30 protein-coding genes and 12 pseudogenes are annotated in these 45,191 nt (G+C 70.9%); 31 read left to right on the top strand and 11 right to left on the bottom strand.

Annotated features, from left to right (window positions below):
- Positions 1–169: 169 nt before the first annotated feature.
- From BJF85_RS16720 to BJF85_RS16690, 7 genes and pseudogenes are all read left to right on the top strand, one after another.
- A pseudogene (locus BJF85_RS16720) lies at positions 170–830 on the top strand (DUF2461 domain-containing protein).
- A 90-nt stretch (positions 831–920) separates the two neighbouring features.
- Positions 921–2,344: pseudogene (gene pyk / locus BJF85_RS16715) on the top strand (pyruvate kinase).
- Between the two features lie 31 nt (positions 2,345–2,375).
- Positions 2,376–3,274 (top strand): annotated as a pseudogene (tesB, locus tag BJF85_RS16710) (acyl-CoA thioesterase II).
- A gap of 184 nt (positions 3,275–3,458) precedes the next feature.
- Positions 3,459–4,319 (top strand): helix-turn-helix transcriptional regulator, encoded by an 861-nt coding sequence (locus BJF85_RS16705; protein ID WP_075848833.1) that lies wholly within the window; start codon positions 3,459–3,461, stop codon positions 4,317–4,319.
- Between the two features lie 140 nt (positions 4,320–4,459).
- Positions 4,460–4,690, top strand: coding sequence for a DUF397 domain-containing protein (locus tag BJF85_RS16700; RefSeq protein WP_075848831.1), 231 nt, complete (start codon positions 4,460–4,462; stop codon positions 4,688–4,690).
- A gap of 177 nt (positions 4,691–4,867) precedes the next feature.
- Positions 4,868–5,050, top strand: coding sequence for a hypothetical protein (locus BJF85_RS16695; protein ID WP_075848829.1), 183 nt, complete (start codon positions 4,868–4,870; stop codon positions 5,048–5,050).
- Between the two features lie 26 nt (positions 5,051–5,076).
- Positions 5,077–8,166 carry a LuxR family transcriptional regulator gene (locus BJF85_RS16690; RefSeq protein WP_075848827.1) on the top strand — a complete coding sequence of 1,030 codons (3,090 nt, stop codon included), beginning with the start codon at positions 5,077–5,079 and terminating at the stop codon, positions 8,164–8,166.
- Here the strand turns inward: BJF85_RS16690 and BJF85_RS16685 are convergent.
- Both BJF85_RS16685 and BJF85_RS16680 read right to left on the bottom strand, forming a co-directional pair.
- Positions 8,120–9,739: pseudogene (locus tag BJF85_RS16685) on the bottom strand (succinic semialdehyde dehydrogenase). The gene BJF85_RS16690 and the pseudogene BJF85_RS16685 sit on opposite strands and share 47 nt — an antisense overlap.
- A gap of 157 nt (positions 9,740–9,896) precedes the next feature.
- The gene (locus tag BJF85_RS16680) at positions 9,897–10,538 is read right to left on the bottom strand and encodes a TetR/AcrR family transcriptional regulator (RefSeq protein WP_075848825.1); all 642 of its coding nucleotides are present in this window, start codon (positions 10,536–10,538) and stop codon (positions 9,897–9,899) included.
- A gap of 130 nt (positions 10,539–10,668) precedes the next feature.
- On the opposite strand from BJF85_RS16680, the pseudogene BJF85_RS16675 reads away from it, so the two are divergent.
- The 6 genes and pseudogenes from BJF85_RS16675 to BJF85_RS16655 all read left to right on the top strand — a co-directional run bounded on the left by BJF85_RS16675 (position 10,669) and on the right by BJF85_RS16655 (position 15,156).
- A pseudogene (locus tag BJF85_RS16675) lies at positions 10,669–11,819 on the top strand (acyl-CoA dehydrogenase family protein).
- Positions 11,820–12,146: 327 nt separating this feature from the next.
- Complete coding sequence (locus tag BJF85_RS28495) at positions 12,147–12,314, top strand: hypothetical protein (RefSeq protein WP_187346929.1); 168 nt, start codon at positions 12,147–12,149, stop codon at positions 12,312–12,314.
- A 338-nt stretch (positions 12,315–12,652) separates the two neighbouring features.
- Positions 12,653–13,137, top strand: a pseudogene (locus BJF85_RS16670) (helix-turn-helix transcriptional regulator).
- Positions 13,138–13,290: 153 nt separating this feature from the next.
- Positions 13,291–14,109: a lytic transglycosylase domain-containing protein gene (locus BJF85_RS16665; protein ID WP_075848845.1), complete on the top strand. Its 819-nt coding sequence runs from the start codon at positions 13,291–13,293 to the stop codon at positions 14,107–14,109.
- Positions 14,110–14,198: 89 nt separating this feature from the next.
- Positions 14,199–14,756: a hypothetical protein gene (locus BJF85_RS16660; RefSeq protein ID WP_075848823.1), complete on the top strand. Its 558-nt coding sequence runs from the start codon at positions 14,199–14,201 to the stop codon at positions 14,754–14,756.
- Positions 14,757–14,760: 4 nt separating this feature from the next.
- On the top strand, positions 14,761–15,156 hold the full coding sequence (locus BJF85_RS16655) for a DUF3817 domain-containing protein (RefSeq protein ID WP_075848821.1): 396 nt from the start codon (positions 14,761–14,763) through the stop codon (positions 15,154–15,156).
- Here the strand turns inward: BJF85_RS16655 and BJF85_RS16650 are convergent.
- The 4 genes and pseudogenes from BJF85_RS16650 to BJF85_RS27405 all read right to left on the bottom strand — a co-directional run bounded on the left by BJF85_RS16650 (position 15,134) and on the right by BJF85_RS27405 (position 18,512).
- Positions 15,134–15,991 carry a spermidine synthase gene (locus BJF85_RS16650; RefSeq protein WP_255375696.1) on the bottom strand — a complete coding sequence of 286 codons (858 nt, stop codon included), beginning with the start codon at positions 15,989–15,991 and terminating at the stop codon, positions 15,134–15,136. The two genes, BJF85_RS16655 and BJF85_RS16650, sit on opposite strands and share 23 nt — an antisense overlap.
- Before the next feature lie 87 nt (positions 15,992–16,078).
- Positions 16,079–16,402, bottom strand: a pseudogene (gene speD, locus BJF85_RS30315) (adenosylmethionine decarboxylase); the annotation flags it as partial.
- A 25-nt stretch (positions 16,403–16,427) separates the two neighbouring features.
- Complete coding sequence (locus tag BJF85_RS16645; protein WP_304442317.1) at positions 16,428–17,678, bottom strand: type III PLP-dependent enzyme; 1,251 nt, start codon at positions 17,676–17,678, stop codon at positions 16,428–16,430.
- A 588-nt stretch (positions 17,679–18,266) separates the two neighbouring features.
- Entirely contained in the window at positions 18,267–18,512 is a 246-nt protein-coding gene (locus BJF85_RS27405) for a hypothetical protein (protein ID WP_139320674.1), read from the bottom strand.
- Between the two features lie 222 nt (positions 18,513–18,734).
- Between BJF85_RS27405 and BJF85_RS30310 the strand changes: the two genes are divergently transcribed.
- The 7 genes and pseudogenes from BJF85_RS30310 (at position 18,735) to BJF85_RS16610 (ending at position 28,806) form a co-directional block, all read left to right on the top strand.
- Positions 18,735–21,359 carry a nitrate- and nitrite sensing domain-containing protein gene (locus BJF85_RS30310; RefSeq protein WP_255375695.1) on the top strand — a complete coding sequence of 875 codons (2,625 nt, stop codon included), beginning with the start codon at positions 18,735–18,737 and terminating at the stop codon, positions 21,357–21,359.
- Positions 21,356–22,711 (top strand): hypothetical protein, encoded by a 1,356-nt coding sequence (locus BJF85_RS30305; RefSeq protein WP_075848815.1) that lies wholly within the window; start codon positions 21,356–21,358, stop codon positions 22,709–22,711. The genes BJF85_RS30310 and BJF85_RS30305 overlap by 4 nt, the downstream gene beginning before the upstream one ends.
- Positions 22,708–23,160 (top strand): roadblock/LC7 domain-containing protein, encoded by a 453-nt coding sequence (locus tag BJF85_RS16630; protein WP_030533451.1) that lies wholly within the window; start codon positions 22,708–22,710, stop codon positions 23,158–23,160. The genes BJF85_RS30305 and BJF85_RS16630 overlap by 4 nt, the downstream gene beginning before the upstream one ends.
- A 266-nt stretch (positions 23,161–23,426) precedes the next feature.
- Positions 23,427–23,891, top strand: coding sequence for a DUF742 domain-containing protein (locus BJF85_RS16625; RefSeq protein WP_255375694.1), 465 nt, complete (start codon positions 23,427–23,429; stop codon positions 23,889–23,891).
- Positions 23,872–24,495 carry an ATP/GTP-binding protein gene (locus BJF85_RS16620; RefSeq protein ID WP_075848813.1) on the top strand — a complete coding sequence of 208 codons (624 nt, stop codon included), beginning with the start codon at positions 23,872–23,874 and terminating at the stop codon, positions 24,493–24,495. Before BJF85_RS16625 ends, BJF85_RS16620 begins: the two co-directional genes overlap by 20 nt.
- 133 nt (positions 24,496–24,628) lie before the next feature.
- Positions 24,629–27,863, top strand: a pseudogene (icmF, locus tag BJF85_RS16615) (fused isobutyryl-CoA mutase/GTPase IcmF).
- Between the two features lie 110 nt (positions 27,864–27,973).
- Positions 27,974–28,806 (top strand): annotated as a pseudogene (locus tag BJF85_RS16610) (LLM class F420-dependent oxidoreductase).
- Positions 28,807–28,809: 3 nt separating this feature from the next.
- Here BJF85_RS16610 and kstR read toward each other — a convergent pair.
- Positions 28,810–29,454: a cholesterol catabolism transcriptional regulator KstR gene (kstR, locus tag BJF85_RS16605; RefSeq protein WP_075848811.1), complete on the bottom strand. Its 645-nt coding sequence runs from the start codon at positions 29,452–29,454 to the stop codon at positions 28,810–28,812.
- A 139-nt stretch (positions 29,455–29,593) separates the two neighbouring features.
- On the opposite strand from kstR, the gene BJF85_RS16600 reads away from it, so the two are divergent.
- The 6 genes and pseudogenes from BJF85_RS16600 to BJF85_RS16575 all read left to right on the top strand — a co-directional run bounded on the left by BJF85_RS16600 (position 29,594) and on the right by BJF85_RS16575 (position 36,739).
- The gene (locus BJF85_RS16600; RefSeq protein WP_083666489.1) at positions 29,594–31,765 is read left to right on the top strand and encodes an acyl-CoA dehydrogenase; all 2,172 of its coding nucleotides are present in this window, start codon (positions 29,594–29,596) and stop codon (positions 31,763–31,765) included.
- 116 nt (positions 31,766–31,881) lie between these two features.
- On the top strand, positions 31,882–33,033 hold the full coding sequence (locus tag BJF85_RS16595) for an acyl-CoA dehydrogenase family protein (RefSeq protein ID WP_075848808.1): 1,152 nt from the start codon (positions 31,882–31,884) through the stop codon (positions 33,031–33,033).
- Positions 32,961–34,135 (top strand): annotated as a pseudogene (locus tag BJF85_RS16590) (acyl-CoA dehydrogenase family protein). Before BJF85_RS16595 ends, BJF85_RS16590 begins: the two are co-directional and overlap by 73 nt.
- A complete protein-coding gene (locus tag BJF85_RS16585; protein WP_083666487.1) occupies positions 34,132–35,196 on the top strand; it encodes a bifunctional MaoC family dehydratase N-terminal/OB-fold nucleic acid binding domain-containing protein in 1,065 nt (354 codons plus the stop codon). Before BJF85_RS16590 ends, BJF85_RS16585 begins: the two are co-directional and overlap by 4 nt.
- Positions 35,193–35,582, top strand: a complete 390-nt coding sequence (locus tag BJF85_RS16580) for a MaoC family dehydratase (protein ID WP_075848806.1) — start codon at positions 35,193–35,195, stop codon at positions 35,580–35,582. The genes BJF85_RS16585 and BJF85_RS16580 overlap by 4 nt, the downstream gene beginning before the upstream one ends.
- Positions 35,579–36,739: a lipid-transfer protein gene (locus BJF85_RS16575; RefSeq protein WP_075848804.1), complete on the top strand. Its 1,161-nt coding sequence runs from the start codon at positions 35,579–35,581 to the stop codon at positions 36,737–36,739. The genes BJF85_RS16580 and BJF85_RS16575 overlap by 4 nt, the downstream gene beginning before the upstream one ends.
- Here the strand turns inward: BJF85_RS16575 and BJF85_RS16570 are convergent.
- The 4 genes from BJF85_RS16570 to BJF85_RS16555 are packed head-to-tail and all read right to left on the bottom strand — an operon-like array spanning position 36,726 to position 40,184.
- Positions 36,726–37,586 (bottom strand): MaoC/PaaZ C-terminal domain-containing protein, encoded by an 861-nt coding sequence (locus tag BJF85_RS16570; protein WP_075848802.1) that lies wholly within the window; start codon positions 37,584–37,586, stop codon positions 36,726–36,728. The two genes, BJF85_RS16575 and BJF85_RS16570, sit on opposite strands and share 14 nt — an antisense overlap.
- A gap of 10 nt (positions 37,587–37,596) precedes the next feature.
- On the bottom strand, positions 37,597–38,709 hold the full coding sequence (locus BJF85_RS16565) for a ferredoxin--NADP reductase (protein WP_075848800.1): 1,113 nt from the start codon (positions 38,707–38,709) through the stop codon (positions 37,597–37,599).
- Entirely contained in the window at positions 38,702–39,022 is a 321-nt protein-coding gene (locus BJF85_RS16560) for a hypothetical protein (RefSeq protein WP_369822200.1), read from the bottom strand. Before BJF85_RS16560 ends, BJF85_RS16565 begins: the two co-directional genes overlap by 8 nt.
- 1 nt (position 39,023) lies before the next feature.
- Positions 39,024–40,184, bottom strand: a complete 1,161-nt coding sequence (locus BJF85_RS16555) for a Rieske 2Fe-2S domain-containing protein (protein WP_075848798.1) — start codon at positions 40,182–40,184, stop codon at positions 39,024–39,026.
- A gap of 350 nt (positions 40,185–40,534) precedes the next feature.
- Here BJF85_RS16555 and hsaA point away from each other — a divergent pair.
- The 5 genes and pseudogenes from hsaA (at position 40,535) to BJF85_RS16530 (ending at position 44,950) form a co-directional block, all read left to right on the top strand.
- Positions 40,535–41,766, top strand: a pseudogene (gene hsaA / locus BJF85_RS16550) (3-hydroxy-9,10-secoandrosta-1,3,5(10)-triene-9,17-dione monooxygenase oxygenase subunit).
- A 50-nt stretch (positions 41,767–41,816) separates the two neighbouring features.
- A complete protein-coding gene (gene hsaD, locus BJF85_RS16545; protein ID WP_075848796.1) occupies positions 41,817–42,668 on the top strand; it encodes a 4,5:9,10-diseco-3-hydroxy-5,9,17-trioxoandrosta-1(10),2-diene-4-oate hydrolase in 852 nt (283 codons plus the stop codon).
- On the top strand, positions 42,668–43,567 hold the full coding sequence (gene hsaC, locus BJF85_RS16540) for an iron-dependent extradiol dioxygenase HsaC (RefSeq protein WP_075848794.1): 900 nt from the start codon (positions 42,668–42,670) through the stop codon (positions 43,565–43,567). The genes hsaD and hsaC overlap by 1 nt, the downstream gene beginning before the upstream one ends.
- Positions 43,568–43,617: 50 nt before the next feature.
- Complete coding sequence (gene hsaB / locus BJF85_RS16535) at positions 43,618–44,151, top strand: 3-hydroxy-9,10-secoandrosta-1,3,5(10)-triene-9,17-dione monooxygenase reductase subunit (protein ID WP_075848835.1); 534 nt, start codon at positions 43,618–43,620, stop codon at positions 44,149–44,151.
- 59 nt (positions 44,152–44,210) lie between these two features.
- Positions 44,211–44,950: pseudogene (locus BJF85_RS16530) on the top strand (SDR family oxidoreductase).
- The last annotated feature ends 241 nt before the right edge of the window (positions 44,951–45,191 follow it).

Raw genomic sequence — 45,191 nt, 5'->3', positions numbered from 1 at the left:
CGACACCACCACCGCCTCAAACACCACCCACGCTGGACCCACAGCCACAACCCCACCCGCGGCACCACGACCATCACCACACCCCACGGCACCACCTACACCGCAACCGTCCCGGCCGTCCTCACCCCGCCGCCGTCCTGACCTCTCGCCGATGTCCTACGTTCGTCCCGTGGGATTCACCGGCTTCGGCGAGTACGCCATCGACTTCTACGACGGCCTGGTCGTTGACAACTCCAAAGCGTATTGGGACGCCAACTCCGCCACCTACCACCGCGACGTGCGCGCTCCCATGGAGCAACTCCTCGCCGAGCTGGCCGACGAGTTCTCCGACCTCGGCGAACCCAAGGTCTTCCGGCCCTACCGCGACGTGCGCTTCGCCAAGGACAAAACGCCCTACAAGACCCACTGCGGCGGCGTCATCGAAGCCGGACGCGGCGGCGGCGCCTACTACGTCGAGGTCGGCCCCGCCGGCATGCGCGTCGGCGGCGGATGCTTCCACCTTGCCGCCGACCAGCTTGCCCGCTACCGCCGCGCCGTCGACACGCCCGTCCACGGCACAGCACTCGAGACCGTCCTCGAACATCTCCGGAGCCGCGGCTGGGACATCGCCGGCGAACAACTCAGACCCGACCCCGCGGCGTCGACCCCTCCCACCCTCGCCTCGACCTGCTCCGCCACAAACGGCTCTACGCCATTCACACCTGGCCGCCCGACGACACCCTCCACGAACCGCACTGCCTCGACCGCGTGCGCACCGCCTGGCACCAACTGCGCGACCTCACGCCTGGGCCCGCGACCACGTCGGTGTGAGCGAACTCCCACGTCGCTGACCGGCACCGGAGCCGATACACCACCACCCCACGCGCGCCGCGCCGGATCGGTCAAGACGTGGCGACGCGGACACACTAGGCTGTGCAGGCGTGAGCCGACGAGCGAAGATCGTATGCACCCTGGGTCCCGCAACCGCGACGGCGGAGAAGGTCCACGACCTCGTCGTATCGGGCATGGACGTCGCCCGCATGAACTTCAGCCACGGCGACCACGACGACCACAAACAGGTCTACGAACTCGTGCGCTCCGCCGCCGCCGACACCGGACGCGCCGTCGGCATCCTCGCCGACCTCCAAGGCCCCAAGATCCGCCTCGGCACCTTCGCCAGCGGACCCGTCGAATGGCGCACCGGCGACACCGTGCGCATCACCGTCGAAGACGTCGTCGGCACCCACGACCGCGTCTCCACCACCTACAAGGGCCTCGCCGACGACGCCAAACCCGGCGACCGGCTCCTCGTCGACGACGGCAAGGTCGGCCTCGTCGTCGACAGCGTCGACGGATCCGACGTCGTCTGCTCCGTCACCGAGGGCGGCACCGTCAGCAACAACAAGGGCGTCTCCCTGCCCGGCATGGACGTGTCCGTGCCCGCCCTTTCCGACAAGGACATCGAAGACCTCGAATTCGCCATGGAGCTCGGCGTCGACTTCATCGCCCTGTCCTTCGTGCGCTCACCTGCCGACATCGACCTCGTCCACCAGGTCATGGACCGCAGCGGCAAGGGCCGCGTCCCCGTCATCGCCAAACTCGAGAAACCCGAGGCCGTCTACAACCTCGAAGCCGTCGTCCTCGCCTTCGACGGCCTCATGGTCGCCCGCGGCGACCTCGGCGTCGAACTGCCCCTCGAGCAGGTGCCGCTCGTCCAGAAACGCGCCATCCAGATCGCCCGCGAGAACGCCAAGCCCGTCATCGTCGCCACCCAGATGCTCGACTCGATGATCGGCAACTCGCGGCCCACCCGAGCCGAGGCCTCCGACGTCGCCAACGCCGTCCTCGACGCGCCGACGCCGTCATGCTCTCCGGCGAAACCAGCGTCGGCCGATACCCCATCGAAACCGTCGAAACGATGGCCCGCATCGTCGAAGCCGTCGAGGCCGACCTGCCCGCCGTGCCGCCCCTGTCCCACGTGCCCCGCACCAAGCGCGGCGTCATCTCCTACGCCGCCCGCGACATCGGCGAACGCCTCAACGCCAAGGCCCTCGTCGCCTTCACCCAATCCGGCGACACCGTGCGCAGGCTCGCGCGCCTCCACACGCGCCTGCCCCTGCTCGCGTTCACCCCGCTCGAAAGCGTCCGCAGCCAACTCGCACTCACCTGGGGCACCACCACCAACCTCGTGCCCAAGGCCGACTCCACCGACCGCATGATCCAACAGTGCGACCGCGCCATGCTCGAAACCGGCCGCTACCAGCACGGCGACCTCGTCGTCATCGTCGCCGGCTCGCCCCCCGGCACCGTCGGCTCCACCAACCTCATCCGCGTCCACCGACTCGGCGAGGAAGACCACGCCTGACCCATTCGGGCGGTAGTGCCAGAATCGCCCCATGACGGAACTGGCACGCGCCGCCGCCGCGGCCGCCGACGGGGGAGCCACCGGCCAACCGGTGCTCGACCAACTGGTGAACCTGCTCGACCTCGAGAAAATCGAGGAGAACATCTTCCGCGGGGTCAGCCCACCCAACTCGCCCACCCGCGTGTTCGGCGGACAAGTCGCAGGTCAGCGCTCGTCGCCGCCGGACGCACCGTGCCCACCGAACGGCATGTCCACTCGCTGCACGCCTACTTCATCCGCGGCGGCGACCCCACCGTGCCCATCGTCTACGAGGTCGACCGCATCCGCGACGGACGTTCCTTCACCACCCGCCGCGTCACCGCCGTGCAACACGGCAAGGCCATCTTCGCGCTGTCCGCCTCCTTTCAGAAGGACGAAGCCGGCGTCGAACACTCCTCGTCGCGGCCCGACGTGCCCGAACCCGAGACCCTGCCCACCCTCGCCGAACGCGTCGCGCCCTACGCCGACGCGCTGCCCATGCGTGCCGGCCCCCGCCCCCTCGACATGCGCTACGTCAACGACCCGCCCTGGGTCACCCGCGAGACCGGCAAATGGCCGGGCCGCAACCAGGTGTGGATGAAAGCCGACGGCGACCTGCCCGACGACCCGCTGCTGCACGTGTGCGTCCTGACTTACGCCTCCGACCTCACCCTCCTCGACTCCGTGCTCGCCGAACACGACGTGTACTGGGAGGTCGACCAGGTGCTCGGCGCCAGCCTCGACCACGCGCTGTGGTTCCACCGGCCCTTCCGCGCCGACAACTGGTTCCTCTACGACAGCACCTCACCCACCGCGTCCGGCGCGAGAGGCCTGGCCACCGGGCAGTTCTTCGCCCACGACGGTTCGCACATCGCCACCGTCGTCCAGGAGGGTCTCGTCCGCGTCCTGTGACCGGCCACGGGTCGTCACGTGCGCACCTGTGCGTGGTTTTCCCGGACAGGTAGGACGATTAAACAGCCGTGCAATTTGCAGTTTGTGCGAATGTTGGACAGAAACGGGATGAAGTGTTTCACCGTCAGTTCCTTTTTTTGCGCGCGATGGTTAGATGGGTCGGGTGTCGAGGTGGAGGTGAGCGATGACGCGTGGGCACGGCCCGACCGTCCGCCGTCGTAGGTTGGCGGGGGAACTGCGCAGACTGAGGGAAGCGGCGGACCTGACGATTGACGACGTGGCCGAACGACTCGAGTGTTCGGCCTCGAAGGTCAGCCGGGTCGAGACGGGCAACGTGGGGGTAACACCGAGGGACGCCCGCGACATGCTCGAGTTGTACGGGCTGATGGGGGAGGAGCTCGAAGCGCTGGTCCAGTTGGCCAGGCAGGCCCGCAAACGCGGATGGTGGCACGCCTACAACGAGGTCTTCACGGGCACGTTCGTCGGCCTCGAGGCCGACGCCAGCTCGCTGCGCGCCTACCAGGCGCTCCTCGTTCCCGGCCTGCTCCAGACCCGCAGATACGCACATTCGGTGATCAGGGCGATGCGGCCCGATGCCACCGAGAACGAGATCGAACGCCGCGTCGCGGCCCGGATGGAACGCCAGGCGTTGCTGCGCGACGTCCACCCGCCCGAATACTGGGCGGTCATCGACGAGGCCGTGCTGCACCGCGCCGTCGGCGGTCCCGAGGTGATGGCCGAACAGCTGTGGCGCATGGCCGACATCGCCACCCTGCCGCACGCCACGATCCAGGTCGTCCCGTTCGACGGCGGCGCACATCCGGGAATGGAAGGTCCGTTCGTCATTCTCGGTTTTCCGGAGCAGGCCGACCAGGACGTCGTTTACGTCGACAGCACGAATGGCGGTTTGTATCTCGAGGAGGCCTCCGAGGTTCACCGCTACGCGCTCATGTTCGACCACCTACGCGCCGCAGCGGCGAAACCGGACGATTCGGCCGACCTCATCGAGGCCGCCGCACGGCGGTTCGAGAAACACGACACCTGACACCCGGGGCCGGGCGGGCTGTGCACCAGGTGGCCCTGACCTGCCCGAACGGCCCCGGTCAGGCCCCAACGTACGCATACCGCACTGAAGTAGAGCATCACCCGGAGCGGCGACACTCCGGAGCCCGACAAGGAGAGCAGATGGCCAGCGCCCCGTTACCCGCGTCCTCGTTCCCCGTCCCCGGCGAACTCGGCTGGCGCAAGAGCACCTACAGCGGCGGCGGCAACGACTGTGTCGAGGTCGCGTTCCTCCCGGGAGGAACCGCGGTGCGCGACTCGAAGAACCCCGCAGCCGGCATGCTGCAGTTGTCGTCGGCCGAATGGGAGGCCGTGCTCAGCTCGGCCCGTCGCGGCGCCCTCGACCTTCCCTGAGCGCCACAATCCGCGATCCCTTACCCGGGGTGTGACCCGGCCACAGGCGGGTAAGGGGTCGGACGCGGATCGCACGGTCCGCACGTTCGAGGTCGACGTGATCGCCCGACGCGGCGGCCCCTGACTCAGGACCAACCTCTCGTGCACAGCATTCGTGGACGAGAGGAGCCGGCCGTCATGAGCCGCGACCATCAGTACCGGCCCTGGTTGGACCCGATCCAGGCCGAGGCGGAGTACCGCGCGGAGCAGCTGCGCCGCACCACCACCCGAACCCAACCCCCACCGTGCTCGCGGCACCAGGGCGAGCAGCGCCGGCATCGGCGTTCGTGGTTCCGTCGCCGCCGCACCGCCGAGGGGTGAGGAAAAAGCGACGAATCGGCGGCGACATGCGCGAGAATGCGTCGGTGGCTCGTCTGGGTTCCTCCGTTCCGCTCATCGGCCGTGACGCCGAGCTGACGCAGCTGGAGCGTGCCCATCAGCGGGCCCGTGACGGTGAGGCCGGTGGGGTGGTGGTGGCCGGCGACGCGGGGGTGGGCAAGACCCGGCTGCTGGCCGAGTTCACCGAACGCGCCGCCGCATCCGGTGCGTCGGTGCTGACCGGACGGTGCCTGGATCTGCAGTCCGGGGGACTGCCGTACCTGCCGATCGTGGAGGCCCTGGGCCTGCTGGCGGGCAGTGCCGGCGCCGAGGAGGCGCTCGCGAGCCGGCCTGCGGTGGGCCGGCTGCTGGCCCAGCTGTCGGACCCGGCCGCATCGCCGGTGTTCACGCCGGCGGCGTCGGCGGTCGGCGACGACCTCACCGGCGTCCTCGGCAGGTCGGCGCCGGCCGAGGCGGGCCAGCTGCAGCTGTTCGAGGCGATCCTCGGCCTGCTCGGCGACCTCGCGGCCACGCAGCCGGTCGTGCTCGTCGTCGAGGACCTGCACTGGGCGGACGCGTCGACCCGCTCGCTCGTGTCGTTCCTGTGTTCCCGGCTGGGCAGGCAACGGTTGCTGGTGGTGGCCAGCTATCGCGCCGACGACGTCCACCGGAGGCATCCGTTGCGCCCGGTGCTGGCCGAACTGGCCCGGCTGCCGCGGCTCGAACGGCTCGACCTGCTGCCGCTCGGCCCCGACGACGCCCGCAGCGTCGTCACGGCCCTGTCGGACGAGGCCGCCGGCGGGCTGCCGCCTGCCGTCGTCGACGACCTGGTCGCCCGCTCGGAGGGCAACGTGTTCTTCGCCGAGGAGCTGGTGGCCGCCGACGCCGTGGCCGACGAACTGCCGATGGCGCTCACCGACCTGCTGCTGGCGCGGGTCGAACGGCTCGGCGCGGCGACGCGGCGGGCGCTGCGGTGCGCGGCGGTCGTCGGTCACGGCATCGGACACGCCGCCCTGGTCGACCTGGTGGGCGACGACCCGGAGGAGCTCGAGGAGGCGCTGCGCGAGGCGGTGCACCACCACGTGCTCGTGGCCGACGGCAGCAGCTACCGATTCCGGCACGCGCTGCTGCGCGAAGCGGTCTACGCCGACCTGCTCCCCGGCGAACGGACCCGGCTGCACGGGGCCTACGCGGCATGGCTGGCCGGTGGCGCGCCGCGGCGCGGCCGCGACGCCGAGCTCGCCCACCACAGCCTGCACGCCAAGGACTTCCCGGTTGCCCTGGCCGCCGCGGTCCGTGCCGCCGACGAGGCCGAACGGCTCGGCGCCCCGGGCAGCGCCTTGCGGCATCTCGAACAGGCCCTCGACATCGTCGACGCCGTCCCGGCCGAGCAGCGTGACCCCGAGGCCGGGCACGACGAGGTGACCCTGTTGATGCGGGCGGCGGCCTGCGCGGCGGCGTCCGGTGAACCGGAACGCGCGATCACGCTCGCTCGCGGCGCCGTCGAGCGCGTGGGCACCGAGCCCACCGTCGACCCCGTCCTGGCCGCCCGCGCGTGGTCTCGACTCGCCGAGGTGCTGTCCTGGCTGGACAGCACGTTCGACGAGGGCCTGGACACCGTCGAGACGGCGTGGCAACTGCTGTGCGGTACGTCGGAGGGCACGGCCGCGGACCGCGCCACGGTCCTCGAGCTGCGGGCCCGGATGTTGCGGGCCGAGCAGCGCTACGAGGAGGCCAGGGTCGTCGCCGACGAGGCGCTCGGCTGGGCCCGCGAATCCGGTGATCCCGTGCTCGAGATCCTGGTGCTCGTGGTCGTCGGCGGGCTGGCCGACAACGCCGGGTATCCCGGCGAGGCCCGGACGGTGCTGGCCGAGGCGCGGGACCGGGCCCGGGAACTCGGTGCCTTCGACGTCGAGGCGCGCGCGGGATATCTGCTGGGCGTGAGCCACGAGGACGCCGGCGAGGTCGTACCCGCCCGGGAGCTGTACGGCGCGGCGCTCGCGCGGGCCGAGGCGGCGGGCCTGCGGTGGAGCTTCTTGGGGATCAGCCTGCGCGTGCGCCACCTGGCACTCCGGTTCGCCACGGGCGACTGGCCGCCCGAGGTCGGCGAACGCCGCGCGGCACCGTCGACGACCGCGGAGGCGTTCGTCGGTGCCGGCGACGTCGAGTTCGACATCGCCCGCGGCCGCCTCGACGAGGCGGCAGAACTGATCGAACGACTGCGCGAGCATCGCCGGGCCGACCTGTGGATCGCGCTGGCCGCGTCGCTGGGCGGTGCGACCGTGGGGTACTGGCGGCGCGAGTTCGCCGGCGCCGCCGCGCGCGCCCGCGAGGGCCTCGACTGGATCGCCGCCGACTTCCCGTACTCACCCGCGGGAATTCGGGTCGGCGCCGTGGGACTCGAGGCGTGCGCGGCGTGGGCCGCGGCCGCGCGCCGCGGTGGCGACGATCCCGCACCGGCCGTGGCAGCGGGCGAGGCGCTGTGGGCGGGGGTCCGTCACTGTCGGGACACGTCGATCCCGCGGAGCGGAGAGATGGGGCCGGAGGGTCGCGCCTGGTACGCCCGTGCCGAGGCCGCGGCCGGCGGACTGCACGGCCCCGCCGATCCGGCGGCGTGGCGGGCCGTCGTCGAGGCCTTCGACTACGGCGCCGTGTACGAGCAGGCCGTGTGCCGGCTGCACCTCGCCGAGGCGCTGCTCGCCGCCGGCGACCGGGACGAACGGCGCCGGGACGAACGGCGCTGGGACGAGGCGGCCGGCGAACTGGCCGAGGCCGATCGCGTCGCCACCGAGCTCGGCGCGCCGCCGCTGCGGGACGCCGTGCGTGCGCTTGCCCGCCGCGCCGGAATCGGCACCGGGCCTGCACCCGTGCCGGACGTCCTCACCGGACGCGAGCTGTCGGTCCTCGAACTGGTCGCCCTCGGACGGACCAACCGGCAGATCGGCGCCGAGCTGTACATCAGCGAGAAGACGGTGAGCGTGCACCTTTCCCGCGCGATGGGCAAGCTCGGCGTGCGGCGACGGGCCGAGGCCGTCGCCGCCGCCTACGAACGAGGTCTGCTCGTCGGCGAGGTCAGCGCCGGGGGAGATGCTTCAGCAGCGCGATACCCCACGTCATGACCCGTGCCCACAGCCGTGTCGGCACGCCGCGCATCGGGCGCAGGGGCAGCCCGCGCTGCACCGCGACGGCCTGCGCCTCGGTGTACTTGAGCAGACCCTCGTCGCTGTTGCGCCGGCCGACGCCGGAGTCCTTCATGCCGCCCATCGGCAGGCCCACGGTGCCGAACGTGGCGGCGTAGCCCTCGTTGACGTTGACCGTGCCCGCCTTGATCCGCGCGGCCACCTCCGCGCCGCGGCGGGTGTTGCGGGTCCACACGCTGGCGTTGAGGCCGAACTCCGTGTCGTTGCGCGCGCGATGGCCTCGTCGACGTCGGAGTAGGAGTAGACCGACACCACGGGGCCGAACGTCTCCTCGCGGAACAGCTTCGCCTTCTCCGTCACGCCCGTGAGCACGGTCGGCTCGTAGAACAGCGGACCGATGTCCGGCCGCGGCCTGCCACCGGTGACGACCGTCGCGCCGGCCGCGCGCGCGTCGTCGACGTGCGAGGACACGGTGTCGAGCTGGTCCTGCGAGGTCAGCGAGCCCACGTCGGCGCGGTAGTTCAACGCTCCGCCGAGGGTGATCTCCTTCGTGCGCTCGGCAAGGGTGCGCACGAACTCGTCGTGGATGCTCTCGTGCACGTAGATCCGCTCCACCGCGACGCAGAGTTGCCCGGCCGAGGAGAAGCAGGCCGTCACCGCGCCCGAGGCCGCCTTGCTGATGTCGGCGTCCGGCAGCACCACCATCGGGTTCTTGCCGCCGAGCTCCAACGAGTAGCTCGTCAGCTGTCCCGCGATCTGGCCGGCCATCCGCTTGCCGGTCGGGGTCGAGCCGGTGAAGCACACGTAGTCGGACTCGTCGACGATCGCGTCGCCGATCACCGAACCGCGACCGAGCACCACCTGCCACACGTCGGCGGGCAGGCCGGCCTCGGCGGCCAGTTCGTGCAGCCAGAGCGCCGACAGCGCCGTCTGGTTGTCCGGCTTCTGCACCACCGTGTTGCCCGCCGCGAGCGCGGGCAACACGTCCATCGCGGTGAGCGCCAGCGGGTAGTTCCACGGGGAGATCACGCCGACGACGCCCTTCGGGTGCCGGTTCTCCGCCGTCTTCGTCAGCACCGGCAGCACGCCGGAGGCTTCTTCGGCGCGAGGATGCGCGCGCTGTTCTTGCCGTAGTAGGTCGCCACGAGGCTCGTCGCGAGGATCTCGTCGAAGGCGTCGATGCGCGATTTGCCGGCCTCGACCTGGACGAGGTCCATCGCCTCGTCCTGTCGCTCCAGCACCAGGTCGACCAGTCGGGCCAGCACCCGCTGGCGTTCGCGCACCGGCTTGGCCGCCCAGGTGCGCTGGGCGTCGCGGGCCAGCTTGAACGTCGCCCGCACCTCGCATCGCCGGCCTGCGGCAGCGTCGCCATCGGCGTGCCGGTGAACGGCGCGGGCATCTCGACCGGACGGCCGTCGAGGCCGACGGTCACGCGGGCGAGCAGCTCCGCGGCCCGCTGACGGGAGGGCGCGCCGGGCACGCCGCCGATCGGGTCGGCGGGGCTTCCGGTCTGTCCGGACTGATCGGGCGCGCTCGGCGCGGTGCTGGTCACGGTTTCCCTCCGAACGAACAATGTCGTGTCCAGGGTGGGGGCGTGCACCTCCGGCGACCCGTCACCCATGACTGTTACTCCCGAGTAATACCTTACCTCCGCGCGCAACCCCGGCCGACCCGCCCACGCCCGCGCGCGTCGGGCGTGGGCGGGCGATTCAGGACGCGAAGTGCGCGGTCGCCATCTGTTTCCACTGCTCGAGCAGCTGCTCCCGGCGGCGCGGATCGCCGCCCAGTTCGGCGTCGAGCGCCAGTCCACGCGTGAGGTTCACGGTCATCCAGAACAGCGACTGCGCCTTGTCCTCGGGCAGATCGCCCGAGACCGACGTCAACAGCTCGAGCGCCGACCGCGCCAGTGCCCGGTCGACCGGGCGCATCGCCGCACGCAGTTCCGGATCGGTGCGCGCAGCGATCCACAGCTCCATCGCCGCGGTCGCGAGGGTGCCGGAGTAGGAGTTCCACAACAGGTCGATCGCCGCCGCGATGCGCTCCGGACCGTCGGGCAGCTGCCGCACGTCCGGCGCACCCCGCTCCTGGATGCGTGTGGTCAGGTGCTCGACGGCCGTGGCCATCAGCTCCGACTTCGACGCGAAGTGGTGCTGCACGGCGCCCTTCGACACCCCGGCCCGCGCGCAGATCTCCTGCATCGACGTCCGCGGGTAGCCCAGCTCGACGAGACAGTCGATCGTCGCGTCCAGGAGGGCGCCGCGGGTGTGCGCACGGCGCTGGGCCTGTGTTCGATGCGCCTGCGCTCGGGGCGCCTGGGCGCGGTGGTCGTGGGCGCGTGGGGTGGTCGGCACGGTCGATCCCTTTACCGGCTCGGGCGGCGGGTTGTAGATTCCGACCGGAACTTACATACCGGCTGGAATGTTTTCCACCCGGCGTTCGCCGGACCGCGCGCCAACAGTGCTGTTGATGAGGAGGCCACCCGTGCCGTTGCAGTTGCCCAGGAGTTCGTGGCTGACCGAGGAGCTCGACGACTTTCGCGGGCTCGCGCGTCGTTCTGCGAGAAGGAGCTCGTCCCGCACCAGGAGCGGTTCGTCGAGAACAAGCAGATCGACCGCGAGGTGTGGACCAAGGCCGGTGAGGTCGGCCTGCTGTGCCTGTCCATTCCCGAGGCCTACGGCGGGGGCGGTGGCACGTTCGCCCACGAGACGGTGCTCTACGAGGAGCAGGCCCGCAGCGGCGACAGCGCGTGGGGCGTGTCGGTGCACAACGGCATCGTCGCCCACTACGTGCTCGCCTACGCCGACGAGGAGCGCAAGAAGGAGTGGCTGCCCAAGCTCGCCGGCGGCGAGTGGATCGGCGCCATCTGCATGACCGAACCGGGCACGGGGTCGGACCTGCAGGGCATCACGACCCGCGCCGTGCGTGACGGCGACGAGTACGTCATCACCGGCGCGAAGACCTTCATCACCAACGGTGCGATGGCCGACTTCGCCATCGTCGCCTGCAAGACCGACCCGGACGCCGGCGCCAAGGGCATCTCGCTGATCGGCGTGCCGACCTCGGCGGCGGGCTTCCGCCGGGGCCGCACGCTCGACAAGATCGGCCTGAAGGGTCAGGACACCGCCGAGCTGTTCTTCGACGACGTCCGCGTGCCCGCGACGAACCTGCTCGGCAGCCAGGAGGGCGAGGGGTTCATCCAACTCATGCAACAGCTGCCGCAGGAGCGGCTGCTGATCGCGATCACCGCGGTGGCCGGGATGGAGGCCGTCGTCGAGCAGACCATCGCCTACACCCACGAGCGCCATGCGTTCGGTAGGCCGCTCTCGTCGTTCCAGAACACGAAGTACAAGCTCGCCGAGGCCGCGACCGAGGTCGCCGTGTCGCGCGCGTTCCTCGACCAGTGCGTCGAACGGCACCTGCGCGGCGAGCTCGACGTGCAGGGCGCGGCGATGGCGAAGCTGTGGACGACCGAGCGCGCCAACCGCGTGGTCGACGACTGCGTCCAGCTCTTCGGCGGCTACGGCTACATGACCGAGTACCCCGTGGCGAGGGCGTGGACCGACATGCGCATCTCGCGGATCTTCGGCGGGACCAGCGAGATCATGAAGGACATCATCTCCAGGACCCTGTAGCCGGCGGGCGCGGGCACCCCGCTCGGCGGCCTGTTACGCGGGGTGTGCCGGGCGGCGTGTCGCTGCGCCCGTCGCCGGGTCGGCGGGCCTACGCTGGCCCGGCTGGACGACGATGTCCGGACACGGTCTGTAACACCGGCTACGCCATTCGTGCGGGAAGCAGTATGCTCGCCCCTCGGATGTCGACGTTGCTGTTGAATGGGCCCTGAGGCGTCCCGGGCACGGGGCGGACAGGGTTGGTACGACACGGGCACCATGCACCGGTCCCTGTGGCGGACCGGGGTCCGAACACTCGGGTACGTCCGACGAAAAGAATGGGGTGGAGCCATGTCACCGGGACTGAAGAAAATCCTCATCTTCGGTGTCGTCGCTCTCGTCCTCTTCCTGTTGATCACCAGGCCGACCGAGTCCGCCGACGCCGTGCAGACCGCGCTGAGCTGGCTCCGAGAAGGTGCCGAAGCGATCGTGACGTTCGTCCAGAGTTTGTTTTCCTGACGGTTACGCCGTCGTGTCCACGTAGTAGAAGATCGGGTTCCCCGGAGTCGAAAAGGCGACTCCGGGGAAACGTCGCGTTCCCTACTTTGTAGTGATCACTGAGCGTGTGTTCCGCCCGTTTCAACCCCATTGACTGGACCATATGGGTGGATTCCGGGGCTTAAAGCGCAGGTCAACGAATCCGTCGCCGAGAGGGTCTGGCGCGGAGCCGAGTGGCTCTCCTACGGTGCTCACATTGCGTGATCGAGCCGATGCGGCGGCACGTTCGTCGGCCGGCCCGAACAGCTCGACAAGTCTTTCCGCCAGCGACTCCCAGTGCGTTGCAGAAGGAGGCAGGGATGCAGGATCCCGGCGTGGACGCGGTCATCCAGCAGTGGACCTCGGAACGCGAGCAGAGCGCCGAGGAGGTCGAGGCCAGAGAGATCGCCTCGTCCTGGCTCGCCGAGGCACCCCAGGCGGCACCGGGCATTCCCGGGCAGCGCGGAGCGACCGGTGCGGGCGCGTGGGCCGCGCTCGAGACCGCAGACACGACCTACCTGGACGCGATGCGTCAGCGTCTGCCGGACGCCCCGACGAGCTGCTCGTCGCCGCCGCAGGTTGGTGGCAGATGATCGGCGACGTGCGGGAGGCCGAGGCCTGGTGGGACGCCGGGATCAGCCCCCTCGACCAGCGCGCGCTCGACTACCGTGCCGCCGGTCTCACGCCGGACGACCTGGCCAAGTGGCTGGGCCCGCTCACCGTGCTGGAGCACCTCCGGCGCGGCAGCGCGCCCGCGTGGTGTGTCGCGCGGCTCGCGCGTCAGCGCCGCGACGCCGCCAGCTGAGATCCGCCCGGCGCGCCGGGCGCGTTCGCTTCCGGTCCGTAACGTTACGGTGAGCCCGTTCGTTGTTCTTACCGGTAAGGCCGGTACACGGAGGGGCAGGCGGTGCGCGCACGGGAGGCTCTGAGGGTCCTCGGACCCGTCGGCCCGGTGGCCATGCGGTTGATGGTCGTGGTGTTGGTCGTGGCGGTGGGTGCCGGCAGCGTGTGGTTCGTGGCCAGGGCCGCGACCCCGGAGGCCAGTCCCACGACGACCGACGTTCCCGCGATGGACGTCGAACCCGCGAGCGTCGCACCGGGATCGGCCGCACCGACCAACGAGGCCGGCGCCCCCGACGTTCCCAATGACGGCGCGAGCACCGGCGCCGGGGCTCCGCGCCAGCAGCCGGAGCAGGAGGGACCGGATTCCCTCGACGAGTGGGCCGCCGCGACGGCCGCGGCCACCGGCATCCCCGCCCGCGCGCTGAGCGCCTACGGGCACGCCGAACTGGCCCTGCGCGAGCACCAACCCGGATGCCAGGTCTCCTGGGCGACCCTGGCCGGCATCGGACGGGTCGAATCCGACCACGGCCGCTACGGCGGCGCGACACTCGGCGAGGACGGCCGGCCCTCCATCCCGATCATCGGCGTACCCCTCAACGGTGCTCCCGGCGTCCGCACCATCACCGACACCGACGGCGGCCGCCTCGACGGTGATCCGCACCACGACCGCGCCGTCGGCCCGATGCAGTTCATCCCCAGCACCTGGATGCGCTACGCCAGCGACGGCAACGGCGACGGCAACGCCGACCCGCAGCAGATCGACGACGCCGCCCTCACCGCCGCCCGCTACCTGTGCGTCGGCGGCCGCGACATGGCCAGCCCCGACGGTTGGTGGGCCGGCATCATGTCCTACAACAACTCCGTCGAGTACGCCCAGAAGGTGTTCGGTCTTGCCGACACCTACGCCGCGCAGGCCGCCGGCACCCGCGACTGACACCCCGTCCGCCATCGCGGCTCGAGGGGGCGCGTCGCGGCCAGGGCTGAAGTCCGAGTCACACCCGGTCGCCTGCTAGCGTCGGGAGGGTGAATCCCCGTTCCATCACCGCACGCGCCGTGGGCATCGGAGTGCTGTGCGTCGCGGCGATGGCGGTGTGTCTCGGCCTCGCGTGGTGGCAGTGGGACCGCTTCTCGTCCGCCGCGGGCAGCTACCAGAACCTGGGCTACGTGTTGCAGTGGCCGCTGTTCGGACTGTTCCCGCTTTTCATGGTGTGGCGATGGCACGTCCTCAGCCGGCGCCGCCCGGCCGAGGACGGTACCTCCGACGACACGGCATCCGCGGACATGACGGCCACCGAGACGGCACCGGAGGAGACGGCATCTCAGCCGGTGACCGCCGGGCGTGGGGAACCCGAGCGCCCGGGGCCGGCGCTCGCCGAGCAGGCGACGAGTGCGCCGGCGCCGCGCGAACCCGCGCCGGTGCGACGGTCGACGGGCAACCCGTTCGGACCGCGCAGCGGCGCCACTCACACGGCCACGCCGGGGGAGACCGGGACGGGCGAACCGGACGCCGGCGACACCCAACTCGCCGAATACAACCGCTATCTTGCCGATCTGTACGCACGTGACCAAGAGGTGAAGTGACGACATGGTGACGACCGACCGCGACGCCGACAACACGGGCGAGGGCGGGGCCGCCACGACCGCGACCACGACCACGACCGGCCAGGCCCCCGAAGGGCTGCGCGGACCGCTGAAGCGGTTCCGCATCGCCGCCTTCGCGACCGGCGTCGGCCTGCTGGGCATGCTCGTCGTGATGGTCATCCGCTACGGCTTCGGCAACGCCGCACCGTCGGCCGTGTACTCGCCGATCCACGGCGTGGTCTACATGTTCTACCTGGTGCTCGCCGTCGACCTGGCGCTCAAGGCCCGCTGGTCGGTGAAGGGCACCGTCGGCGTCCTGCTCGCCGGCTGCGTGCCGTTCCTGTCGTTCTGGGTCGAGCGCAAGGTCACCCAGCGCGTCATCGACGGCCGGAAGGTCTGACCGCCGCGCGGACCGCGTGCGGCGGCACGGCCGCGGCCCGCAACGTCTCCGCGTCGATCGACACCGGTCGGTAGCCCCGGCCGGTGTCGGCGATCGCCCGCAACCGTGCGGTCATGGCGGCCTGCGGGTCCTCGAGCGGTTCGCGGCGGCCGGACAGGAACGCCCACTCGTGCTCGTCCGAGCCGTGGTACACGGCCGTGCCGAACAGCTGCGTGAACCGCCGCCACGCCGCGACCAGCGTGTCGTTGCGCCACATCGTCGGACAGCCGCCCTGGCACGTCACGACGCCGCCCGGGGTGAGCACCTCGGAGCAGCGGCGCAGGAAATCGGCCTCGTACAACCGGTTGTGCTGGGCCTGTGGGTCGGCGCTCTCGTCGGGCAGATCGATCAACACGACGTCGTAGCGCACGCCCTGCTCCCACGCCTCGGCGAGGAAGTCCCACCCGTCGCGGTAGTGCACGCGCACGGTGCCCCCGTGCGCCTCGGCCGTGCGCAGTTCCTCACGCGTGTAGCCGTACGGCAGGTACTCCGCGCACAGCCGCACCGCCTCGGCATCGATGTCGACGTGGTCGACGACCGAGGCGCCGTGCCGGACGGCCATGTCACTGGCGACGCCCTCGCTCGACCCGATGATCAACACGCGGTCCACCCGGTCGGCGAGCAACAACGGCGGCACCGTCAGCGCCTCGTGGTAGACGAGCTGGGTGGCCTCGCTGCTTTGGCGTTCGTCGTCGCAGAACAGGGTCGTGCCGTGCGCGGTGCGGCCGATGAGCACATGCTGGAACTCGGTCCTGCGGTCCACGACCACGTCGTCGACCTGCCACACGCGGGCCATACCGTCCGACAGCGGTTCGGTGACGATGCGGCGAGCGGTGTCGTTCTTCTCCTGCGCGGTGCCTTCCGGCGGCCGGCCACGCCGGACGGACGTGACGACCGGTGGCGCGCCGCCCAGCGCCGCGCCCAGCAGCTCCACGGCGCGTGCGGGATCGGCCTGGTCCCCGCACGTGAAGACGTCGACGAACGCGGCGCCGATCTCCGGATAGGTGTGCACCGAGGCGTGTGACTCGGCCAGCATCGCCAGCACCGTGACGCCCTGTGGTTCGAACCGGTGCGCGATCACCTCCCGCACGGTCGCGCCCGCGCGGGTGAGCACATCGGCCAGCGTGTCGCGGAGGAAGGCCTCGTCGTCGAGCACCGCGGGGTCGACCCCGCGGTGCTCGGCCAGGACGTGCGTGCCTGAGAACACACCGATCACGCCGCTACCGGTGCGGTCAGTCGCCACGGGTGGCACCCCCTTCGTCGCTCTGCCCGTCGATGTCGTGCCCGTTGATGCAGTGGACGGGCAGGGGAGGGATGCCGTTGAACGCCACCGACGAGTAGCTCGCGGTGTAGGCCCCGGTGGCGAGGATGTCGACCCGGTCGCCGGCCCGCAACGACTCGGGCAGCCGGTACGGCGTGTGGAGGTAGAGCACGTCGTCACCGTCGCACGTCGGCCCGGCGATGATCACCGGCCCGTTCGCGTCGTCGGTGCGGGCGCCACTGTGGTCTCCGTCGCGGGGGACGGGTTCGAGGTGGTAGGCGATGGCCTCGTTCTCGGTCTCGGCGAGTCCGTTGTAGCGGCCTATGTCGAGGTAGACCCAGCGGTGTTCGTCGTCGGGGGCCTTCCGCGTCACGAGCACGACCTCGGCCCGGATCACCCCGGCCTCGGCGACGACCGCGCGACCGGGTTCGACGACGAGCTCGGGGGCGCCGGTGGGGAAGTGGTGGTCGACGGCGGCGCGGATCGCGCGGGCGTAGTCCGCCGGGGTCGGCGCCGCGTCGCGATAGGACGTGCCGAGGCCGCCACCGACGTTGATCCGGCGCAGCCGCAGACCCCGCACCGCCGTCGCCGCGAACACCTCGGCCGCGGCGGCGACGGCCGGATCCCACGCCGTGAGGTCGAGCTGCTGCGAGCCGACGTGGACGCTGACCCCCACCGGATCGAGGCCGAGCTCGGCCGCCCGCACCAGCAGGCGTGCCGCCTGCGTCGGTGCGCAGCCGAACTTGCGGCCGAAGGGGGTCACCGAGGCGGGCGCGTCGGTGAGCAGTCGCGCCGACACCTGTGCGCCGGGGGCGTGAGCCGCGATGTTGTCGAGGTCGCTGTCGGCCTCGCACGTGTACTCGGCCACGCCGGCCGAGTGGGCGTGGGCGATGTCGGCCGGCTTCTTCACGGTGTTGCCGTAGGACAGCCGCGCGCCGTCGGCGCCGGCGTCGAGGCAGAGGTCGATCTCGACGGGGCTCGCCACGTCGAACCACGCACCCTCGCGCGCGAGCGCCCGCAGGACGGCGGGCTCGGGGTTGGCCTTGACGGCGTACTGGACGCGGGTGTCCGGGAACGCGGCGGCAAGGCCGCGGTAGCGGTCGACGACCGTGGCGATGTCCACCACGAGGCACGGCGTGGGCGGGTCGTGCTCGGTGAGGAAGCGGTGCACGGCCCGGGGCGTTACCGGCGCGGGGACGGACGCGGACGTGGGGGTGGTCACGGTCCGAGGATCTCAGTGCCGGTGCGCCGGCACCCAGCGCGGTCCTGCCGGATGTGACATGCAACTTGAGACACCTCTTCGGGTGACAATGGTTCCCGGGTGGATGCTCTGAGTGGATTTGTGGCGGGATTGGCGAAAAACGGGCTGCCGGCATCTGCGGAACGTTCTCGGTGCGTTATTCATCGCCGGTTGAGTGGGTCCATTGAACGGCCGTCGACAACATTGTTCGACAATGCAGACTGTTGGTGGATTGCCAGCACATCTCCGTTGCATCCGGTGATCTATTTTTGTCACGCAACGGAGCAATCCGCTGGGTTTCGACCACGGTGAGCCACTGAACCGGGTGACGGCGCGACATGGCAGGTCCGGCGATGTTGCGGACCGTAGCAACCGCCGGCGGTCGTTACCGGGCGACGAGGCCGCCTGTCTCCGTGCTGAGCCGGGCGTCACGGTGTGCGTGATCACGAGGTCGGGTGGGGGTCGGCCACGCAGCGCCACCGAGTCGGGGCAGTGCGCCGTGAAGGTCGCAGATCGGTAACGCTACTAGATCGTGGACTCTTTGACTGCGAACCGTGGCTACCGGGTGGATCACGTGCCGCCGTTCGGGTGATGGGCAACCCCTGTTTGCGCCATGTGGGTGAAGCTTGACGGTGGGAACAGTGCGAATTCGGTGACCAAAAAACGGTCCGGAACCACCTTCCTGCCGGTTCGTGGCGCCGCCGGGTCGGGTGAATGGTCATTTGTGCTGGTCATCCAGTCGATATCGAGATCATTTGGTGACAACCCGTTTGGCTGTACGATTTCTGGCGCCCCGGCAAGCGAATCGAAAGCCACGTACGGGATCTGCCACCTCAAAGTGCAGATCGCAGCGCGCGGTTTGCGGCCGTAGCCCGACACGGACATCCGTGTCGGGGGCGTCCTTGGGGGAGGGCGCGAGCCGGGGCTGACGTGAACGACGGTGCCCGCTCCGGCCGGCTGTGCCGGTAGACCCTGCCGTCGTGCCGTGAGCGAGCCTGAGAGGGAGTCACGTACGTGACCGTTGCAGGAGAAGGCCGAGTGCCTGTGGGGCAACTCCTCGGTGAGGACGCCCCGAAGCCGTCCCCGTGGAAGGCTCTGGCGCGCTGGCGGGACTGGAAACTGCCCGCCAAGCTCGGAGCCGTCACGCTGATTCCCATCGTGATCGCGCTGGTGCTGGGCGGGCTGACGCTCAGCACGCAGCTCGACCGCGCCGAGCGCTACGACCAGGTCGCCGACCTGGCGCAGCTGAACGCCGCCTCGACCACGCTGCTCGACGCCCTGCAGCGCGAGCGCACCGAGACCGCGGCCGCCCTGACCAGTGGCACCGGTACCGACACCGACGACCTCGACGCGGTGCGCGGCGAGGTGGACGACGCCGTCGGCCCCGTGCAGATCGCGCTGGGGACCGCCTCGGCCGACCTGCCGGCGCTGGCCGAACCGCGCCAGCAGCTCAACGAGCAGCTCGACCGACTCGCGTCGCTGCGCGAGCGCATCGCGACCGGCCAGTTGGGCGCGATCGAGGCCATCTCGTCCTACTCGGTCATCACCTCGGCCGTGCTCACCACCGACGTCGCGGCCGTGTCCGGCATGGGCGACGACGCCATCGGCGGCACGCCGACCGCGCTGCACGACGTGCTCGTGGCCCGCGAGGAGGTGTCGGTCCAGCAGGCGCTCGTGTCCTACGGCATCGACCGCGGCGGGCTGGCTCCGAGCGAGTTCGACCAGCTGCGGACCTCGGGGGTGCGCCTGGAGGACCGGCTCGCCGAGTTCGGCACCGCCGCGACCGTGGCCCAGCGCAACTCCTTCAACGAGGCCGTCCGCGGCGAGGCCTTCGACAACCGCGAGCGGATGATGCGCGGTCTGCTGGCCGGGCAGGACGCCACCGCCGCCTTCGGCGACGTGGCCGGCCCGGAGTGGCAGGAATCCTCGAACGCCGTCTTCACGTCGATGGGCGAGTACGGTTCGCAGCTCGGCGGTGAGATCACCGCGACCGCCGACGACCGTGCCGGCGGTGCCCACGCGGGCATCGTGTGGCTGGCCGTGCTGTTCGTGCTGGCGCTCGCGCTGGCGGGCGTGGTGATCTTCGTGATCACCCGCCATCTGCTGCGCTCGCTGAACGTGCTGCGGACCTCGGCGCTCGACGTCGCGGACCGCGCGCTGCCCGAGGCCGTGCAGTCCATCCAGGACGGCCAGGCGCAGAACCCCGTGGTCCGGCCGGTGCCCGTCTCGACCGACGACGAGATCGGCCAGGTCGCCCGCGCCTTCGACGCCGTGCACAGTCAGGCGCTGCGGCTCGCGGTCGAGCAGGCGGGCATGCGGGCCGGCTACGCGGGCGTGTTCGTGAACCTCTCCCGCCGCAGTCAGAGCCTCGTGCAGCGCCAGCTGCAGCTCATCGAGCGGCTCGAACGGGACGAGGAGGACGCCGACCAGCTGGCCACGCTGTTCCAGCTCGACCACCTCGCGACCCGGATGCGCCGCAACAACGAGAACCTGATGGTGCTCTCCGGGGACGAGCCGAGCCGGCGTTCGGGCCGGCCGGTGAGCGTCACCGACGTGCTGCGCGCCGCCGTCTCGGAGATCGAGCAGTACCAGCGCGTCGCGGTGAACACGCCGCCGCAGGCCCGCATCGTCGGGTACGCGGCGGGCGACCTGGTTCGCCTGGTCGCCGAGCTGCTCGACAACGCCACCGCGTTTTCCGCACCCGAAACGCGCGTGACGGTGTCGAGCAGCCTCGCCGAGGACGGCAAGCTCCGGGTCGAGATCGTCGACCGCGGCATCGGCATGAACGAGGCCGAGCTCGAGGAGGCCAACGGCCGGCTCACCGACGTGGGCCAGATCGACATCGCCACCTCGCGGCGCATGGGCCTGTTCGTGGTCGGCCGCCTCGCCGGCCGGCACGGCTTCCAGGTGGAGCTGCAGGGCGGGCAGGGCATCCAGGGCGCTGGCGGCACCGCGGGCGTCACCGCGGTCGTGCAGGTGCCGTCCGAGGTCGTCACGGTCGACCACAGCGCACCCACCGAGCTCATGCCGACCCAGGCGCTGCAGGCGGCGGGCCCGACGACGCCCGCGGCGCCGACTCCGGGCACCGCAGGGCCGGCCGGATCGACCACGGTGGGCACCACCCGCAGCGGTCTGCCGCAGCGGGGCAGCCACGGCGCGTCCGTCCCGACCGCCTTCGCGCCATTGACGCAGGGCGGGGACGCGCCGTCGGAGAACGAGGTGTCCGGCACGGCCCTGTTCAGTCCGATCAGCACGGACGACCAGGGCGGCGGATCGTCGAACGGCACGGCCCAGAACGGCACCGCCCAGAACGGCACGGCCGCCAACGGGACGAGCCAGAACGGCACCGCCCAGAACGGGACCGGTCCGAACGGCACGGCACCGGCAGGGACCTCGTCGAACGACAGCGGCCCGGACCGGACCGGTGGCCTGGCCATCCCGCAACAGGGTGGACCCGCCGACGAGTCCGAGTCCGCCGAACCGGGGGACGAGGCCGGCACCAAGCCCTCGGGCCTGCCGCAGCGGCGGCCCGGTGCGAGCCGGAAGCCGCGTGGCGGCTCGGCGAGCACCGACGCCGGTCGGGACGGTGGACCGACCGGAGCGGCCGGAGAGGCAGCCGCCGCGCCGGCGCGGCGGACCCGGCGGGTACCGGCGGCGACATGAGCGGCAGTGCCCTGTTCGCGGCGCCCAACAGCGAGGTCACCGACTGGTGGAACGCCAAGACCTCGGAGAGCGCGAAGCAGGCGAGCGAGGCCGCCGGTGACGACACCGCGGCCACCTCGAGCTCGTCGACGTCCGGGGCGGGCACGCCGATCTTCAACGACACGTTGTCGGCGTGGTTCCGCAGCGAGAGCGACCCGGCGTCCGACCCGGGCTGGGGCGGGGCCGACCGCACCCGCCAGAACGCGGACGACGCGGCCAAGGCCGAACCGCAGGAGCAGACCGCCGCCGGACTGCCGCGGCGTCAGCGCGGCAAGAAGCTGATGCCGGGCAGCGCGAACGAGACCGGTCAGGGCGGTCGCGCCGCCCACGGCGTGAACGGGGTCGCCCACCCGCGGCCCGAGCCCGCGCCGCAGCCGCAGCGCGACCCATCCGACGTGCGCAGCCGCCTCAGCAGCTTCCAGCAGGGAGTCAGCCGAGGTCGGCGGCGCAAGCCGGAGCCCGAGGACACGACCGGGCAGACCGGGCAGCCTGCCACGGCCGACAGCGCGACGACGGCCGACGCGGCCACGACGTCGGAGGCCACTCCGAGGTCCGACACCTCGGCAAAGCCCGGGACGGCGACGCCCGACGCGACCCCGAAGCCCGAGACCGCGCCGAAGCCCGGAGCCACGGCGAAGGCCGACACACCGACGACGGCAGCGGGCCTCCCGCAGCGCCAGCGCAACCGTCGCCGCAAGCCCGAGCCGCAGGCAGTGGACTCGGCGGACTCGGCGGACTCGACGGACTCGACGGACTCGGCGGAGTCCACCGAGTCGACGGAGGCCGTGGATGCCTCGGAGTCGACCAAGGTCACGGCGGCCGAATCGACGGCTACCAAGGCCGACGACGAGGCGAAGACCACCGAGACCACCGAGACCACCGAGACGGTGGACACCTCGGAGTCGGAGGACTCCGCCGAGGCAAGTGCGACAGCCGCCACAGCCGAGACAGCCGGGACAGCCGGGATATCCGAGACATCAGCCTCGGTGGACACCGCGGACTCGCCGGAATCCTCGGACGGCTCGGAGAGTTGGACGTTCGCCTCCGACGAGCGGTGGCGAACGGTGCAGGCGGCGTCCGATGCGACGCCGTCCGGTTACACCCCGGCCGGATTGCCACGCCGCCAGCGTGGCCAGCAGTTGATGCCGGGCAGTGCGACGTCGACGGGCCCGGCTGGAAGCCGGCCGCGGCGAGAGCGTGACCCTGCCGACGTGCAGGGCAGGCTCAGCAGTTTCCAGCAGGGAATTCCCCGAGGTCGGCATCGGACCGCTCAGGCGAGCGACAGCAGTGAACAGAAAGTGGAGGGTGAATGACCGCGCCGGACCGGGCTCAGCCCCAACAGAACCAGTTCGGATGGCTGGTGAACGACTTCGCCGAGCGAGTGCCGGGTGTCGCGCACGCGGTCGTCGTGTCGGCGGATGGGCTGTTGCTCACCGCGTCGAACCGACTGCCGCTCGACCGTGCCGACCAGCTCGCGGCGGTCGCATCCGGCCTCATCAGCCTGACGCAAGGCGCTGCCCGATGCTTCGAGGCAGGCGCCGTGAACGAGACGGTCGTCGAGATGGAGCTCGGCATCATGGTGCTGATGTCCATCAGCGACGGTTCGTGCCTGGCCGTGCTGGCCGCGCCGAACTGCGACATCGGACAGGTGGCGTACGAGATGACGCTCCTCGTCGACCGGGTCGGGCAGATCCTCACCCCCGAGCTGCGTGCGCAGCTGCAGGGTGCGGGTGGGCCGCTGGTCGGCGGATCGGTGGGATGACCCAGTCGATGAGTACTGACTCCGGAACCGGGGGCGAGGAGCACGAGCGCGCAGTCGCTGACGTGCTCGACGGCTTCGCGCTCACGTCCGGATTGCGTCGTCGTCGGAAACGAGGGGGACGCAGGGACGAACCCGGCGACACCGGCACCGCCGAAGCGGGCGGTGCCGACACCAGCGCGGCCACCGCGAGCACCGACACCACCGTCGGCGCCGCAGCCGAGAACAACGCTGAGGACAGTCGGGGAGGACCGTCGTCCGCCGAGCCCGTGCCCACCGATGTGGTGTGGCCGGGTGAGGACGACCACAACCGGTCTACGACCGGAGAGGAGCAGTTCGTGTCGGCCGAAGCTATCCCCGTCGAACCGGTGGCGGAGCCGCCGTTCCCGGCAGAGGAAACCGGTTTCGTCCGTCCTTACGCCATCACCGGCGGCCGGACGAAATCCAACTATCCGCTGGAACTGGAAACGTTGATCTCCACCCGCGATGCCGCGGTGCTGCCGGTGCCCGACCAGGTCGAGCATCAGGTCATCATGGGAGAATGCCGTGCTCCACGTTCGGTGGCCGAGATCGCTGCGGTACTTCAGGTGCCGCTCGGAGTGGCGCGAGTGCTGATCAGCGATGCGGCGGACACGGGCTTGGTGACCGTGCACAGGACCGCATCGGGCAGCGAGAACGCCGAAGCGCATTTCATGTTGATGGAAAGGGTGTTGAGTGGACTCCGTCGGCTTTAAGGCACCGCGTCAGGCCGCGCCGAAGACGATGACCTCGGCGAAGATCGTCGTGGCCGGCGGCTTCGGTGCGGGCAAGACAACATTCGTCGGCTCGGTGTCCGAGATTGTGCCGCTGACGACCGAGGCGATGATGACGGACGCGAGTACCGGCATCGACGACCTCGCAGCGACCCCGAACAAGTCGACCACCACGGTGGCGATGGACTTCGGCCGGGTCTCGCTGGACGAGGACCTGATCCTCTACCTGTTCGGCACCCCCGGTCAGGAGCGGTTCTGGTTCATGTGGGACGACCTCGTCCGCGGAGCGATCGGTGCGGTCGTGCTGGCCGACACCCGTCGGCTCGCGGACTCGTTCGCCCCCATCGACTTCTTCGAGGACCGGGGTCTGCCGTACATCGTCGGCGTCAACACGTTCGACGGGGTGCTGCAGCACGACCTGAACGACGTGCGGGAAGCGCTGTCGATCGATCCGAGCATCCCGCTGGTGCGGTGCGACGCGCGCGAACGCGAGTCGACGAAGCGGACGCTGATCACCATGGTCGAGTACGCCATGCAGCAGTGGCTCGCGGTCCGGGGTGTGAACACGCCCAAGCCGGTCGGCTGACCCGCGACGGCCGGGCCGGCAGCGCGGGAGGAGGTCACCGCGCTGCCGGGAGAGACGGCCGTCACGGGACACGTCGCCGGCAGCGGGTGCGGCGCGTCTTGGAAATAGTAGGAAGTCCAAGTATTTTGGATCCATGACCACCGAGTTGCACCAGCCTGTGCACCCCGTCCGGTTCGTCACCGCCGCGAGCCTGTTCGACGGGCACGACGCCGCCATCAACATCATGCGGCGCATCCTGCAGTCGCAGGGCGCGAGGTGATCCACCTCGGGCACAACCGCTCCGTCGACGAGGTCGTCACCGCGGCCATCGCCGAGGACGTCCAGGGCGTGGCGATCAGTGCCTACCAGGGTGGGCACGTCGAGTACTTCACCTACCTCGTGGAGCTGCTCGCCGAACGCGGCGCGGGCCACGTGAAGGTGTTCGGCGGTGGCGGCGGCGTCATCGTGCCCGACGAGATCGAGCTGCTGCACTCGCGTGGGGTGGCGCGGGTCTTCTCGCCGGAGGACGGGCTCGAGCTGGGCCTGCCCGGCATGATCAACCATATGGTCCGGGAGTGCGACGTCGACCTCGCCGCGACCGCGGCGGGCGAGCTCGAGGCCCTGCTCGCCGGTGATGCGCGCACGCTGGCCCGGACGGTCACGCGGCTGCAGCAGGGCGTGCTGCAGCCGGAGTGGCGGGCCGGCATCGAGGAGGCTGCGCAGTCCAGGACGGTGCCGGTGCTGGGCATCACGGGCACGGGCGGATCGGGCAAGTCGTCGCTGACCGACGAACTCGTCCGGCGCTTCCGCGGTGACCAGGAGGACAAGCTGCGGATCGCGGTCCTTGCGGTCGACCCCACCCGCCGGCGCGGCGGCGGTGCCTTGCTCGGGGACCGGATCCGGATGAACAGCCTCACCGGCGACCAGGTGTTCTTCCGCTCGCTGGCCACCCGCACCACCAGCGGGGAGATCCCGCACGGACTCGACGAGGCCGTGCTGGCGTGCAAGGCGGCCGGCTTCGACCTCGTGATCGTCGAGACCCCCGGTATCGGCCAGGGTGACGCGGGCATCGTCGACCACGTCGACCACTCGCTGTACGTCATGACGCCGGAGTTCGGCGCGGCCTCGCAGCTCGAGAAGATCGACATGCTCGACTTCGCCGACGTCGTGGCCATCAACAAGTTCGAGCGCCGCGGGGCCGAGGACGCCCGGCGCGACGTCGCTCGGCAGCTCGTGCGCAACCGCGAGGCCTTCGGCGCCGACCCCGACGACATGCCGGTGTTCGGCACGAGCGCCGCGACGTTCAACGACGACGGTGTGACCGCGCTGTACCAGCACCTGCGCGATTTGCTCGCGACGGGCGGGCTGTCGGTGTCGGCGGGGGTGCTGCCCGCGGCCGAGGGCAAGGTGTCGACGAAGATCGCCACGGTCATCCCGCAGAACCGCGCCCGCTACCTCGCCGACATCGCCGAGACGGTGCGCAGCTATCACGCCGAGACCGAGCGGCAGGCCGACGCGGTGCGCCGGCGCGACCGCCTCGCCGCGACGCGGACCGAACTGGAGGCGGCCGGGGCGGACACGGCCACGCTCGACGAACTCGTGCGCGGCGCCGAGTCCGATGTGGACGCCAAGACCGGTGCGCTGCTCGAACGGTGGGCGGAGCTGTCCGAGGCCTACCGCGGTGAACGGTTGTCGTTCACGGTGCGGGACAAGGAGATCCACACCGAGCTGTGGCACGACACCCTGTCCGGCAGTCGGATCCCGCGTGTGGCGCTGCCGCGGTACAAGGATTCCGGTGAGCTCGTCTCGTTCCTGCGGCGCGAGAACCTGCCCGGCTATTTCCCGTACACGGCAGGAGTGTTCCCGTTCAAGCGGGACGGCGAGGACCCGGCGCGCATGTTCGCCGGCGAGGGCGACGCGTTTCGCACCAACCGGCGGTTCAAGTACCTGTCGGCCGATTCGGAGGCCAAGCGGCTCTCCACCGCCTTCGACTCGGTGACCCTCTACGGGTTCGACCCCGACACGCGGCCCGACATCTACGGCAAGGTCGGCACGTCCGGGGTGTCGATCGCGACGCTCGACGACATGAAGGCCCTCTACGACGGCTTCGACCTGACGGCGCCGACGACGTCGGTGTCGATGACGATCAACGGGCCCGCGCCGACGATTCTGGCGTTCTTCCTGAACACGGCGATCGACCAGCAGCTGGACGCCTTCCGCGAGGCCGAGGGGCGGGAGCCGAGCGCCGAGGAGGCCGGCGAGATCCGGACGCGTGCGCTGCAGCAGGTCCGCGGCACGGTGCAGGCCGACATCCTCAAGGAGGACCAGGGTCAGAACACGTGCATCTTCTCGACCGAGTTCAGCCTGCGGATGATGTCGGACATCCAGGAGTGGTTCATCGAACGCGGGGTGCGGAACTTCTACTCGGTGTCGATCTCCGGCTATCACATCGCCGAGGCCGGGGCGAACCCGATCTCGCAGCTCGCGTTCACCCTGGCGAACGGGTTCACCTACGTCGAGTCCTATGTGGCCAGGGGGATGGACATCGACGAGTTCGCCCCGAACCTGTCGTTCTTCTTCTCCAACGGCATGGACGCCGAGTACTCGGTGCTGGGCCGCGTGGCGCGGCGGATCTGGGCCGTGGCCATGCGCGAGCGGTACGGTGCGGGGGAGCGGTCGCAGAAGTTGAAGTACCACGTGCAGACCTCCGGGCGGTCGCTGCACGCGCAGGAGATGAACTTCAACGACATCCGCACCACGCTGCAGGCGTTGTGCGCGCTCTACGACAACGCGAACTCGTTGCACACCAACGCCTACGACGAGGCGATCACGACGCGACCGAGAGTTCGGTGCGCCGGGCCATGGCCATCCAGATGATCATCAACAAGGAATGGGGCCTGGCCAAGAACGAGAACCCGTTGCAGGGCTCGTTCATCATCGACGAGCTGACCGACCTCGTGGAGGAGGCGGTGCTCATCGAGTTCGAGCGCATCTCCGAACGCGGCGGCGTGTTGGGTGCGATGGAGACCGGGTACCAGCGCGGCAAGATCCAGGACGAGTCGATCACCTACGAACGGCTCAAGCACAGCGGTGAGCTGCCGATCGTGGGGGTGAACACCTTCCGGCACCCGGACGGGGACGAGGAGGAGACCGAGGTCGAACTCGCCAGGGCCACCGAGGAGGAGAAGCGCTCGCAGCTGACCAGGCTCGAGGACTTCCACAACCGGCACCACGCCGAGGCCCAGGAGGCGCTGCGGCGGCTGCGTGAGGCGGCCGCGCGCGGGGAGAACGTGTTCGCCGTCCTCATGGACGCCGCGCGGGTGTGCTCCCTGGGTCAGATCACCGACGCGTTCTTCGAGGTGGGCGGCCAGTACCGGCGAAGCGTGTGACGCACCCGGTGGGACGACGGCCGGGTACGTGGCCGGGCCTGCGTCACCCTGGATGGTGACGTGGGTCCTGCGGCGGGAATGCGCGGCGGCTCTCGTCGGTTGGCGTGGACATGAAGTTTGGTATCTCCACGTTCGTGACCGACGAGGGCATCAGGCCCGGCCCGCTGGGAGTGGCGCTCGAGGAGCGCGGGTTGGACTCGTTGTTCCTCGCCGAGCACTCGCACATCCCGACGAGCCGGGAGTCGCAGCTTCCCGAGGGTGGCGAGCTGCCGCGCAAGTACTTCCGCACCCTGGACCCGTTCGTGGCGTTGACCGCGGCGGCATCGACGACCAGCACCCTGACGGTCGGCACGGGCGTGGCCCTGCTGCCGCAGCGCGACACGATCCACACCGCCATCGAGGCGGCGAGCCTGGACCTGGTGTCGGGTGGACGGTTCGTGTTCGGCGTCGGAGTCGGCTGGAACCGCGAGGAGATGCGCAACCACGGCACCGACCCGGCGACCCGCGGCAAGCTCATCAACGAGCAGTTGCAGGCGATCCGGGCACTGTGGACCGAGGACGAGGCCGAGTTCCACGGCAACTTCGTCGACTTCGACCCGGTGTACGCGTGGCCGAAGCCGGCGCGTGAGCCGCATCCGCCGATCTACGTGGGCGGGGAGAGCCCGGCGGCGCTGCGCCGGACGGTGGAGTTCGGCGACGGCTGGCTCCCGCGCCCGCACACGAAGCCGGAGGAGATCCGCGACGCACAGACGTGGTTCGCCGAGCAGGGACGGCCGAACCTGCCGATGGCGATCTTCGGCGCCCCGTCCGACGAGCGGACCATCGAGGGCTGGGCCGAGGTCGGCGTCGAGCACGTGACCTTCATGCTCGAGACGGCCCCGAGTCCGACACCCTCCGCCAGCTCGACGACCTGGCGACCTTCGCCGAGCGCTACCGCTCCTGAGGCTCAGTCGAGGAGGAGGTGGACGGACAGTTCGAGGCGCTTGGCGACGTCGGCGGCGGAGGCGCGGCGGGTGACCCAGGCGACGAGGTTGGCCATCCACACGTCGGCGATGACGTGGAAGACGTCGCGGTCGTGGTCGGTGGGTTCGTCGATGCCCATGGCCTTCGCGAACATGTTCTCCATCATCGCGCCGACCTGCTCGACCTCGGCCGCGGCGGTGGTGTCGGCGAACATGAACGCCCGCACCATCGCCTCGGTCAGGTGCGGGTCGCGCTGCATCAGCCGCGTGTTGCGGCCGAGGACCACGAGCAGCCGTTCGGTCGCGTTGTCCCCGGGGATGGTGGCCCGGTCCAATTTGTCCTGTGCGCGTTCGAACTCGCGCGCGAGGCCGGACACCAACAGGTGGATCTTCGACGGGAAGTAGCGGTACAGGGTGCCGAGCGCGACGTCGGCGCGTTCGGCGACGGCGCGCATCTGCACCGCGTCGTAGCCGCCCTTCGCTGCCAGCGCCAGGGTCGCATCGAGGATGCGCTTGCGCCGGTCGCGCTGGGCCGCCGTGCCCGGTTCCTCGCTGCCCATCGGGCCGAGCGAGCTCGAATTCCGGGCGGCCGACTTGGTGGCGGCCGGCGCCTTGGGCTTGCTTGCCATCGGCTGTCTCCTGCGTGACGAACGTGCAGAACCTGTTCCACTCCAACTGGCCACTGTACCGAAGATTCGCTGGCGCCGTTGCTCGGGTGACCCCCAGTTAAGTGAAACATGTTCTACAATCGGCGTCGTGAGCATCGCGATGACAGACGAACAGCGTGCCCTGGCCGACGCCGTGACGGGTGCGGCCGCCGCGGCCGAACCCGAGGTCGCGATCGCGGGCATCGGACTGCCCGGCATCGCCGTCCCCGTCGAACTGGGCGGCGCAGGCGGCACCGTCGTCGACCTCGCGGCGGGTATCGAGGCGGCCGCCGAGAGGCTCGCGGGATCGGGTGTCGTCGGCACCGCGCTCGCGGCGCTGGCCCTGGCGCGGACGCCGGAGCATTCCGCGGCGGTGGAGTATGTTCCCGCGCTGGCCGGGGGCACCCTGCGCGCCGCCGTTGCCGTCTCGACCGGCACGCTCGCGGCCGAACCCCTCGCGGCCGAACAAGGCGCCGACGGCGGCCTCGTGGTCTCCGGGACGTCGCCGGCGCTGCTCGGCGACGCCGACGCCGACCTGCTGGTCCTCGCCGCGGACCGTGCCGGATCGCCGGTGTGGTTCGTGCTCGCGGCCGAGCGCGCGCGGCCCACCGCTGGGGAGTCGTTCGACCTGAGTCGGCCCGCGACGACGGTCGAGCTCGACGCGGTGACCGTGCCGGCCGAGGCGGTGCTGGCCGCGGCCGAGATCCCCGAACTGGCCGCCGTGCTCGCGGCGGCCGAGGCCTCGGGAGTGGCGTCCTGGTGTGTGCGCACGGCCTGCGACTACGCGCGCGTGCGCGAGCAGTTCGGCGCGCCGATCGGCACGTTCCAGGCCGTGCAGCATCTGTGCGCGGAGATGCTGTGTCGCGCCGAGACGGCGGCGGCGCTGGCGTGGGACGCGGCCCGCGCGGCCGACGGGACCAACGACGGGCGCGACGACGGGGGAGATGCCGCCGAGCAGCTGACCGTCGCCGCCACCGTCGCCGCCGCGGGCGGCGTGGACGCCGCCGTCGAGGTGGCCAAGGACTGCATCCAGGTCCTCGGTGGGATCGGCTTCACCTGGGAACACGACGCACACCGCTACCTGCGGCGGGTGGTCGCGCTGCGGCAACTGCTGGGCGGCGGGGTGCGCTGGCGCAGGCGGGCGGGGGAGCTGACCCGCGCCGGGCTCCGCCGCCGCGCGACGGTCGACATGGATACCGACACCGACGACGCAGCCACCGCCGACCCCGAGGCCGTGGGTGGGATGCGCGCCGCCGCGGCGGCGCTCGCCGACGAGCTCGCCGGCGTCGAGCCCGAACAGGTGCGGAAGCGGTTGGCCGACACGGGTTTCCTCGTGCCGCATTGGCCGCGGCCCTACGGGTTGGATGCCACGCCGGCCCAGCAGCTCGTGATCGACGCCGAGTTCGACCGGGCGGGCGTGGTCCGGCCCGATCTGGTCATCGGTGCCTGGGCGCTGCCGACGATCCTCGAGCACGGCGACGACCGGCAGCGTGAACGGTTCGCGGCGCCGACGCTGCGGGGCGAGATCACGTGGTGTCAGCTGTTCAGCGAACCCGGTGCGGGATCGGATCTGGCGTCGCTGCGCACCTCGGCCGAGGCCGTCGACGGGGGCTGGATCCTGCGGGGGCAGAAGGTCTGGACCTCGTTGGCACAGGAGGCCGACTGGGCGATCTGCCTGGCCCGCACCGATCCGGACGCCCCGAAACACCGCGGGATCACCTACTTCCTCGTCGACATGCGCGCCGAGGGCATCGACGTGCGGCCGCTGCGGGAGATCACCGGTGAGGTCCGGTTCAACGAGGTGTTCCTCGACGGGGTGTTCGTCCCGGACGCCGACGTCGTGGGCGAGGTCGGCGGCGGGTGGTCGCTGGCGCGCACGACCCTGGCCAACGAGCGGGTCGCGATCGGCGGCGGATCGGCGGTGGGCGAGGCGGTCGAGGGCCTGCTGCGGTCCTGTCCGGACATCGACGCCGAGCGGCTCGGCCGCCTGGTGGTCGACGGTTCCGCCGTGTCGGTGCTGGGCGTGCGCGACACGGTGCGCCGGCTGGGCGGCGGACAGCCCGGTGCGGAGTCGAGCGTGCGGAAACTCCTCGGTGTCCGGCATCGCCAGGAGGTCGCGGAGGTCGCGCTGGACGAGCTGGGCACCGGTGGGGTGATCGCCGATGGGGCGGCGGCGGACGCGCAGCACGAGTTCCTGCTGACCCGGTGTCTGAGCATCGCCGGGGGCACCACGCAGGTCCTGTTGAACGTCGTGGCCCAGCGGATCCTGGGGCTGCCCCGCGCGGCGAGCTGACGGCGAACCGGCCCGGCCATCCCCTTGCCAACGGGGACGTGTCCGCTACAAACTAGAACATGTTCCACTAGTTACCACCGCACCAGTCACCATCGTCGGCGGCCGTGAGGAGCAGCGTGGATTTCACCCCGACCGAGACCGAGCGTGAGGCGGGCGCTCTCGCGGCGCAGGTCCTGGCCGACACGGCGGTCGAACCGACCCGCGCCTGGGCGGCCCTGGCCGAGACCGGACTGCTCGCCCTGGGCGTGCCGGAACGGCTCGGCGGCGCCGGGCTCGGTATGACCGAGGTGGCGGCCGTCGTCCGGGAGGTGGGCCGGGCCGGTTCGCGCGCGCCCGCATGGTCGACGTTGACGACGGTACTGCCGACCCTGCTGGCCGCCGAACCCGACGAGACCCGCGACGACCTGGCGTGCGCGGTCGCCGCGGGGGAGGCCCTCGTCACCGCGGCGCTGCACGAACCGTCGGCGCCGATGACCGAATCCCCGGCCACCACGGCAGAACACCTGGGCGGGACCTGGCGGCTCGACGGGGTGAAGACCGCGGTCCCGTTCGCCGCCGTGTCCGAACGCATCCTCGTGCCCGCGAGCCTGCCGGGCGGCGACGTCGCCCTGTTCGTCGTCGACCCGACCGGAGCCGGGGTGCGCGTGACGCCCGTCCACACGGCCTCCGGCGCACCCGAGGCCGTGGTGCGGTTGGAGAGCGCGCCGGTCGACCCGCCGCTCGACACGGCTACCGCGCCGGGCGAGTCCCTGCGTACGTTGCATCGGCACGCCCTCGCCGGTGCGGCGGTGTTCGGTCACGGACTGCTGGCCGGTGCGTTGGCGCTGACGAAGGACCACGTGGCGACGCGGGAGCAGTTCGGCCGCCCGTTGGCCACGTTCCAGGCCGTGGCACAGCAGATCGCCGACGTCTACGTCGCCGCCCGCACCGTCGGCCTGGCCGCCGACTCGGCGGTGTGGCGACTCGCCACGGCTACGCAGTCCGATGCGGACACCGATCTCGCGGTCGCCGCGTACTGGCTTGCCGACCAGGCGCCGGCCGCCGTGGCCACCTGCCATCACCTGCACGGCGGCGTCGGGCTCGACGAGACCTATCCGCTGCACCGGTACTCGTCGCTGCTGAAGGACCTCGTCCGCGGCATCGGCGGCGTCGCGCTGCGGCTGGACCGGGTCGCGCGCCCGCGGAAGGGAACTGAATGGACATCGCGCTCACCGCAGACCAGCGACGGCTGCGCGCCGAGCTGCGCGCCTACTTCGCCGAGTTGCTGACCACCGAGGAACGCAGGTTGCTGCGCACCGAACGGCACGGGCCGACGTACCGCGAGGTCGTGCGCCGCATGGGCCGCGACGGCCGGCTCGGCGTCGGCTGGCCCGAGCAGTACGGCGGACGGGGCTTCGGCCCGATCGAACAGCACATCTTCGTCGACGAGGCCGCCCGCGCGGACGTGCAGCTGCCGTCGGTCACGTTGCAGACGGTCGGGCCGACGCTGCAGCGCTACGGCAGCGAGGAGCAGAAACGCCGCTTCCTGCCCGCGATCCTCGCCGGCGAGGTGCATTTCGCCATCGGCTACAGCGAACCCGAGGCGGGCACCGATCTCGCGGCCCTGCGCACGACGGCGGTGCGCGACGGGGATTCCTATGTGGTCAACGGGCAGAAGATCTTCACCACGGGCGGCCACGACGCCGATTTCATCTGGCTGGCCGCCCGCACCGACCCGGAAGCGCCGCGCCACAAGGGGATCTCGATCCTCGTCGTCGACACGTCCGACCCGGGCTACTCGTGGACCCCGATCATCACCTGCGACGGCGCCCACCACGTCAACGCGACCTACTACAGCGACGTGCGCGTACCGGCGTCGATGGTCGTCGGCGAGGTGAACGCGGGCTGGAAGCTGATCACCACCCAGCTCAACCACGAACGCGTCATGCTCGGCCCGGCGGGGCGGATCGGCGGACTGTACGACCGGGTCCGTGCATGGGCCGCCGCCCGCAAGACCCCCGACGGCACGGTCGTGCTCGACCTGCCGGACGTGCGCCGCGCGCTCGGCGAGATCTACGCCCTGCTGCGGGTGAACGAGCTGCTCAACTGGCAGGTCGCGGTCACCGACCCGGGCGCGACACCGGCGCGATCGCCGATGCGTCGGCCACGAAGGTGCTGACCTCCGACCGGCACCAACGCGTCAGCCGACTGCTCGAGGAGATCGTCGGCCGGCACGGCGATCCGTCCGATCCGGACACCGCCGAGCTGGCCGAGTGGCTCGACACGCTCACCAAACGCAACATCGTGCTGACCTTCGGGGGTGGCGTGAACGAGATCCAACGGGAACTGATCGCCCAGTTCGGACTGGGCCTGCCGAGGGTTCCCCGATGAGCAGGGGCGCGAGCGTGCAGCAGACCACCGACCGGCACACGGCCGACCAGGAAACCGCCGAGCAGGCGCGGATCCGGGAGGCGGCGGAGAAGGTCGCCGCGGAGGGCCCGTCGGCGCCGCGGCTCGCGCGCGACCCGGTGAACCAGGCGATGGTGAACAACTGGGTCGAGGCGATCGGCGATGCGAACCCGGTCTACACCGACCCCGAGGCGGCCGCGGCGTCCGTCCACGGCGGACTCGTCGCCCCGCCCGCGATGGCGCAGGTGTGGACCATGCGCGGGCTGCACGGCACGCGCGCGGCCGACGACCCGTTCGGGCGGATGCTCGAGGTGCTCGACGCGGCCGGTTACACCTCGGTCGTCGCGACCAACTCGGCGCAGACCTACCACCGCTATCTGCGGCCCGGAGAGCACGTCGCGTCGTCGGCGACGTTGGAGGACGTCGTCGGGCCCAAGCGCACGGCCCTCGGCGAAGGCTGGTTCGTCACCACGCGCACCACGTGGACGGTCGGCGACGAGGTCGTGGCCGAGATGACCTTCCGTGTCCTGAAGTTCCGTCCTACCGAGCAGGACCCGGCGCAGCCGCAGGACTCCGCTGCGGACAAGGTGGCCGCGGCCGACACGGCCGACACGGCCGACGCTGCGGACGAGAAGGCGTCGGCGCGCGCGCGGTCGGTGTTGCGGCCGGTCGTCACGCAGGACAACGCGTTCTTCTGGGAAGGGCTGCGCGAGGGCGAGCTCCGCATCCAACGGTGGGGCGAGACGCTGCGCCATCCGCCGGGGCCGATGTCCCCGCACGGCGACCTCGACGCCCGACCGGACTACGTCGTGGCCGCCGGCACCGGCACCGTGTACAGCTATCTCGTGCACCACCACCCGCCGGTTCCGGGCAAGGAGTTGCCGTTCGTCGTCGCGCTCGTCGAACTGGACGAAGGGGTACGCGTGCTCGGCGAGCTGTCCGGGATCGAACCCGAGGACGTCCGTATCGGGCTCGCGGTCGAGGTGTGGTTCGACCGGATCGACGACGACCTGACCCTGCCCGCCTGGAGGCCCCGAGCATGACCGTCACCGTGGGCACCGAACTGCCCGGCCTGACCGTGGCGGCGACGCCGACGTTCGTCGTCTCCACCGCCCTGGCCACCCGCGACTTCCAAGACGTCCACCACGATCGGGACGCCGCGGTGGCACGGGGGTCGAAGGACATCTTCGTCAACATCCTCACCGACACCGGCCTGGTGCAACGGTTCGTGACCGACTGGGCGGGCCGGGACGCGCTCGTACGGTCGATCGACATCCGGCTCGGCGTGCCCTGCTACGCCGGGGACACGCTGACGTTCAGCGGACGGGTGTCCGAGGTGGACGGATGCGACGTGACGATCGCAGTATCGGCCACGGGAAGTCTGGGCCAGCACCTGTCGGGAACGGTACGGATCGAGGTGGCCGCATGACCGGGGCGGCGATCGTGGGAATCGGTGCGACCGAGTTCTCGAAGAACTCGGGACGCTCGGAGTTGCGGTTGGCGGTCGAGTGCGTGCGCGCGGCGCTCGACGACGCGGGACTGACGCCGGCCGACGTCGACGGGCTGGTCACGTTCACCATGGACGGGAACGCGGAGATCGCCGTCGCGCGCGAGCTCCGGATTCCGGAGCTGTCGTTCTTCAGCCGGATCCACTACGGCGGCGGCGCGGCCGCGGCGACGGTCCAGCAGGCGGCGATGGCCGTCGCGACCGGCGCCGCCGACGTCGTCGTGGCCTACCGGGCGTTCAACGAGCGGTCGGGACACCGATTCGGGCAGGTGTCGTCGGCCGCGGCCCAGCAGATCAACACCTCGGGCGTCGACAACGGCTACCACTACCCGGCCGGCCTGGCGACCCCCGCGGCGACGGTCGCGATGGTGGCGCAACGCTACCTGCACGACTACGGCGCGACCACCGAGGCGTTCGGGCAGATCGCCGTGACCGCCCGCGCGCACGCGGCCACCAATCCGCACGCCTGGTTCCACGGCAAGCCGATCTCACTGGCCGAGCACCAGACCTCGCGCTGGGTCGCCGAACCGCTGCACCTGCTGGACTGCTGCCAGGAGAGCGACGGCGGCGTGGCACTCGTGATCACCAGCGAGCGCCGGGCCAGGGACCTGCCGCTCGCGCCCGCGGTGGTCGCCGCGGCGGCACAGGGCAGCGGGCCCGAGCAGTACATCATGACCAGCTACTACCGTGACGACCTCGCCGCCCTTCCGGAGATGGGCGTGGTGGGCCGGCAGCTGTGGGAGTCCTCGGGACGGTCGCAGTCCGATGTGGACGTCGCCGTGCTCTACGACCACTTCACGCCGTACGTGCTGATGCAGCTGGAGGAACTCGGCTTCTGCGGCCGCGGCGAGGCGCCGGACTTCATCGCCGACGGACGCCTCGACCTCGACGGCGAACTGCCGCTCAACCCCCACGGCGGGCAGCTGGGGGAGGCCTACATCCACGGCATGAACGGCATCGCCGAAGGGGTCCGGCAGATCCGCGGCACGGCCGCCAATCAGGTCTCGGGTGCGGAGACGGTGCTGGTCACGGCCGGGACGGGCGTGCCGACCAGCGGCCTCGTCCTCACCGGGGCGTGAGGACGGCGTCGGACAGCACGGGCGCCTCGTCGCGCTCGAGCGACGTCGCGGACACCACGAGCCGCCCGTCCTCCCGCCAGATCCGCACGCGCAGGGTCTCGCCGGGCAGCACGATGCCGGCGAACGTGGCCGACCACCCGCCCACGCGCGTGACGTCACCGTCGAGCGCCGCGTCGGTCACGGCCTTCGCGACGACGCCGTAGGTGCACAGTCCGTGCAGGATCGGGGCGTCGAACCCGGCCGCGCGGGCGAACTCCGGATCGGCATGCAGGGGATTGCGGTCACCGCACAACCGGTACAGCAACGCCTGCTGCGGCAACGTCGGCACGTCGGTGACGAGGTCGGCGTCGCGGTCCGGGGTCGGGACCCGCGCGGATTCCCCGCGGTGCCCGCCGAAACCGCCCTCGCCGCGGGCGAAGATGCTCGAGCGCGCCGTCCACAGGGGATTCCCGGACTCGTCGACGACCTCGGTCTCCTGCACGACGACGGCGGCCTTGCCCTTGTCGAGCACGTCGGCGATCCGGGTGCGCGCCGTGGCCTTGCCCGCGGTCGGCAGCGGGCGGTGCGCGAGCACGCTCTGGGTGCCGTGCACGACCTTGGCCAGGTCGATCTCGATGCCGGGCATGCGCACGGCGGGCGGTTCGGTGGCGTGCATCGTCGCCGCGACCGTGGCGAACGTGGGCAGCACGCGCAGGTCGTCCTCGAGCGCGTACCGCAGTTCGGCCGGGTCCGTCGGCCGCGCACCCGCGCCGATGGCCAGGTGGTACAGCAGGACGTCGGAGGCCGACCAGCTGAAGGTCGATTCGCCGAGCTCGGCGCCGATGGCGACGTCGGGGTCGATGGGCATCGACAGGCTCCTACTCGTAGCTGATGGACACGTCGTCGGTCAGCGGGAGCGACTGGCAGGCCAGCACGATCCCGTCGGCGATGTCGTCGGAGTCGAGCACCTCGTTGTTCAGCATCTTGACCTCGCCGCTGGTGACCCGGCAGGCGCAGGCACTGCACTGCCCCTCCCGGCACGAGTACGGCGCGTCGCGGCCCGCCTCGAGCAGCACGTCGAGGAGCTTGTCCTGGCGCCGCCACGTGTGCTCGGTGGTGACCCCGTCGAGCTCGACCGTCACCCGCGCCGGCGCACCCCTCGCATCCCCAGCAGCTTCCGGGCTCGCCGATTCCGCGCTCGCCTGTGCTGCGTTCGGTGCTGTGTTCGGTGTTGTGGTCGGAGACTCGGCGGGGACCGCGTCGGCGAACGGGTCGCCGCCCAGGGACACGAACGTCTCCTTGCGGATCGCCGAGCGCGGCGTACCGGCGGCCTTCAGCGCCTCGGTCACGGCCCGCATGTACGGACCGGGACCGCACACGAACGCGCTGCGGCCGGCCAGGGCCGCGGCGATCGGTGCGAGCCGGTCGGCCGTCGGCAGGTCCTGGAGGCTCTCGAGCCAGTGCACGACCGTGAGCCGGCCGGGATGGGCCTGTTCCAGTTGGCGCAGCTGCGCGGCGAAGATGACCGACGCCTCGTCGCGGTTGGCGTAGACGAGCGTGAGCCTGCCCGTGCCGTGCTCCAGCACGGACCGGAGGATCGACAGCACCGGGGTGATCCCGCTGCCGCCGGCGAACAACGCCAGATCGGTGTCGAGATCGGCCGGGGTGAACACGCCGGCCGCGGGCAGCACGTCGAGTTCGTCGCCGGGGGAGACGTTGTCGCACAACCAGTTCGACGCGTAACCGTCGCGTTTGACCGTCACCTGTGGACGGTCGCCGGACAGCGGCGAGCTCGACAGCGAATAGCACCGCGCCACGGAACCGCCACCGGCGGCCGGCACGCGCACGGTGAGGAACTGGCCCGGCCGGTAGTCCAGCTCCGCGTCGAACACGATCGAGCGCGCCTCGGCGGTCTCGTCGACGACGTCGGCGACCCGCAGGCGCAGGATCTCGGTGACCGCGGCCTCCGGGGAACCTACCTGGTCAGGCACGACGAAACACTCCCTCCCGGTCGGCGGCGGCGATGCTCTCCCGCAGCCGGGCGCACGGCCGGGCGCGCGCAGACGGTGTGCCCGCCGCGACCTGCTCGGCCAGTTCGGGACAGCTCGTGGCGGCGTCGCTGATCCACTGGATACTCGTGTGCTGCGGACTGTTCTTCTTCGCCAGCACCGTCGTCGCACACGCCGCGCACGTGACCGGGACCAGACCGGAGGTCAGGAACTCGTCGGTCTCGGCCCGGGTCTGCGTGCGCACCTCGTCGACCGGCGCCGGACCGATCGACGTGGGGGTGGTGTCGGCGGCCAACTCAGGAAACCCCGCTCGCCGTCGCGCCCGCAGCCTCGCGCTGCTGCCGCTCGACGTTCTCGGCCACCTCGCGCTCCCACACCTCGTTGGCGCGCGTGACATCGACCTCGAACTCGAACCGGCGGGTCATGTCCTCGTCGACCTCGGCGACGTCCACATAGAACTGCTCGTACCACCGGCGCAACTGGTAGACCGGCCCGTCCTCCTCGCACAGCAACGGATTGTCGATGCGCGTCTTGTTCTTCCAGATCTCGACGTCCTGGAGGAAGCCGACGCCGACACCCTCGGCGAACTTGCGGGCGATGCCGTCGGCCTGGTCGTCGGAGATGCCGGGAGGCTTGCGCACGGCCACACCCCACTGCAGGACGAACGACGTCGGGCTCACCGGATAGTGGCAGTTGATGAGCACCGTGTCGATCTTGAAGCCCTTGTAGTTGTTGTGCAGCGTGTTGATCATGTACGCAGGGCCGTAGTACGAGGCCTCCGACTCGAGCAGGTTGTCCTCGCCTCCGTAGTTCGACGACATGCCCATGTCGGCGCGGCCCTTGCTGTTGAGGTACTGCGAGGCGATGTGGCCCTCGAACACGTTCTTGAAGTACGTCGGGATCCCGTAGTGGATGTAGAAGAAGTGCGCCATGTCCACGACGTTGTCCACGATCTCGCGGCAGTTGGCGCCCTCGATCGTGACCGAGTCCCAGGTCCAGTTGCTCCACTCGCCGGAGAAGATGCCGTCGATCTGCGGGATCGTGACCTCGGCCGGCGGCGGGTTGCCCTCGGGGTCGTGCCAGATGAACAGCTGTCCGTTCTCCTGCATCGTCTGCCACGCCCGCGTGCGGGCGCGCAGGGGCACGCGCTTGGCGTAGGGGATCGATTTGCACTTGCCGTCGCCGCCCCACCGCCAGTCGTGGAACGGGCAGGCGATCTCGTTGCCCTTGACCTCGCCCTGGGTGAGGTCGCCGCCCATGTGGCGGCAGTAGCCGTCGAGCACGTTGAGCTCGCCGTCGCCGCCGCGGAACACGACGAGTTTCGTGCCGAACGCGTGGATCGCGTGCGGCTTTCCGTCGTCGAACTGCTCCACGAGGCCGAGACAGTGCCAGCCGCGGGCGAAGCGCTCGGGCGGAGCACCGACGTCGATCGTGCGGACCGGTCCTGCCTGCGTCATGACGAACCTCCAGCTTCCCGGGCTGCGGTGCCCGCGAACCATCCCTGCGCGTGTGGCGTGGCGCCTGCAACAGGTTCCACGCCGTTGGTCGGTGACAACGGTCGACTCCGCACACCATAGACGAGAACGTGTTTCAGTTCTACCGGTGATCCACCAGGTCGTGCGCCTGTCGGTCGCGAAAGCCGGTGTGCAGGGGTGGACTGTGTTCTCGCGGCTCCGGGATCTCGGGGCGCCTGTGACGCGCCGGTCGGGTGTGCTCCGCGTGACAAAAACGAGAACGTGTTCTACTGTCGGACGGGTACAGGGAACGACGGACCCGAGTCGGTCCGGCGGACAGGAACGGGGCAGGCATGAGCGAGCAGGGCACGGATGCGGTGATCGCCGGGATCGAGGAGTTGCTGCCCGTCCTGCGGGAGCGTGCGCAGGACGCCGAGGACGCACGCCGGATTCCCGATGAGTCGATCAAGGCCCTGCAGGAGACGGGGTTCTTCAAGCTGCTGCAACCACGGCCCTACGGCGGGTACGAGGCCGATCCGGTGACCTTCTACACCGCGGTCAAGCTCATCGCGAGCGCCTGCGGGTCCACCGGCTGGGTGGCGTCGATCCTCGGGGTGCACCCGTGGCATCTGGCACTGTTCGAGCAGCAGGCCCAGGAGGACGTGTGGGGCGGCGGTGCCGGCAGCGACGGCATCGACACGCTCGTGTCCTCGTCGTACGCGCCGATGGGCAAGGCCGACATCGTCGATAGTGGGGGCGCCCCGCCAATGAGGGCGTAGCCGGCGGGGGAGGCTACCGGCTGAGTGGGCGGTGGAGCTTCTCGTCGGGCTGCGGACACGCGACGTGGGTGCTGCTCGGCGCGCCGGCGTTCGACGCCGAGGGCAAGCCGGTCGACTTCTGCACCTACCTGCTGCCGGCGGCCGACTACACGGTCGACGACGTGTGGGACACGGTCGGCCTCCGGGGCACCGGCAGCAACGACGTCATCGTCGAGGACGTGTTCGTCCCGCAGCACCGCGCACTGAGCTTCCAGCTGACGTCCAAACTGGACACACCGGGGCAGAAGGTGAACCCGGGGCCGCTTTACCGGCTGCCGTACGGCTCGGTGCATCCGAGCACCATCACCGCCCCCATCATCGGCATGGCCCAGGGCGCCTACGACGCCCACGTCGAGCACCAGCGCAGCCGGGTGCGCGCGGCCTACGCGGGGGAGAAGGCGCAGGAGGACCCCTTCGCGAAGATCCGGATCGCCGAGGCGGCCAGCGAGATCGACGCCGCATGGCTGCAGCTGACCCACAACATCGACGAGCTGTACCAACTGGCGCGCCGCGAGGAGAAGCTGCCGTTCGCGACCCGGCTCCGCGTGCGCCGCGACCAGGTCCGGGGCAGTGAACGGGCCATCGCCGCGATCGACCGGCTCTTCGAGAACTCGGGCGGGCGGGCCCTGCAGGTCGGCACCCCGATCCAACGGTTCTGGCGCGACGCCCACGCCGGGCGCGTGCACGCGGCCAACGACCCGGAACGCGCCTACACGATGTTCGGCACCGGCGTGTTCGGGCTGCCCGTCCAGAACGCGATGGTGTGACCCGCCGTGACCGCGGTGATGACGGTCCAGGTACGTCCGAGGAGAGGCGAATGAGCGAGGGTTCGTACGTCACGACGGCCGACGGGCTTCGGCTGCACTACCACGAAACCGGCGGCGACGACGGCCACGCCGACACCGTGATCCTGCTGCACGGCGGCGGACCGGGGGCCTCGGCGTGGAGCAACTTCTCGCGCAATCTCGAGGTGTTCGGCAAGCATTTCCACACGATCGCCGTCGACCAGCCCGGGTTCGGCCGCTCGGACAAACCGACCGAGCATCCGCAGTACTTCGTGCACAGCTCGACCGCCGTGGTGGGCCTGATGGACGCGCTCGGCATCGAGAAGGCGCACCTGGTGGGCAACTCGCTCGGTGGGGGCACCGCGGTGCGGCTCGCGCTGGACCACCCGGACCGCGCCGGCCGGCTCGTGCTGATGGGCCCCGGCGGTCTGAGCGTGAACCTGTTCGCGCCGGACCCGACCGAGGGTGTGAAGAACCTGGCCCGGTTCGCGGCCCCGGCCGGGCCGAGCCGCGAGAAGCTCGAGGCGTTCCTGCGCGTCATGGTCCACGACCAGTCGCTGATCACCGACGAGCTGATCGACGAACGGTTCGCCGCCGCCTCGACCCCGGAGTCGCTGGCCGCGATGGGAGCCATGGGCGCCTCGTTCGGCGGACCCGACTACGAGAAGGGCATGCTCTGGCGCGAGGCCCACCGGCTACGCCAGCGGGTCCTGCTCATCTGGGGACGCGAGGACCGCGTCAACCCGCTCGACGGCGCGCTCGTGGCCCTCAAGACGATCCCCCGCGCGCAGCTGCACGTGTTCGGCCGATGCGGGCACTGGGCCCAGCTGGAACGTTTCGACGAGTTCAACCGGATCACGACCGACTTCCTCAAGGACACCTGATGGGCATTCGTTCACTGGCATACCTGCGGATCGAGGCCACCGACATGGCGGCCTGGCGCGAGTACGGACTCAAGGTGCTCGGCATGGTCGAGGGCGAGGGCACCAATCCGGACGCCCTGTACCTGCGGATGGACGACTTCCCCGCACGGCTCGTGATCGTGCCGGGGGAGACCGACCGGCTCGCGACGGCCGGCTGGGAGACCGCGAACGCCGCCGATCTGGAGGAGGTGCGCCGGAGCCTGTCGGCGCACGAGGTGCCCTTCAAGGAGGGCACCGCCGAGCAGAAGGCCGACCGCGGCGTCGACGAACTGATCGAGTTCACCGACCCGTCCGGCAACACGCTCGAGGTCTTCCACGGCGTGGCCCTACAACACCGCCGGGTGGTGAGCCCGTACGGCCACCGCTTCGTCACCGGCGAACAGGGCCTCGGCCACGTCGTGCTGTCCACGCACGACGACGCCGCGGCACTGCACTTCTACCGCGACGTGCTCGGGTTCCGGCTGCGCGACTCGATGCGCATGCCACCCGAGGTCGTGGGCAGGCCCGCCGACGGCGAGCCTGCGTGGCTGCGGTTCTTCGGCTGCAACCCCCGCCACCACAGCCTCGCGTTCCTGCCCATGCCGACCCCGAGCGGCATCGTGCACCTGATGGTCGAGGTGGAGAACACCGACGACGTGGGGCTGTGCCTCGACCGCGCGCTGCGCCGCAAGGTGCCGATGTCGGCGACCCTGGGCAGGCACGTCAACGACCTGATGCTGTCGTTCTACATGAAGACCCCCGGCGGCTTCGACGTCGAATTCGGCTGCGAGGGCAGGCAGGTCGACGACGACACGTGGATCGCCCGCGAGAGCACCGCCGTCAGCCTGTGGGGTCACGACTTCTCGGTGGGCATGCGGTGACCAGCGTCGAGGCCGGCGACCCGGTGGCCGGTGAGCCGGCCACCGGCGAGGTGGATGTGGCTGCGGACGTGGCGGAGCGGTTCCGCTCCGTGCTCGGCCACTTCTGCACCGGCGTCGCCGTGGTCACGGCATGCGAGGCCGACGAACCCGTGGGCTTCGCGTGCCAGTCGTTCGCCGCGCTCTCGCTGGACCCGCCGCTGGTGCTGTTCTGCCCGGCGACGACGTCGCGGACCTGGCCGGTGATCGAACGCGTGGGCCGGTTCGCCGTCAACGTCCTGGCCGGCGACCAACACGAGGTCAGCGTGGCCTTCGGCTCACCCGGCGGCGACAAGTTCGGCTCCGTGTCCTGGCACGCCGGCCCCGGCGGGGCGCCGCTCATCGACGGTGCGCTGACCTGGGTGGACTGCACCGTCGACACCGTGCACGAAGCCGGCGACCACTACGTCGTCATCGGTCGGGTCACCGGACTCGGGGCGGTGTCCACGGGCCGGCCACTGCTGTTCTACCGCGGACGCTACGCCGTCACCGAAGCCCCACCCTCCGGCGAGCTGTTCGACTGGCCCCGCCCCGACGACTGGTTCTGACCTGCGACCGGACCCACCTGCGGCCCGGGCCGCGACGACCCGTCGATAACCTTCGGGCCATGACGAAGGTTGCCGTGGTGACGGGTGCAGGAACAGGGATCGGCCGACAGGTCGCGCGGGCACTGCTGGGGGAGGGCTACCGCGTCGCGCTCGCGGGCCGGCGCCCCGAACCGCTCACCGAGGCCGCCGACGGCCACGCCGACGCGCTGACCGTTCCCACCGACGTCACCTCGCCCGAATCCGTCGAGGCCCTGTTCACCACCGTGCGCGAGCAGTGGGGCCGCGTCGACGTGCTGTTCAACAACGCCGGCACCACCGGCACCCGCGGCTCCGTCGACACGCTGTCCGTCGAGGACTGGCAGGCCGTCGTCGACGTCAACCTCACCGGCATGTTCCTCTGCGCCCGTCAGGCCGTGCGCATCATGAAGGAACAGGACCCGCGCGGCGGACGCATCATCAACAACGGCTCCGTGTCGGCCCAGACCCCTCGCCCCGAAACCGTCGCCTACGCCGCGACCAAACACGCCCTCACCGGACTGACCAAGTCCATCGCCCTCGACGGACGCGCCCACGACATCGCCTGCGGCCAGATCGACATCGGCAACGCGGCCACCGAACTCACCGCCGGCTTCTCCGCGTCGGCATGCCCCAGGCCGACGGCTCCCTCCGGCCCGAACCCACCTTCGACGCCGCCCACGTCGCCGACGCCGTCCTCGGCATCGTCCGCCTCCCCCTCGACGCCAACGTCCCCTTCATGACCGTCATGGCCAACGGCATGCCCTTCATCGGCCGCGGCTGACCCCGGGAGGGGGGCGTGGGGCTGGGGGCGCCCCGGGTCGCCGTGTCAGCACCCCACGTCGCCGTGTTGGCATCCTGCGTCACCGTGTTGGGGATCGGCGTCGTTGTGTTGGCGTTCTGGGGTGGGGTGCCTCGCCGGCGGGCAGGTCTCCGGGATGGTGGGCGGCTTCGCCGCTGCTCCGTGTCATCCCGTCGACCTCGGTTTTGGTGTATCACGCTCCAGGCAGGGCGCAAGGGTTCGC

Source organism: Saccharomonospora sp. CUA-673 (genome assembly GCF_001942305.1).
Lineage (GTDB): Bacteria > Actinomycetota > Actinomycetes > Mycobacteriales > Pseudonocardiaceae > Prauserella.
The sequence above is the reverse complement of the archived record's forward strand: the minus strand, read 5'-3'. Positions and strand labels throughout refer to the sequence as shown.

Coding starts and splice junctions, on each gene's coding strand:
- BJF85_RS16705 (WP_075848833.1), top strand. CDS start 3,459: ATGACGCGTGGGCACGGCCCGACCGTCCGCCGTCGTAGGTTGGCGGGG.
- BJF85_RS16700 (WP_075848831.1), top strand. CDS start 4,460: ATGGCCAGCGCCCCGTTACCCGCGTCCTCGTTCCCCGTCCCCGGCGAA.
- BJF85_RS16695 (WP_075848829.1), top strand. CDS start 4,868: ATGAGCCGCGACCATCAGTACCGGCCCTGGTTGGACCCGATCCAGGCC.
- BJF85_RS16690 (WP_075848827.1), top strand. CDS start 5,077: ATGCGCGAGAATGCGTCGGTGGCTCGTCTGGGTTCCTCCGTTCCGCTC.
- BJF85_RS28495 (WP_187346929.1), top strand. CDS start 12,147: ATGTCACCGGGACTGAAGAAAATCCTCATCTTCGGTGTCGTCGCTCTC.
- BJF85_RS16665 (WP_075848845.1), top strand. CDS start 13,291: ATGCGGTTGATGGTCGTGGTGTTGGTCGTGGCGGTGGGTGCCGGCAGC.
- BJF85_RS16655 (WP_075848821.1), top strand. CDS start 14,761: ATGGTGACGACCGACCGCGACGCCGACAACACGGGCGAGGGCGGGGCC.
- BJF85_RS16650 (WP_255375696.1), bottom strand. CDS start 15,991: ATGGCCCGCGTGTGGCAGGTCGACGACGTGGTCGTGGACCGCAGGACC.
- BJF85_RS30305 (WP_075848815.1), top strand. CDS start 21,356: ATGAGCGGCAGTGCCCTGTTCGCGGCGCCCAACAGCGAGGTCACCGAC.
- BJF85_RS16630 (WP_030533451.1), top strand. CDS start 22,708: ATGACCGCGCCGGACCGGGCTCAGCCCCAACAGAACCAGTTCGGATGG.
- kstR (WP_075848811.1), bottom strand. CDS start 29,454: ATGGCAAGCAAGCCCAAGGCGCCGGCCGCCACCAAGTCGGCCGCCCGG.
- BJF85_RS16600 (WP_083666489.1), top strand. CDS start 29,594: ATGACAGACGAACAGCGTGCCCTGGCCGACGCCGTGACGGGTGCGGCC.
- BJF85_RS16585 (WP_083666487.1), top strand. CDS start 34,132: ATGAGCAGGGGCGCGAGCGTGCAGCAGACCACCGACCGGCACACGGCC.
- BJF85_RS16580 (WP_075848806.1), top strand. CDS start 35,193: ATGACCGTCACCGTGGGCACCGAACTGCCCGGCCTGACCGTGGCGGCG.
- BJF85_RS16575 (WP_075848804.1), top strand. CDS start 35,579: ATGACCGGGGCGGCGATCGTGGGAATCGGTGCGACCGAGTTCTCGAAG.
- BJF85_RS16570 (WP_075848802.1), bottom strand. CDS start 37,586: ATGCCCATCGACCCCGACGTCGCCATCGGCGCCGAGCTCGGCGAATCG.
- BJF85_RS16555 (WP_075848798.1), bottom strand. CDS start 40,184: ATGACGCAGGCAGGACCGGTCCGCACGATCGACGTCGGTGCTCCGCCC.
- hsaD (WP_075848796.1), top strand. CDS start 41,817: ATGAGCGAGGGTTCGTACGTCACGACGGCCGACGGGCTTCGGCTGCAC.
- hsaC (WP_075848794.1), top strand. CDS start 42,668: ATGGGCATTCGTTCACTGGCATACCTGCGGATCGAGGCCACCGACATG.